Below are 54620 nucleotides of genomic sequence, written 5' to 3'. Positions count from 1 at the left end.
TTCCATTAGTCGCCATAAAGAGTCGCCATAAAGTTATTCCGTCAACTGTTGTGGAATCATTTATCAGAAGGTGATTTTAATAGCGATGCATAGGCTACATAAATATAATAAAATCAATGTTATAAATGAAATATATGCGAAAGGTAAACCTGATGACAGGGATAAACTGAGAGGGGAGTCACAAAGAATTCAGAATTAAGGAGCAGTGAAATATATGCATGTTTTGCGCAAAGAAAAGGGCGCTTTGCGCCCTTTTGAATGCCTGAAACGTGAATTTTACAGCGGTGTTGGCCGCGGCGGGCAGCGTTCGAGTAATTCAACGCCGCCGTCTTCGTTGAGTTGCTCGATAAACACATCGAAGCCCCACAGACGATGAACGTGTTTCATCACTTCACGACGACTCTTATCGAGCGGCGCGCGATCTTGCGGGATATAACGCAACGTCAGAGAGCGGTCACCCCGCAGATCGACATTCCATACCTGAATGTTTGGCTCGTGATTACTCAGGTTGTATTGCGCCGACAGTTCCTGACGGATGGCGCGATAGCCTTCCTCATTGTGGATCGCCGCGATTTCCAGATAGTTATTATGGTCGTCATCCAGCACGGTAAATAGCCGGAAATCACGCATCACTTTCGGCGACAGGAACTGACTGATAAAGCTTTCATCTTTGAAATCACGCATCGCGAAATGCAGTGTTTCCAGCCAGTCTGACCCTGCGATATCCGGGAACCAGTAGCGATCTTCTTCCGTCGGTTCCTGACAGATACGCTTGATGTCCTGCATCATCGCAAAACCCAGCGCATACGGATTGATCCCGCTGTAATACGGGCTGTTATAAGGCGGCTGATACACCACATTGGTGTGACTGTGCAGGAATTCCAGAATGAAACGGTCGGAGACTTTTCCTTCATCATAAAGATGATTAAGAATGGTGTAATGCCAGAATGTCGCCCAGCCTTCGTTCATCACCTGGGTTTGTTTTTGCGGATAAAAATACTGGCTGATTTTACGCACGATACGCAATATTTCCCGCTGCCAGGATTCCAGCAGAGGCGCATTTTTTTCCATGAAATACAGCAGATTTTCCTGCGGCTCAGAAGGGAAGCGCCGCGCCTGTTCGGGCGCATCAACGCTGTCTTTACGCGGCAACGTTTTCCACAGCGTATTCACCTGACTTTGCAGATATTCCTCGCGGCTTTTCTGGCGCGCCAGCTCTTCCTGTAAAGAGATTTTTTGCGGACGTTTATAGCGGTCGACGCCGTAATTCATCAGCGCATGACAGGAATCGAGCAGCCGTTCGACTTCGTCCACACCGTAGCGTTCTTCACATTCGCTGATATAGCGTTTGGCGAACAACAGGTAATCGACGATGGAACTGGCATCGGTCCAGCTTTTAAACAGGTAGTTATTTTTAAAGAAAGAGTTGTGGCCGTAGCAGGCATGAGCCATGACCAGCGCCTGCATCGTGATGGTATTTTCTTCCATCAGATAGGCAATACACGGGTTAGAGTTGATGACGATTTCATACGCCAGACCCTGTTGCCCGTGTTTGTACAGTTGCTCGGTTTCAATAAATTTCTTACCGAACGACCAGTGAGTGTAATTAATCGGCATACCAATGCTGGAGTAGGCATCCATCATTTGTTCGGAGGTGATGATTTCGATCTGATGGGGATAGGTTTCAAGCCGGTAAGACTTGGCCACCCGGTCGATCTCTGCAAGGTAGGTCTGCAATAACTCAAACGTCCAGTCCGGTCCGTCGCTGAGACGTTTGTCCTCAGTTTTTTGCTTCTGGGTCACTGTTGTCATAAGCCGCACCCTCATTCAGTTATGGACGCTACAGAGTGTTTGATTCACAACCTTTTCTTAAGATTTCGCACGTCCATTGATAATCGTAGCTCAATCTGAGTGTGCTGTTAGATAAACACCAGGATCCCTTCCTGATTAAATCTATATCCTTATGGCCGATCGCTGTCAATTTCCCTGTTGAGGAAGATCTGCACAATAAAAAACTGCTGTTGAGAGGGGCTTTCCGTTTTCAGATTCATATGTCGCTTTTCTTCCCCTTTATAAACCCCCGCAGTCCCTGAATCTCAAAATCTCACAATCCATGAGGTAATAGTATTCTTATGATTGTTTGTGGTTTTTTATTCTGTCTATTTGGCTTTTATTAAGAATTAAATTCTGCTCAAAAACCCGCTTTAACGTGCCCTGATGCTGATGATGTCATTGCTGTCAATGTAATCACAAAACCATAAATTCCTTCTGTGAACCCCTGAATGTTGCGAGATATCGTTATTTATTTCCGGCTATTGAAATAAATGCGAGTATGAACGATAAATAATTGTGAAAGACCTCACGGTTATGAGTGCCTGTGTTGGTGTTTTTTCTCAGTCAGGTTAATTTCCTGTCATCAGAATATTATGCTTTGATTTGTCGTGGAGTGGAGTCGATATGCGTGTGGTGATTTTAGGCAGTGGTGTGGTCGGTGTCGCCAGTGCATGGTATCTGGCAAAAGCGGGACATCAGGTCACGGTCATTGATCGTCAGTCCGGTCCGGCAGAAGAAACCAGCGCGGGCAATGCAGGGCAGATCTCACCAGGCTATGCTGCGCCGTGGGCGGCTCCCGGCGTTCCGGTTAAAGCGGTTAAATGGATGTTCCAGAAACATGCGCCACTGGCCATTCGTCTCGACGGAACGCAGTTCCAGCTGAAATGGATGTGGCAGATGCTGCGCAACTGTGACATGAACCATTATCAGACCAATAAAAGCCGCATGGTTCGCCTGGCGGAATATAGCCGCGACTGTATGAAAGCGCTGCGTGACGATACCGGCATTCAGTACGAAGGTCGTCAGGGCGGAACGTTGCAACTTTTCCGGACTGCGCAGCAGTTTGAAAGCGCGGCCAAAGATATCGCCGTGCTGGATGATGCGGGTGTGCCGTATCAGTTGCTGGAATCCAGTCAGCTGGCGACCGCAGAACCTGCACTTGCTCAGGTCGCACACAAGCTGACCGGGGGTCTGCGATTGCCAAATGATGAAACCGGCGATTGCCAGATGTTTACCCGTAAACTGGCGGAAATGGCGCGTCAGGCTGGCGTTGTTTTCGAATTTAACCGTACGGTGGATAAGCTGCATGTGGAAAACGGCGAAATCACCGGCGTGCAATGCGGCGATGACGTGGTGAAAGCCGATGCTTATGTGGTGGCGTTCGGTTCGTATTCCACGGCATTACTTCACGATCTGGTGTCCATTCCTGTCTATCCGCTGAAAGGGTATTCCCTGACTATCCCGATTACCGATCCTGATTCTGCGCCGGTTTCTACCGTGCTGGACGAAACCTATAAGATTGCCATTACCCGTTTTGATGACCGCATCCGCGTCGGTGGGATGGCGGAGATTGTCGGCTTCAATCTGAAACTGGCACAGGCGCGGCGCGAAACGCTGGAAATGGTGGTAAGAGATCTCTATCCGAACGGCGGTAATGTCGAACAGGCGACGTTCTGGACGGGTCTGCGCCCGATGACGCCGGACGGTACGCCGATTGTCGGCCGCACGCGTATCAAAAATTTGTATCTCAATACCGGGCACGGCACCCTGGGCTGGACAATGGCCTGCGGCTCAGGGCAATTGCTTTCAGATATTATGTCAGGCGTGACGCCTGCGATCCCCTCTGATGATTTATCGGTTGAGCGTTACAGCCCGGATTTTATCGCGCGTCCTGCGGGTCCGCATAAAATGCATCCGGTAGGCTGAATCTGGGGTCATCTTTTCCCATGCAGTGTCTGACGCTGCATGGGCTTAACATTGCTTATTGCCGGAGCTGGTATGCCTCGCCCGATTTCTGCCACTTTATCTCTTTCTGCCTTAACCCAAAATCTGAACATCATTCGTGGCTTTGCTCCTGAAAGTAAGGTCTGGACCGTTGTGAAAGCCAATGGTTACGGACACGGTATTTCCCGCATCTGGCGCAGTTTGTCGTCCACCGATGGTTTTGCATTACTCGATTTCAAAGAAGCCATTTTGCTGCGCGAATCTGGCTGGCAGGGGCCGGTTTTACTGCTGGAAGGATTTTTCACTGCCGAAGATTTGGTCACCGTTGATCAATATCGCCTGACGACCGCTGTTCACAGCGACTGGCAGATTAAGGCGCTGGCGCAAGCACAATTGAGTCAGCCGGTGGATGTCTACCTGAAAGTGAACAGCGGGATGAACCGTCTGGGATTTTCCCCTGAGCACGCGGGCACGGCCTGGCAACAGCTGCGTGAGCTGAAACAGGTGGGTGAGCTCACTCTGATGAGCCATTTCGCTACCGCCGACAGTGTCGAAGGTGTGGACGCACAGATGGCAGCGGTTAATCTTGCAGGACAAGATATCAGCGGGCCACGGTGTCTGGCGAACTCAGCGGCGACCTTGTGGCATCCGCAGACTCATCATGACTGGATCCGTCCCGGGATTATTATCTATGGCGCGTCGCCAAGCGGTGAGTGGAAAGATATTGCGCATACCGGTCTGCAACCGGTGATGACGCTAAAGAGCGAGCTGATTGCCGTGCAGGAGCTGAAGGCGGGTGACCGTGTGGGTTACGGTGGTCGATATCAGGCGAGCGGACCGCAGCGGGTGGGGGTGGTCGCCTGCGGCTATGCAGACGGTTATCCGCGCCATGCACCGACCGGAACGCCGGTATGGGTGGATGGCATTGTCACAACGACGGTGGGGACGGTATCAATGGATATGCTGACGGTTGATCTCACGCCGTGTCCGCATGCGGCAATCGGTTCGCCTGTCGAATTATGGGGTAACCATTTACCGGTAGATGATGTGGCGACGGCCTGCGGTACGCTGGGCTACGAGCTGCTGAGTGCGCTTTCACCCCGCGTACCTGTTTCAGTGACTGATCATTGATCGGCCAGAAACAAAAGTCAGAAAACTAGTTTTCCAGACGGGTCAGACGGCCCGTCGATTTCTTACTGGCGCGACGTGCCAGCATCGCCAGACATCCCCCGGCAAGCATCACCAGCGCCAGGCTCAGTTTTGGCTGCAAGGGTAACGCCATCGCAATAAAGCCCAGCAGCGCCCCTCCGGCCATCTGCACAGAACCGACCAGCGCGGAAGCCACACCGGCTTCTGCCGAAAAAGGTTCCAGTGCATAGCTGGTCGCAGGCCCCATCAGGAACGCCAGACCGGCACAGGCGCTGGCCACCGGTAACATATAGAGCCAGGTTGCGGTCTGTTCAGCTGGCGGAACCAGGGTTATCCCGGCAATCAGTCCCAGGCAGCCGATAAACATCAGAATACCGCCCGTTTTGAGGCACACCGGACGTCCTACTTTGCGGATGATGCGGTTGGCGATAAAACTCATCCCCATGATCCAGAATCCGTTTGCGCCAAACACCAGCGAGAATTCCAGCGGCGTGAGCCCGGCAATATTCATCAGTACCGTCGGAGCCAGCGAAACATACGTCAGCGCCATACCCATCGCGCCTGCATTAACCAGTGCAAAAGTGATAAAGCGGGCATTAAACAGAATACGTGCGTACTGACGAAACGGCAGGCCGGTATTGGTTTGCGTTCCTTCCGGGCGGGTTTCAGGCAATTTGAAAATGACCAGCAGCAGAACTGCCAGCGTATAACCCGCCAGCGCCCAGAACGGCGCACGCCAGCCATAATATTGCGCAATCAGGCCGCCAATCAGCGGTGCAAGCGCAGGAATGATATTGAGCGTGCCATTGAGAAATCCATATGCGCGGGCGGCATCGTTGCCGCTCATCCGGTCGCGCACTCCGCTGAATATCACTACCGATGTGCAACACACCGCCAGTCCCTGAATGACGCGCGAAAGCAGGAACATCCAGGGTGCAACGGCGGTCGCGGCAACGATCGCACCTGCCAGATAAATCACCACGCCAATAATGGCGATCGGGCGACGGCCAAATTTATCGACCAGCGGCCCGGCAACCAGCTGGCCGAGTCCCATCACCAGAATAAACAATGATATTGAGGACTGAATGACAGCTTCTGTGCTGTTCAGGCCCAGGGCAATCGCCGGGATCGCAGGCAGGTAGAGGTCGATACCCAGAGGGCCAAGCAGTACCAGGCTCAGCAGCAGGAAAAGGAATTTTTGCATTGAAAACATCACTGTCAGTCATCCGAAAGGAGGCTAAGGGTAATGATTTAGTTAATGAATGGAAAGCGGCTTGTGATAATCGTGCAGCAGGGGCTTGTGAATAAAAACGGACACCCGTAAGTGTCCGTTAACGCAGAGATGCAGGAAGGGTTATTTTTTCTTCCAGAAATCATCAAACACCGTCACCGGTGGCTGGCGTTTGTGTTCAGTGCGCAGGTACCAGCCTTCGATAATCGCAGCATATTTATCGTCGACTTTTTTGCCTTCGAGATAATCGTCGATCAGCTCGTACGTCACGCCAAGTGCGACTTCATCCGGCAAAGCAGGGCGGTTTTCTTCCAGATCCGCCGTGGGGGCTTTGGTATACAAATGTTCCGGGCAGCCCAGTTCTTTGAGCAACGCTTTACCCTGACGTTTATTCAGACGGAAAATCGGGTTGATGTCCGTGCCGCCATCGCCGTATTTGGTGAAGAATCCGGTCACGGCTTCTGCCGCATGGTCAGTCCCGGCCACGACGCCTTTCTTCATCCCGGCAATGCTGTACTGCGCTTTCATGCGCTCACGGGCTTTTTCATTACCTTTAATAAAATCACTCAGCTCGATACCAATTTCACGCAATGTCGCTTCGCTCGCCAGCACGGCATTCTTGATATTCACGGTCAGAACCTGATCAGGCTGAATGAACGCGATGGCATCCTGACAGTCGGATTCATCGGCCTGCACGCCATAAGGCAAACGCACGGCGATAAACTGGTAATCGGCTTCATGAGTTTCTGCGCGTAATTCGCTAATTGCCATTTGGCAAAGTTTGCCGGTGAGAGTAGAATCCTGCCCGCCGCTGATACCCAACACCAGTGTCCTGATGAACGGATGGGCCAGCAGATAACTTTTGAGAAAATCGACGCTGACACGGACTTCCTGTGTGGCATCGATATGCGGTTTAACGTGCAGAGCCTGAATAATCTCTTTTTGTAAAGCCATGACCACTCCTCCTGAAGGCTGCCTTCGAGGAACCCGAGGCAAAAATAAGACGTTATCAGGATAAAACTACCCCGCATCGCTCAAAAGGACAAGATTCAGCGAAGAGTTCGGCGGAAATCTGTACGCTGCCGGCTCGCAACATTTCGAACCAAAGCGGCAGGAAAGAAGTAAAGTGTGATACGTGATGAGTTATTACCAACCGGCATTGAAATAAGAAATCAATGAAAGGAAACGTAATGATTTCGTATGTTTCTATTGCTGGAAATATATGTCATTCGGAACTATCTAAAAAAGCCGCTTTATTAAGATATCCTGGGCTGAGTGCGTTATATTTGTTGCGGTAGAAATGTTTGTATGCATGTGCCATCGAAACGGAGTTGTCAGGCTTGATTAACGGATCCTAATTAATGGCATACATCGTGTGGTTTTAATGTTGTTATTTGCCTTAAGTCTTATTGGGGAAACAAAATGTTTTTTCGGGTTGTACGTCGTTTACCAGCTTGTGCCATCGTATGTGGTGCAGCGCTGTTTAGTATCTCTAGCCTTGCAGACACCACCATCTTCACTGCGTTAGATGACCCTGCTCAGGCGAAAAAGCCTTTCGAGGGCAATGTTCAGGCGGGTTACAGCGCGCAAACTGGTAACACCAGCAACTCCACGCTGAATGCTGATACCACCATGACCTGGTTTGATACCAACACGGCTTACAGCCTGTGGGGTTCTGCGCGTAACACATCTTCTTCCGGTGTGCGTTCATCCGAGAAGTATCAGGCCGGTGGCCGTACCCGTTATAACCTGGATAACGCGAACTATGTGTTCGGTCAGGGCAGCTGGCTGAGCGACCGTTATAACGGTTACCGTTCACGTACAGTCGGTACACTGGGTTATGGTCGTCAGATCTGGAGCGGTCCGGTGCACACGCTGAACCTGGAAGCCGGTCCTGGTGTTCGTCATGATGAGTTCGAACAAGGCGGGAACACCACCCGTGCTCTGGCTTACGCCTCAGGCACTTACGGTTACCAGATAAGCGACACTGCACGCTTCACGCAGGGCGTTTCTGTTTTAGCTAACGACGAAACCACGCTGAACTCAGAAACTGCGCTGACCGTTGCGATCAACTCCCACTTCTCGCTGAAAGTGGCGTATGACGTAACCTATAACACCAAACCACCAGCCAGCGCGCCGGATAAAACCGATACGGTGACGTCTGTAAACCTGGTGTATGGCATGTAATTTCCCGTCCGGGAAATAATACGAAAAAGCCAGAGGAAATATGCCTCTGGCTTTTTTTTTGGATTATTTTAAGGTTAGCTTCTTCTGATAAAAAAAACCACGCACCCGGCGTGGTTTGGTTATTTCTGAGCAGCTACTTTTTCTCTGCGTCTTTATATACCGTGGCGATCGCTTCAAAATTCGGGCCTTTCTGGCCAGCGGCGATGATATGGTAATATTTACCGCCTTTCTCATCCGCCATTTTTGACAACTCCTCGTGCAACTCACTTGGAGAACCGACTTTTCCGCCGGATTCTGCCACTTTGATGTTGTCGATTTTTACCAGTTTATAGTGTTCGACTTCTTCCTTAGAGACTTGTTCAGCAGCCAATGCACTGAAAGAAAAGGCAGAAATAAGCAGGGTAGTAGCTAAAGTAATTTTTTTCATATACAGCATCCTTTTGTAGAGGTAAGTCATTGCTTTGCTCTCCTGAAGTTTAGACTGTATTTCAAAAAATACCCCAAGTCTGATGAAGTTTTGTTAGAGATAAAAAAACAGCGGTTCATTAATAAATAATCCGCTGTTTTCAAAGGCTAAACATTAGTGGTCCTGGACTTGCTTATGAAAAAGCTCCCTGAATACCGGATAAATATCCTCCTGTTCGCGGATATGCTGCATGGCGAAATTATCGAATTTCTCCTGTAATACTTCGTATTCACGCCACAGCGTCTGGTGGGCGCGTCGGGTGATTTCGATGTAGCTGTAATAACGCACCATCGGCAAGATCTTCTGTGCCAGAAGCTGGTGGCAAAGAGGGGAGTCGTCAGCCCAGTTATCGCCATCGGAGGCCTGTGCGGCATAAATATTCCACTGCGCCGGATCGTAGCGTTCCTTAATGACGTCATCCATCAGTTTCAGTGCGCTCGAAACGATGGTCCCGCCGGTTTCCTGCGAGTAGAAGAACTCCTGTTCATCCACTTCTTTCGCCTGTGTATGGTGACGGATATAGACCACATCGACGTTTTTATAGGTTCTGCTCAGGAACAAATAGAGCAGGATATAGAAACGTTTGGCCATGTCTTTGGTTGCCTGATCCATAGAACCGGAGACATCCATCAGACAGAACATCACCGCCTGACTTGAAGGCTCGGGGCGACGTTCGTAGTTGCGATAGCGTAAATCGAAGGTATCAATGAACGGTGTTTTCGCGATTTTCGCCCGCAACTCAGCAATTTCTTTGCGCAGCCGTTCTTCTTCGAGTAACTGTGCCGGTTCACTGTGCTCGACCTCGGTCAGCGTCGATTCCAGCTCACGCAGCTCCCGTTTTTTACCCGCGGTCATCGCCGTACGGCGTGCCAGCGAGTTTTGCAAAGAGCGAACCACACTGATATTGGCCGGCACGCCGTTAGACGTATAACCGGAGCGGTGGGTTTTGTATTCGTTCAGCTGTTTATGCTGGTTTTTACGCAGGTTAGGCAGCGCCAGATCTTCAAACAACAGATCGAGATATTCGTCTTTGGAGATCTGGAATGAAAACTCATCTTCGCCTTCACCGTCCTGACTGGCTTCGCCCTGACCACTGCCGCCGCCACCGCCCCCTTGCGGTCGTTCGATACGGTCATTCTGCACAAAGTGGTCATTGCCGGGGTGAACACGGTGGCGTAAGCCACCGCGACCCTGATGAAACATGGGTTCGTTGATATCAGCATTGGGGATCGAAACCGACTCCCCGCTGTCCACGTCGGTAACCGAACGCTTGTTGATGGCCTCGGCAATCGACTGTTTGATTTGCGACTTATAGCGGCGCAAAAAGCGCTGGCGGTTCACCGCGCTTTTGTTTTTGCCATTCAGCCGTCGGTCAATGAAATACGTCATATTTCCCCCAAACGACGTTGCCAACGATCCTCTGTTACGAGGATTTTCTTACGCGCAGATACCATTCACACAGCAGGCGAACCTGTTTGCGTGTATATCCTTTCTCCATCATTCTGTCGACAAAATCATCATGTTTCTTCTGTTCATCGGTCGACGTCTTGGCGTTAAACGAGATAACTGGCAGTAATTCCTCGGTATTTGAGAACATTTTTTTCTCAATGACCGTACGCAGTTTTTCGTAACTGGTCCAGTTTGGATTGCGGCCGCTGTTGTTAGCACGGGCACGCAGCACGAAGTTGACGATTTCGTTGCGGAAATCTTTTGGATTGCTGATACCCGCCGGTTTTTCAATTTTCTCCAGCTCAGCATTCAGCGCTTCACGGTCGAACAACTGTCCGGTATCCGGGTCGCGATATTCCTGATCCTGGATCCAGAAATCAGCGTACGTAACATAACGGTCGAAAATGTTTTGTCCGTATTCTGAATAGGATTCCAGATAAGCCGTCTGGATCTCTTTGCCGATAAACTCAGCGTATTTCGGGATCAGATAGCCTTTCAGGTGCTCCAGATATTTTTCAGCGATGTCCTGCGGGAACTGTTCGCGCTCGATTTGCTGTTCCAGAACATAGAACAGATGAACCGGGTTGGCGGCCACTTCCACATGGTCAAAGTTGAACACGCGGGAGAGAATTTTAAACGCGAAACGTGTCGACAGCCCGTTCATGCCTTCGTCCACGCCCGCATAATCGCGGTATTCCTGATAGGACTTGGCTTTCGGGTCGGTATCTTTCAGGCTTTCACCGTCGTAAACCCGCATTTTGGAATAGCTGCTGGAGTTTTCAGGCGTTTTCAGACGCGACAAAATTGAGAAGCGCGCGAGCGTTTCCAGGGTTCCCGGTGCGCAAGGTGCGTGGGCCAGTTCACTGTTGCTGAGCAGTTTGTCGTAGATTTTCATCTCTTCAGAAACGCGCAGGCAGTAAGGCACTTTCACGATGTATACACGGTCAAGGAACGCTTCATTATTCTTGTTGTTACGGAACGTCACCCATTCAGATTCGTTGGAGTGCGCCAGAATAATGCCGTTGAACGGCAGGGCGGAGATCCCTTCGGTGCCGTTGTAGTTACCTTCCTGCGTGGCAGTCAGTAACGGGTGCAGCACTTTAATCGGTGCTTTGAACATCTCGACGAATTCCATCACACCCTGGTTTGCGCGACACAGAGCACCGGAATAACCATAAGCATCCGGATCGTTCTGGGCGTGATTTTCCAGTTTACGGATATCCACTTTCCCGACCAGTGCAGAGATATCCTGGTTGTTTTCATCGCCCGGTTCAGTTTTGGCGATGGCAATTTGTTCCAGAATCGACGGCCAGACTTTCACGACTTTGAACTTCGTGATGTCGCCGCCAAATTCATGCAGACGTTTTGCCGCCCATGGCGACATGATGGTGCCGAGATAGCGCGGAGGAATGTTGTATTCTTTTTCGAGAATATGCGCATCTTCCTGCGGATTAAACAGACACAGAGGATGATCGTTTACCGGGCTGCGTTCGCCGTTGGCGCTCAGCACATAAATCGGTACACGTTGCATCAGGGATTTCAGCCGTTCGGCCAGTGACGATTTACCGCCACCCACCGGGCCCAGTAAATAGAGGATTTGTTTCTTTTCTTCCAGTCCCTGCGCGGCGTGTTTCAGGTAGGAGACAATCTGTTCGATAGCCTCTTCCATGCCGTAAAACTCTTCAAATGCAGGGTAGCGTGCAACAACACGGTTCGAGAATAAACGCGACAGGCGTGGTTCAAGCGCGGTATCTACCATCACTGGTTCACCGATTGCCATCAACAGACGTTCCGCCGCATTGACATAAGCACTGCGATCTTGCCGTGCAATGGTAAGAAATTCCTGCAGTGTGAACTCTTCGTCCTTGGCAGCCTCATAGCGCTGGCGATAGTGGTCAAATATGTTCATACGATGCCCGTCCTTCGTTATTTTACCTTTATCTCTGGAACCACCACCTTGCTGTAATTCCAACGACTTGGGTAACGCACAGGTTAATGAGAGCTTTTTTCAGCGCTCCCGGAAGAAAGATCTCCCACCTGAAATACAGCAACCCTTATGCCAACTTGCAGAACCCCTTTGACGCTGACAGTAACGATGCTTTGTAAACTGTCGTGACTCGGTGGGACGGGCGACTGTTCAGGCTAAGTCTTTCATCTATTTATAAGCGTAGTTTGGCATTAAGAAAATTTCCTCTATGGCTTTGCCGTTTTTTAAGTCATATCAATGACTCAGTTGTATCGAATGCTCTGAAAAGCCTTACAGGGCGTGCTCTGCAGAGCGGAAGTTATTTCTTTAGTCATTTTTATTTCATATTTTGCATATAAATTGTGCGATCCGCCCGATTTTTTCGGGTAAGTCTTTTTCAAGAACGAGAAAAGCTAAGCGCTTCGTTTATGCTTCATTTAAACTAACGGCGTTTTTTTTACTTAATGGAAATAAGCAATGAAAATTTCGTTTATAAAAACACTGTCCATCGCTGGCGCGGCAGTGATTTGCAGCCATGCTGCCGTTGCAGGGACATGGCAGTTAGGTGCATCTGCTCTGGTTGCTCCGGATCCGTATCGTGGAGATAACGACCACGTCTATCCGGTGCCGATCATCAATTACGATAATGATGATTTCTACTTCCACACGCTGATGGCGGGCTACTATCTGTGGAATGACGATGCCAACAAATTCAGCGTGACGGCGAGCTACTTCCCGTTAAGCTTTGACCCAAGTGACAGCGACGATAAGCGCATGAAGCGCCTCGATAAACGTCATTCAACGTTGATGGCGGGTCTGGCTTATTCGCACAACGCCGAGTGGGGTACCATCCGTGCTGCCTTCAACGCCGATACGCTCGATACCAGCAACGGTATGACCGCGGATCTGAGCTATTTATATGCGATTAAAGGGGCTAACTGGGCCGTGGTTCCGGGCGTTGGTGTGACCTGGTTCAGCTCGAACCTCAACCAGTACTACTACGGCGTGACCAAAGACGAATCCCGTCGCAGCGGATTCCACAGCTATTCACCGGATGACAGTTTCAGCCCGTATGTTGAAGTCTCCGCGAAATACAACTTCACCGCGGACTGGCAGGGCTTCGTGACTGGCCGTTATCTGCGTCTGGCCAGTGAAGTGACCGACAGCCCGATCATTGAAAAAGACTGGACGGGTGTGTTGTGGACAGGTGTCACTTACACCTTCTGATGCATTGCACCCTTCAGGTGCTTATGCTGCACAGTAATGGGGCGTTTCGCCCCATTTGCACATTTATAGTTCATCCACATTATCTTCATTAAGAGTCACGACCCGACCGGAGGAAACAGATGAAAGCGAAGACCGTACAACTGCCTGATGGCACAACCGTACCCGCAATCGGACAAGGCACCTGGTATATGGGGGAGCGAAACAGTGAATTTCGCTCTGAAGTGAATGCATTAAAACAAGGGCTGGATGCCGGTATGAGCCTGATCGATACCGCAGAAATATATGCGGACGGAGGAGCGGAAAGGGTAGTTGGGGAAGCGATAGCAGGGCGGCGAGATGACGTGTTTCTGGTATCAAAAGTCTATCCGCACAATGCCGGTGGCGCGAAAGCCATCGCGGCCTGCGAGCAAAGTCTCAAAAGGCTTCAAACTGATTGTATAGACCTGTACCTGTTGCACTGGCGTGGTTCGATTGCGCTACATGACACTGTCGCCGCGATGGAGAAACTACAGCAATCAGGCAAAATCCGTCGCTGGGGAGTTTCTAATCTCGACACTGACGACATGCAGGCGCTGTGGAAAATCCCCGGTGGCGAACACTGTATGACCAATCAGGTGCTGTATCACGCCGCTGCCCGTGGCATTGAATTCGATCTGCTGCCGTGGAGCGAAGAACATGGCGTGCCGGTAATGGCCTATTGCCCGCTGGCACAGGCCGGAAAATTACGCCACGATGTCCTGACCGCGCCGGTGATGCAGAACATTGCGAAGGAGCGGGGAGTGACCAGTTCGCAAATTGCGCTGGCGTGGGTGATCCGTTCGGGTCACGTGATTGCGATCCCGAAGGCCGTTCAGCCGCAGCATATAAAAGATAATGCCGCTGCAATGATGCTTAGCCTGAGTGATGAAGAAATCGCACAAATTGACGCTGCGTTTCCGGCACCGAATCATAAAATGCCGCTGGATATGGTCTGAAATCTGCCATTCTTTGCCTAAATCAGACAGCGAAAAGGGGCCTTTTGGCCCCTTAGTCATATATGCAGCATCACCGCTGCGACATAACTTACTTGCGGACAGAGAACGTCACCGCCAGGCGCGCCGGTGCGGCATGCGTGGAGACGTGCTTGTCTGAAACCTGCGCGGTTTCAACACAGACCATGGTTTTGTAACCGTCATCCGGCATATCCGCCATGCTGACAGACAATTCAGAACCCGGGTTCCAGGCAACAACGTCAGAGTTATTTTCATGTGCAATAACCAGCGTGCGTTTGAGTACCAGATCCACGATTTCACTGGTGGACTGCGGCTGGGTATAGATGCGGTCAGTCTGGCCAGTGAAGGTCAGGTCACCTTCGGTCTGTTTTGCTTTTGCGCCATCGACTTTATCGATAAAGCTGTTGCCCAGGCCTTTGACATTCACACTGGCAATATCACCGATATTGAAATAGGTGTGAAGGGCGCTGTTAGCTTCAAAATCACCGGTAGATTCCAGTTCAATATGGCAGGTTGCGCCGAGCGTGAAGCGTGCAGTCAGCGTAAATTCGTGCGGCCACAGCGCCAGTGTTTCAGGAGAGCTTTTCAACGTTAACGTCAGGACAACACCTTCATCAGTTTCCTGATGATCAGTCAGTTCCCACGCCATGTTTCGTGCGAAACCGTGTGAAGGTTTGCCTGCCGGACCGAACCACGGCCAGCAAATCGGGATACCGCCACGAATAGCGACGCCTTCTTTAAATGCACTGGCGCTGCTCATCCACAATACAGGCTCTTCGCCTTCAGGCTGCCATGACAGCAGATGCGCGCCTTGCAGGGCAATAGCAGCACGAACTTTCGGATGGGAAACAACAAGCACCGGCAGTTCGTCGATAAGACGCTGGCTGACGGAGGTGGTGATCTGGTTTACGACCGGGAGAGAAAAAAGTTGTTCTGTCATTATCTAAAGTCCTGTCAGGGTTAAAACTTCTAAGATTTAGAACCAAGACTACACATGAACCCAACTCAACTGTTTGACCGCACTCATGTGCTGATAAAAAAGTGCAACCGACAGAAAGCAAAAGGGCGACTTGCGTCGCCCTTCAATCAGTTCATTCACATTGCCAATTATTTGGAAACGTGAGCGATCAGATCCAATACTTTGTTTGAGTAGCCAGTTTCGTTGTCGTACCAGGAAACCAGTTTCACAAAGTTGTCGTTCAGAGCGATACCTGCTTTCGCATCGAATACGGAAGTCAGTTTTTCGCCGTTGAAGTCGGTAGATACTACGTCGTCTTCGGTGTAACCCAGAACGCCTTTCAGGTCGCCGGCTTCAGAAGCTGCTTTGATTACTGCGCAGATTTCTTTGTAAGAAGCTGGTTTTTCCAGACGTGCAGTCAGGTCAACAACAGAAACGTTAGGAGTAGGAACGCGGAACGCCATACCCGTCAGTTTACCGTTCAGAGCTGGGATTACTTTACCTACTGCTTTAGCAGCACCGGTAGAAGAAGGGATGATGTTCTGGGATGCGCCGCGGCCGCCGCGCCAGTCTTTGTGAGACGGGCCATCAACAGTTTTCTGTGTTGCGGTAGTTGCATGCACAGTGGTCATCAGAGCTTCAACGATACCGAAGTTGTCGTTGATAACTTTAGCCAGTGGTGCCAGGCAGTTAGTGGTACAAGATGCGTTAGAAACGATTTCCTGACCTGCGTATTCTTTATGGTTAACGCCCATAACGAACATTGGGGTGTTGTCTTTAGAAGGACCAGTCAGAACAACTTTCTTAGCGCCTGCAGTGATGTGTTTACGAGCAGTCGCATCATCCAGGAACAGACCAGTAGCTTCAGCTACAACGTCAACGTTAACTTCGTTCCATTTCAGGTTAGCTGGGTCACGCTCAGCGGTAACACGGATGGTTTTGCCGTTAACAACCAGGTGACCGTCTTTAACTTCAACGGTGCCGTTGAAACGACCATGAGTTGAGTCGTACTTCAGCATGTATGCCATGTAGTCCGCGTCTAACAGATCGTTGATTGCTACGATCTCGATGTCAGAACGTTCCTGAGCAGCACGGAAAACAATGCGACCGATACGGCCAAAACCGTTGATACCTACTTTGATAGTCATATATTCCACCAGCTATTTTTTTAGTGAATAAAAGGTTGGTTGTAAAATTACAAAAACCTTGCTGAGCGTCAAGCGGAATCGTGTCAATTATTGCTGTAAGTCAAAGCGACGACCTACTATTGCTCGCTTATTGCACGTTCCGTTTTCTTAATCGGCTTACAACCACATGGGGGCGAAAAACTGAATATAAAGTACCGGAAGGTCAGGAGTGTGATCGCCATCACAAGTTGCGAGTCAGGTAACGCTGATGCCATACAGTTTAGGTCAAAAGGGGCAGACCTGTTGTTAATTTTTTGTTATTATAAACTGTTATTTTAGTTGATTTTTATATTCGTCAGAGAACGATAAACATGAGTATTGAATTAGAATCTTCCTCTACCCTCGAGCAACTCACTGAAATTCAACGTTATGTCACGCAGAATCACGGAACCGAGCCTCCGTTCTCCGGAAAGTTGCTGCATAACCGCCGTGAAGGTATTTATCATTGCGTCGTCTGTGGTTCCGCGCTGTTCTATTCCGATACCAAATACGATTCAGGCTGCGGCTGGCCCAGTTTTTATCAGCCGGTGCAACCGGATGCGATTAAATATCTCACTGATAAAGCGCATAATATGCAACGCGTTGAGATACGCTGTTCGGGTTGTGAAGCGCATCTGGGGCATGTTTTCCCGGATGGTCCTAAGCCGACAGGCGAACGTTACTGTGTGAATTCGGCCTCAATGCGTTTTACTGATGGTCAGAGTGGCGATAAAACCGCCGGCTAGAGAGTCGTGAAAGTGCGATGTAATCTACCCGACAAAATCGATTCAGCTATTATTCAAAACCTTTTGAATAATAGCGTGGAGCTGAGGGCTCAGTCAGATGGAAATTAATCAACTCATTGATGTAATGACGCCGGAAATCTATGCACGTCTGGTGCAGGCCGTGGAACTTGGTAAGTGGCCAGATGGTGTGGCGCTGACGCCGGAACAGAAAGAGCACAGCCTGCAGGCCGTCATGCTGTATCAGTCGCGTCACAACGTGGATGCCCAGCATATGAGCATCGGCACCGACGGGCAGATCGTCACTAAAAGCAAGCAGGAACTGAAACAGCAGTTCGCGCATGAAACGCTGATAAAGCTGAAACCTGAGTAATGATTGCCAGAGCCAAGAAAAAGGGCGCTAAACTGCGCCTTTGAAATTGATGCTAACATTCTAAAACAACAGGAAAACACCCTTAGTTTTTTATATGAATATGGACATCAATCTAACCGGTTTTATCCCCGCATTACTTCCCGTTGCACTGTCTCCCGGCGCAAGCTTTACGCTTGCCATGAACAGCGCACTGTGTGGTGGACGCAAAGGTCTTTTAAAGACGCTCACCGGAACGGCTTTCGGCATCTACACTCACGCAATTTTTATCGGGCTGGGCATCACGTCGTTGCTCATGGCATCTCCGACGCTTTTCAGTATTCTGAAAATAGCAGGCACGGCCTATCTGCTTTGGCTGGGTATCCAGCTTATCCGCAGTGGTCTCAATGCGCGTGAGATGGTGTTCGACAGCAGCGGCGCAGCGGTGACATTGAAAGATGCCTGGCTTGCGAATGTGCTTAACCCGAAAGCGATTATGTTTTACCTGACCGTCGTTTCACAATTTGCCGGCAGTCAGGGTGAAATCGGGCATTACATGATTCTGGCGACCGTGCATATTGCTGTGATGTCCGCCTGGCTGATCGCTGTCAGTAAGGTGCTTATTTTCTCCGCTAATAAGATAAATACCGTTACCTTGAAAAAGGTCGTGAATATAGCGGGTGGGGGATTGTTGGTTATTTTTTCTCTGAGCAGTATTTGGCATTGAGTGAGGGGGTTGGCTACCGATGTCTCTGCTCTTTACTCTTCTGCTATTCCTTTAGCAGAAGAGTAAACTCACGCCAACACCGCCTCTGAGGTACTGATCACCGCCCCCGCAGCCCGTATCGCTTCAATTGCTTCGGCACTGTCTTCTGGCTGTAAATTTACGCCACGGCACCCGTCGGTCAGCAGTGTCACCTGATAACCCTGTGCGAGTGCGTCAAGCACGGTGAATTTCACGCAGTAATCCGTCGCCAGTCCCATCACATAGAGATGCGTCACTTTTGCCGCTTTCAGCCAGTCGTTTAGCACCGTGGCTGCGCGGTGGCCGTTATCGAAAAATGCACTGTAACTGTCGATGTCGGGATTCGTGCCTTTCTGCACCACGAAATCCACCAGCGGCAGATTCAGGGCGGGATGAAATTCAGCGCCGGGTTCCTGCTGGACGCAGTGAACCGGCCACCACACTTGTGGCAGGCCATTGAGTTCGCCCGATGTCCAGGGTTCGGCGTGCGAATTGGTGGCAAAGCTGCGATGTCCGGCAGGGTGCCAGTCCTGTGATGCCAGCACCGGGATGTCCTGGCTTTTACACCACGCCATCATCTTATTTGCGACCGCAATCGTCGCGTCGCCGTCAGAAACCGCCAGCGCGCCGCCGCGACAAAAATCGTTTTGCAAATCGACCAGCAACAAAGCAGATTTCATAATGCCCCTTAAACGTCAATTATTCGGTGAGTTCGCCGCGCAGATTTTGCTGCATCAGCTCACGGATTTCTTGCGGAGTATGCGTCTGGCTGAGCAGGTAATGCAATTTGGTCAGTGCCGCTTCGACGGTCATATCAAATCCGCTGATCACACCGGAATGCGCCAGCGCGTTACCGGTGGCATAACCCCCCATGTTGACGCGCCCTGAAATACATTGCGTCAGATTCACCACCACAATGCCGCGTTCAGAGGCATCTTTCAGCACTTTCAGCAGGTCACCCTTTTGCGGCGCATTGCCGACGCCGTAGGAGCGCAGGATCAGAGCCTTCACCGGCTGCATCAGAAAGTTTTGTACGACTTCGGCTGAAATCCCCGGATAAATCGTCACCACGCCGATAGGCTGCGGAGTGATGTGATGAACTTTCAGCTTCGCGGCGGGCACAACGGGCAGCGAAGGCGTGGAAAGGCGGCGGATGTGGATCCCGGCTTCCAGCAGCGGAGTCAGGTTCGGGGATGCAAAAGCATCGAAACCATCAGCGTGGGCTTTAGTGCTGCGGTTACCGCGATACAGACGATTGTTAAAGAACAGGGTGACTTCGTTGACCGGATGATTGGCGGCGATGTACAGCGAGTTCAGCAGGTTAATCTGACCGTCAGAACGCAGCGCTTCGAGCGGAATTTGTGACCCTGTCACAATGACCGGTTTGCTCAGATTTTCCAGCATGAAAGAGAGTGCAGAAGCGGTGAACGCCATAGTATCCGTGCCGTGCAGGATAACGAAACCGTCGTACTCATCGTAATGCGACTGAATATCATCGGCAATGTGCTGCCAGTCTTCCGGCGTCATGTCGGAAGAGTCCATCAGGGGCGCATATTCCTGAATGGTGAATTCAGGCATTTCAGGGCGGTGGAATTCCGGCATCAGCGCCAGCTGACGTTGTAAATGGCCGGAAACCGGGATGTAACCCTGTTCAGAACGCTGCATACCGATTGTGCCGCCGGTATAGGCAACGTAAATAGATTTTTTAGTCATCGAAGATGTTCTTTTTTTAGAAAGGTGAAAGCAACTGCGCTAAGTATAAAGGCTTCGTGGCTGGCGTCCCACCATAAAAAGCCCGGAGTTCTCAGAGAAGCTACGGGCAATGAATTATGGCGAATCTTTATCCCGTTTTATGGCGCAGTATCCAAAAAACGGAACGTTACTTCACGTCACCACAGGTCAGGCAAAGTGCGTAACGGTTTTGCGGGTCATTCATATTGCTGAACAGGTCAGCCTGTGATTTCAGCTCCATCGCCATTTTGCTCACCGGCGCAGGCAGATAAGCCTGAATCGCCGCTGGCAGCATGGCGTGAACCGACACGCTCACCTGCGAGAACACCATGTCGCTGAGGCTTGGCTCGCTGACGTACCAGTTCAGCTGCCATTTCGGCAGTTTCGCCAGATCGGCGGCTTTCTTCACTGCGTCATCGAAATCACCCAGTTCATCCACCAGACCATTGGCCTTGGCATCAGAACCGATCCATACGTGACCTTGGGCAATCTGATCGATTTCTTCAGGTGTTTTGTGGCGCGAATCGGCAACCAGACCGAGGAAGGTCTTATAACCGTTCTCGATGTTCAGCTGCATCATCTGCGAGAACTCCGGTGGCAGCGCTTTGGTGGAAGCGATATCCGCCAGCGGTGACGTCGCCACGCCATCAGTATGCACACCGGCGTAATCCAGCGTGTTCTGATAGGTGTTGATCACGCCGAAGATACCGATGGAGCCGGTGAGGGTGCTCGGGCTGGCGATGATGTAGTTTGCTGGCGTAGAAATCCAGTAGCCGCCGGATGCCGCCATGCCGCCCATTGAAACCACCACCGGTTTGCCAGCGGCTTTCGCAGCAGCCAGTTCGGAGCGGATCACCTCAGAAGCGCTGACGCTGCCGCCCGGGCTGTTGACGCGGAACACAATCGCTTTCACTTTCGGATCCAGACGGGCATCACGAATTTGCTGGGCCGTCGTGTCGCCACCGACTGCACCCGGTTGTTCTTCACCGTCGTTGATGGCACCGGTCGCGAAGATCACCGCGATTTGCGGGTCGTTATTGTCCGGTTTTGGTTTCGGCGAATAATCGTAGATGCTGGTGTAGTTAAAGTCTTTGGCGTCTTTATTCCAGCCAAACGCTTTCACCATATCGTTGTCCGCTTCGGTACGGGAAGCCAGCGTATCCACCAGTTTGGCTTTCAGCGCGTACTGCGCCATATCGCCGCCGGTCGCCTGCATTCCCGCTAATATACCCGCTGCGCCAGGGAACAATTGTTCAGGCGTGATCTGACGGTTTGCAGAAACGGTATTGAGATAGTTAGTCCACAATCCACCAATCCAGCGGCTATCTGCTTCACGAGCTGCAGGGGACATATCGTCACGGATCAGCGGCTCAACGGCAGATTTATACGTCCCGACGCGGAAGATATTGGTCGTGACCTTCAGCTTATCGAGCAGGGATTTGTAATACAGATTGTTGGTCGCAAAACCGTGCAAATCGACCGCGCCCTGTGGCGACAGGTAGATTTTGTTGGCGTAGCTCGCCAGATAATATTGCGACTGGTTATAGCTGTCACCGATGGCATACACCGGTTTACCTGCGTCACGGAATTCACGCAGCGCTTTGCCGATATATTGCATCGATGACTGGTCAGTGCCGGTGAAATCAGTCAGTTGCAACACGATACCGGTGACGTTTTTGTCATCTTTTGCCGCGCGAATAGTATCGACCAGATCAAACAGGGAGTTCTCCTGTAAACGGCTGCTCGACGTGCCCAGCAATTCACGACCCCACTGACGGACTTTATTATTGACCGAAGGCTTATCCACCACGGAACCGCTCAGGTCTACCAGCAGCGCACCTTTAGTGGTATCGACGGGTTTGTCCTGCACGGCATACCAGATGCCCACGCCAGCCAGAATAATCAGGATAAGGAAAACGTTGAGAATGAATTCTCTGACGAAATTAAGAAGACGCCAGGTCCACTTAAAAAATCCGGCGATAATTCGCCACAATGCGCGCATGGTCTCTCCAACAAGACAGATAAGTCCCGCTATCCTAATGACACGCCGGTAAAAAGTCAGCTTTAAATCATGTCAGGATTTAGCAACGACGCATTATCTGAAAGCATCTGATGCGTTGGAAAATACCGTAGCGGCTATGTTAACGTAAGGTAAATAGCAATTATTCTCAGGAGATTAAAATGGACGCTTTGGACTTATTACTTAACCGCCGTTCCGCTTCCCGTCTGGCTGCTCCTGCTCCGGCAGGCGAGGCGCTGCAAAACATCATCAACGCCGGGATGCGCGCGCCGGATCACGGTGCTTTGCAGCCGTGGCGGTTTGTGATTGCTGAAAACGACGGTCTGACCCGTTTCAGTGAATTACTGCGGGCTGCCGCCATTAAAGACGGCGCGGATGAAAAAGCTATCGAGAAAGCCACGCAGGCGCCACTTCGCGCCCCGCAAATCATTACCGTGATTGCGGCCTGCAAAGAAAGTCCGAAAGTGCCGCAGTGGGAACAGTTGCTTTCCGCCGGTTGTGCCGTTCAGGCGATGCAGATGGCTGCGCTGGCGCAGGGTTTCAACGGCATCTGGCGTACCGGCGCCTGGACCGACCATGCAGATGTACGCAAGGCATTCAAATGCGGTGAGAACGATAAAATCGTCGGTTTCCTGTATCTCGGTACCCCGCAGCTGAAAGCGAGCCTGCAGGTGATCCCGACCGACAGCACGCCTTTTGTGACACATTTCTAAAATTCACTCGCTTATTTATTAACCGGTTTTCATCGGCCTTTTCTGATAAAACCGGTTTTTGCTGTCTATTTGAGCGACCATCGTCGCGGATCCTTCTAACCGTCTTACTAATTGCGTCGCCAGCGGCTAACATAGCCACCATCAGCATGAGGAGGACGAAGTGAAATGAAGGATGGGATAATGGAAATCTTTGTAGCGACCCCCTCTCAGGCAGGTATGGCCTGATGCGTTTGTTCATTGCGGAAAAACCCAGCCTTGCCCGCGCCATTGCGGATGTCCTGCCAAAACCTCATCGCCGGGGCGACGGCTATATTGCCTGTGGCAACGATCAGGTCGTGACCTGGTGCGTCGGTCACTTACTCGAACAGGCGCAGCCCGATGCCTACGACAGCCGCTTTGCGCGCTGGTCGCTGGCAGACTTGCCGATCATTCCTGAAAAGTGGCAGCTTCAGCCGCGTTCTTCCGTCGCCAAACAACTCAACGTGATTAAACGCCTGTTGCTTGAGGCGACGCAGGTCGTTCACGCCGGTGACCCGGATCGCGAAGGGCAATTGCTGGTGGATGAAGTGCTGGATTATCTCGAGCTGACGCCGGAAAAACGCCACGCGACCCAGCGCTGCCTGATTAACGATCTCAATCCGCAGGCCGTCGAACGCGCCATTGACCGGCTGCGCGACAACCGTGACTTTATACCGCTGTGCGTTTCCGCACTGGCCCGCGCCCGCGCCGACTGGCTCTACGGCATCAACATGACCCGCGCTTATACCCTTCTTGGCCGCAACGCCGGATACAACGGCGTACTGTCCGTTGGCCGCGTACAAACGCCGGTGCTCGGGCTGGTAGTGCGCCGCGACGAAGATATCGAAAACTTCGTGCCGAAAGATTTCTTTGAAGTGAAAGCGCATATTGTCACGCCTGCCGAAGAGCGATTTGTGGCGCTGTGGCAGCCGAGCGATTCCTGCGAGCCGTATCAGGATGAAGAAGGGCGTTTGTTGCATCGTCCGCTGGCGGATCACGTGGTGGCGCGCATTGCCGGACAACCGGCGATGGTCACCGGCTATAATGATAAACGTGAGAATGATATCGCGCCGCTGCCGTTTTCGCTTTCCACATTGCAGATTGAAGGCTCGAAGGCCTTTGGCCTGAGTGCCCAGCAAATTCTTGATATCTGTCAGAAATTGTATGAAACGCACAAATTGATTACGTATCCGCGTTCGGATAGCCGATATCTACCGGAGGAGCACTTTGCCGGTCGTCATTCCGTCATCAACGCTATTGGCGTTCACCGCCCGGATCTGATGCCGCAACCGGTTGTTGATACTGATATTCGTAACCGTTGCTGGGACGACAAAAAGGTCGATGCGCACCACGCGATTATCCCGACGGCGCGCAGCAGTAATGTGAATCTGACCGACGATGAACGTAAGATCTACGGCCTGGTGGCGCGTCAGTATCTGATGCAGTTTTGCCCGGATGCGGTGTACCGCAAATGCGTTATCGATCTGGATATCGCAGGCGGTAAGTTTATCGCCAAGGCACGTTTTCTGGCTGAAGCGGGCTGGCGCACTTTGCTGGGCAGTAAAGAGCGTGATGAAGAAAACGAAGGCACGCCGCTGCCGGTGGTAGCCAAAGGGGACGAACTGCTGTGCGAGCGCGGGGACGTGGTTGAACGCCAGACCCAGCCGCCGCGGCCGTTTACCGACGCCACATTGCTTTCTGCGATGACCGGGATCGCGCGTTTTGTACAGGATAAAGAACTGAAGAAAGTCCTGCGTGCGACGGACGGTTTGGGCACAGAAGCCACGCGTGCCGGGATTATCGAACTGTTGTTCCGTCGTGAATTTTTGTACAAGAAAGGGCGCTATATCCATTCCAGCGATACCGGACGCGCACTGATCCACTCCCTGCCGGACATTGCCGGGCGGCCGGATATGACCGCCGACTGGGAGTCGACGCTGACGCGTATCAGTGAAAAGAGCTGCCGTTATCAGGATTTCATGCAACCGCTGGTCGTGACGTTGCAGAATCTCATCATGCAGGCCAAAACGAACCGGGTGTCTTCGGCATTCCGCAGCCTGCCTTCCAAACCGGCGGGCGCTGCGGCGAAAGGCAAAAGCGCCCCTAAACGCCGTAAAGCGAGCACTAAAGGGAAGGAAGCGAAAAGTGATGAATAATGTACTGGTGAAACATGTGCTGATGGCGTTACTGGCCGGTTCCGTGCTGCTGTCTGCCCCGGCGATGGCGAACCGCAGCAATATCGGTAACGGCGCGGATGTGGTGGTGCCTCTGCCGCCGCAAATCTGGGAAAACAGCGGCAGTAACAACAATAACAGCGCGCCGACCTGCCACAACTGCTGTATCTACAATAATCAGAGTTACAGTGAAGGCGCGGTGGTGACAGCGGACAGCGTGGTGTTGCAATGTTCACGCGACCCGAACGTGGTGGGCACCAATGAACTGAAATGGGAAGTGTTGAAGAAATAACGCTTTCTTAAACGACGGACAGAAAAAAGGCGCGGACTGTTTCCAGTACCGCGCCTTTTTTGTTTGCATTCACAGGCTATGAGACGAATTTCGCCAGATATGCTTCGATCAACGGAATATCTGCCGGTGCCAGATCAAACGACGGCACGTCAGCGGGCGATACCCAGCGGATTTCAGAGTGACACTGTAACGTAATCGTTCCCGCAAATCCGCTGACCCGCCAGCCGTGCAGACGAATCAGCCTGGAGGATTGCTGTAATTCGCTGGTGGCGAGAAAATCTTCCACCGTCGCCGCGATACCCATTTCTTCGTGCAATTCACGCGCTAATGCGGCTGGCTGACTTTCCCCGGCTTCCACTTTTCCGCCGGGGAATTCCCATAAACCCGCCTGATCGCTGGACGCATCCCGACGGGCGAGCAGCAATTTGCCTTCACGTTCAATCAGGGCGGCGACCACATCAATCGACTTCATGGTCATTATTTCAGGTCGAACGTTGCCCAGATTGGCGCATGGTCAGACGGCTTTTCCATTGCGCGGATATCATAATCAATACCCGTCGCGGTGCAGCGCGCCGCCAGCGGCGTACTCGCCATGATAAGATCTATACGCAGGCCACGGTTTTCATCAAAACCGCGTGAACGGTAATCAAACCACGAGAATTTATCGGCCGCTTCCGGATTGGCGGCGCGGAAAGTGTCAATCAGCCCCCAGCCTTTCAGGCGATCCATCCATTCACGTTCTTCCGGCAGGAATGAACATTTACCGGTGCGCAGCCAGCGTTTATGGCTGTCTTCGCCGATACCAATGTCCAGATCGGTCGGGCTGATATTCACGTCACCCATAACCACCACCGGATTATTCACGGACAAGCTGGTGGTCAGGTAATCCTGCAAATCACGGTAAAACTTCTCTTTAGCCGGGAATTTAGTCGGATGGTCACGGCTTTCACCCTGCGGGAAATAACCGTTAATCACGGTCAGAATACCCTGCGGCGTTTCGATGTCGGTCATGATGATACGGCGCTGAGACTCTTCGTCATCACCCGGGAAACCACGGCGTACAGCCACCGGTTCCTGCCTGGTCAGCATGGCAACGCCGTAATGGCCTTTCTGGCCGTGATAGAACACGTGATAACCGTACTGGCTGACATCTTCGAGCGGGAACATGTCGTCGTGAACTTTAGTTTCCTGCAAACCGATAACGTCAGGCTGGTGCTGTTCGATAATTGCGGCAAGCTGATGAGGGCGGGCGCGCAATCCATTGATATTAAAGGAGACGAACTTCATAGTCGGGAACCATTTGGCGATGAAATCAGAAGCGCGATAGTAGCAGAAAAAGGGCGTAATGGCGAAATCGCGATGCAGGGAGATGTGATACCGGCGGCCAGAATAAACGTCTGTAATAGCCAAACACCTGCCAGAAAATTAGGGCAAAGGGAGTTCATTCGGAGAATTATTTTGTCAACTTTTCGTGACAGTCTCTTCTTCCCGTGTACATGAAAGAGTATTATGGCTGCAGCGATTTCCGCACCGGCAGAAAAAGGTCAACACTGATGCGTCTGGAAGTTTTTTGCGAAGACCGCCTGGGTCTCACCCGTGAACTCCTCGATTTACTGGTTTTACGCAGTATTGATTTACGCGGTATCGAGATTGCCTCGATTGGCCGCATTTACCTGAATTTTTCCCAACTGGATTTTGACACTTTTCGCGCCCTGATGGCTGAAATCCGCCGTATCGACGGTGTGACAGATGTCCGTACCGTATCGTTCATGCCTTCCGAACGGGAGCATCGTGCGTTACGCGCTTTACTGGTTTCCATGCCGGAACCGGTTTTTTCCATTGATATGAAAGGCAAAGTTGAGCAGGCCAACCCGGCGGCGATGGCGTTGTTTGAACTCGATGAAGATAAAATCCGCAATGCGACGGCGGCGGGTTTGATCACCAGTTACAACGTCACGCGCTGGCTGGAAAACGACAACGCCCAGCCGCATACCGAACGTATTGTGATCCGCAGCCAGGATTTCCTGATGGATCTCACGCCCATCCATGTGGATGACGAGAACGAAAAAGGCGGGATTGCCGGCGCTGTCGTCATGCTCAAATCGGCTGCGCGCATGGGGCGCCAGTTGCAAGATTTAACCGTTAACGATGACAGTGAATTCGACCACATCGTCGCGGTCAGTACCAAAATGCGTCACGTATTGGATCAGGCACGTAAACTCGCGATGCTGGACGCGCCGCTGCTGATTGTCGGTGATACCGGCACCGGCAAAGATTTACTGGCCCACGCCTGCCATGTACGCAGCGCTCGCGGCAAAAAGCCCTTCCTCGGGCTTAACTGTGCTTCATTGCCGGACGACGTGGTAGAAAGCGAGCTGTTTGGCTATGCTGCCGGTGCATATCCGAATGCGCTGGAAGGCAAAAAAGGCTTCTTCGAACAGGCGAACGGGGGTTCGGTATTGCTCGATGAAATCGGTGAAATGTCGCCGAGAATGCAGATCAAACTGCTGCGTTTCCTCAATGACGGCACATTCCGTCGTGTGGGGGAAGAGCACGAAGTGAAAGTGGATGTGCGCGTGATGTGCGCCACGCAAAAAAACCTGGTGGAACTGGTGCAGCGCGGCGAATTCCGTGAGGATTTGTATTATCGCCTGAACGTGCTGAGCCTGACGCTACCACCGCTGCGTGATCGTGCTGCCGACGTCATGCCGCTGACCGAACTGTTTGTGGCGCGCTTCTCCGATGAACAGGGCATGCCGCGACCAAAACTGTCGTCGCAACTGGCAAACTACCTGACGCATTACGGCTGGCCGGGAAACGTCCGTCAGCTCAAAAATGCAATTTACCGCGCTCTGACGCAACTGGAAGGCGGCGAACTGCGTCCGCAGGATATCGTTCTGCCGGACTTCGACGCGGAAGTCACGATTGGTGAGGAAGCGCTGAACGGTTCACTTGACGATATCAGCAAACGTTTCGAACGTTCCGTGCTGACCCGTCTTTACCGTACTTATCCGAGCACGCGTAAACTGGCGAAGCGTCTGGGCGTCTCGCATACGGCCATCGCTAATAAACTGCGGGAATACGGCCTCAGCAGCCGTCGCGGAGAAACAGGCGAAAGCGAAGAGTAATTTCTTCTGCGGGTTTGTCCCAATAAAAAAGCAACGGATTGCTCCGTTGCTTTTTTTTCATCTGTCGTCTGTAGAAGCAAAAATTACTTCAGAACAGCCAGCGCAGATTCATAGTCAGGCTCAGTGGTGATTTCGTTCACCAGTTCGCTGTAAAGCACGTTGTCCTGACCATCCAGAACCACCACAGCACGGGCAGTCAGACCAGACAGCGCGCCATCGGTGATACCCACGCCGTAGTCGGATTTGAAATCACCGCCACGCAGGGTAGACAGCGTAACCACGTTAGACAGGCCTTCCGCGCCACAAAAACGTGACTGCGCGAATGGCAGGTCAGCAGAAATACACAAAACAACCGTGTTGTCGATTTCGCCAGCCAGCTGATTGAATTTACGCACGGATGTGGCGCAAACGCCGGTATCAATGCTTGGGAAAATGTTCAGGACTTTACGCTTGCCTGCGAAGCTGCTCAGGCTGACATCAGAAAGGTCTTTTGCGACCAGGCTGAAAGGCTTGGCGACGTCGCCTTTTTGTGGGATTTTGCCTGCAACGCTTACCGGGTTGCTCTGAAAGTGTACTGTCTGGGTCATGATTATTTCCTATGTCCATTGGAGTCAAACGGCTTTCAGTTTAGGGTAACAATGCTATGTTGGATATAGAATATTTGTTAATTACTTGTATCTATTGATTGTATCCCACAAGGCGCATTTCATTATTGGAGACACTATGAGAAGTGTTCGCTTTTATCCGGAAGCCTGGCCGTTGCATACGCCGTTTGTGATCTCGCGCGGAACCCGTACCGAAGCCCGCGTTGTGGCAGTTGAAATCGAAGAGAATGGCATTCGCGGTATGGGTGAATGCACGCCATATCCGCGTTATGACGAAAGCGAAAGCTCCGTGATGGCACAAATCGCCAGCGTGGTGACGGCCATTGAACGGGGTGCCAGTCGCGAACAGTTGCAACATTTGCTGCCAGCGGGCGCAGCGCGAAATGCACTCGACTGCGCGCTGTGGAACCTGGAGTCTCAGACCCGCAACCTGAGTTTGTGGCAACTGACCGACACCCAGCCTCTGGCATCGGTCAGCATGGCGCAGACTGTCAGCATCGGAACGCCTGAGGAGATGGCTCAGGCTGCGCTGGCGCTGCAAAAGCAGGGCGCGACGTTGCTGAAAATTAAACTCGACGACCGCCTGATCGCCGAACGGCTGGTGGCGGTTCGCGCCGCTGTTCCCAATGCTTCGCTGATTGTCGATGCCAACGAAGCCTGGCAGAGCGACGGACTGGCAGCGCGTTGTCAGTTGCTGGCCGATTTAGGCATTCTGATGCTCGAACAACCGCTTCCGGCAGGTGAGGATTCCGCACTGGAAAACTTCATTCATCCTCTGCCCATCTGTGCTGATGAAAGCTGTCATACCGTGGAAGGTTTACCTGCACTGAAAAATCGCTACGACATGATCAACATTAAGCTGGATAAAACCGGCGGTCTGACCGGCGCACTCCTGCTGGCACAGGCGGCGCGTGAGAACGGGTTTGATATCATGCTCGGCTGCATGTTGTGCACGTCGCGCGCCATTCGCGCCGCACTGGTGCTCACGGCGGGCGCAAAATTTGTCGATCTCGATGGCCCGACCTGGCTGGCGCAGGATGTCGAACCGGCACTGAAGTTTCATTGCGGCGGCATTGATATCGCCGGTTCCGCCTGAATTTTATCTCCTGCTGCTGCGGTTTTGTGCGCGAAGGCAAATCTGTAGCGATTTCTTATAGGGGATTGCGGCAGGTAGTGATAAAACTCCTGAATGTTTCAGGGTGTAGCCCTTTGTCCGTTCAGGAGAATTTATGCCGCAGGGAAAATCATTTCCGCTTTTATCCTATTCCGTATGCGCTGCGCTGGTGGCACTGACTTTGGGTCAGGCTATCGCCGCTCAGGTTCCCGCCGGTACGCCGCTCGCGGCAAAACAGGAAATTGTCCGCCACATTAAAGATGAACCCGCTTCACTGGATCCGTCCAAAGTAGTCGGTTTGCCTGAGGCACAGGTTGCCCGCGATTTATTCGAAGGGCTGGTAAATCAGGACGCGACCGGTAAAAGTGTGCCGGGTGTCGCTGAAAGCTGGCAAAACCAGAACAATCAGGTCTTCCTTTTCACCCTGCGCAAAGATGCCAGATGGTCGAATGGGGATCCGGTCACGGCGCAGGATTTTGTCTACAGCTGGCAGCGTCTGGTTGACCCCAAAGGTTCCTCGACCGGTGCCTGGTTTGCCGCGCTGGCAGGAATATCTAACGCAGATGCCATTATCGCCGGGAAAATGCCGGTGGATAAACTGGGCGTGACCGCCGTCAGCCCGACGCTTTTGCGCGTCACGCTGGATAAACCGGTGCCGTATTTTGTCAGTCTGCTGGCGAATTTTAGCCTGTTCCCGGTGCATAAAGCGACGGTTGAAAAGTTTGGCAATGACTGGACCAAACCGGGCAATCTGGTGGGCAATGGCGCATATGTGCTGAAAGACCGTGTGGTGAATGAAAAACTGGTGCTGGTGCCCAATCCGCATTACTGGGATCACGCGCATACCGTGCTGACCAAAGTGACTTTCGTGCCGATCAATAAAGAGTCCAATGCCACCAAACGTTATCTGGCTAACGATATTGATATCACCGAATCCTTCCCGAAAGATCAGTACAAAAAGCTGATGCATGATATTCCCGGTCAGGTTTATACGCCTTATCAGCTGGGAACCTATTATTACGCCTTCAACACCAAGCGTGCACCGACGGACGACGCGCGCGTTCGTCAGGCGCTTTCCCTGAGTATCGACCGTAAAATCATCGCCGAAAAAGTGCTGGGTACCGGCGAAAAACCGGCGTGGCGTTTTACTCCTGACGTTACCAACGGTTTCAAACCGGTGGAAAGCGAACTGGAGCAGTATTCGCAGGAAGAGCTTGATGCACAGGCGAAAAGTCTGCTGGCGGCGGCAGGTTACGGGCCGTCTAAACCGCTGCATCTGACGCTGCTGTATAACACGTCTGAAAGCCATCAGAAGATTGCCATTGCGGTCGCGTCGATGTGGAAAAAGACGCTGGGTGCGGATGTGAAGCTGGTGAATCAGGAATGGAAAACTTACATCGACAGCCGTAATACCGGCAATTTTGATGTGATCCGCGCGTCCTGGGTCGGTGATTACAACGAAGCCTCGACGTTTCTGTCGCTGCTGACTTCGACGCATAACGGCAATATCAGCAAATTCAGCAGTGCGGAATATGATAAAGTGATTGCCGATGCCAGCCGTGAAACCAGCGAGGCGCGCCGCAACGACGATTACAACAAAGCCGAGCAAATCATCGCCACACAAGCCCCGATTGCACCGATTTACCAGTACACCAACGGGCGTCTGATCAAACCGTGGGTGAAAGGATACCCGATCACCAATCCGGAAGACGTGGCGTATAGCCAGGAAATGTACATCCTGAAGCACTGACTGTGATTCATGGTAAAAGTCGGGGTAAATGTCAGACAAACAAAAGCGCCCGCTGCACATATCAGCGGGCGCTTTTATTTTATCGCACTGCTCAGTTTTTACGGCTGAACAGACGAACCAGTAACGCGGCACCGGCGGCGACCGTTGCCAGCACCACCACGCCTGACCAGCCACCGGCTTCCAGCGCTTTACTGCCCAGAGCCGCGCCTGCTGACATGCCGATAAATACCACGGTGAACAGCAGGGCATTCAGTCTGCCGCGTGCCGCCGGTTCAAGGCCGTAAACCAAGGTCTGATGGGCAACCAGCGTGGCCTGAATGCCTAAGTCAAAACCAATGGCGCTAAGCACAATCAGCGCCAGCTGGGCGTGTGGTGACAACAGCGGCAGCAGGAACATCGCCGCAAAAGACACCATCACCAGCGCTGAACCCATCTGAGTGACACGCTCCGGACCTTTTTTATCGGCTAACGCACCCGCCAGCGGCGCAGCTAATGCCCCTGCGGCTCCCGCCAGCCCGAAGGCACCCGCCACTGCACTGCCCAGGTGGAACTGTTCGTTAAGCATAATCGCCAGCGTTGACCAGAAAGCACTGAACGCCACCGACAATAAACCCTGAGCCAGTGCCGCATGGCGCAGCGTTTTGTAGTTCTTCCACAGACCAAACATTGAATGCAGCAGACCGGCGTAACTGATGCGCGTATCCGGTGTGAAACGCGGCAGAACCCGCCACAGCGCGATACCAATCAGTGCCACGCTGAGTGCCGCCAGCTGATACATCACCCGCCAGCCGAAATACTCAGCCACAAAACCGCTTAATACCCGCGAGAGCAAAATCCCGACCAGCAGCCCGGTCATCACCGTGCCGACCGTTTTCCCGCGCTGCGCCGGTGGGGCAAGATGCGCTGACGCCGGGACGATATCCTGCGCCATTGTCGCACCTATGCCGGTGACCAAACTTGCTATCAGCAGCCCGTGAATACCCGGCACAAATCCGCAGAGCAGCAAAGCGGCGGCCAGTAAAATGCTTTTCAGCAGAATAATCGTACGGCGGTCATGACGGTCGCCCAGCGGAATAAGAAACAAAATGCCCAGCGCATAACCGGCCTGAGTCAGCGTCGGGATCAGCCCGACCGACGTGGTGCTGGCGTTGAGATTTCCACCCATAATCCCCAGCATCGGCTGGCTGTAGTAAATCGAAGCGACGCTCAGTCCGGCACCGGCGGCCAGAGTAAAAATGATTTTGCCGGAAAGTGCTGAGTCGTTAACGGATGATGTACCTGAGAGTTCTGACATGACGTAATTTCCTGATGAATGAGTTCACGGGGTGGTGCGCGCTGAAAGCATTCTTCACGGTTCTGGTTATAAGTGGTAGCCTGCACAAAGGTAAAACAGTTATACGTGAGGCGTATGAGCATACCCATCCCGACGACCATCACCAGCGGCATTGACCGGATCGACCTGATGCAAACTTTTGTGCGCATTGTCGAAAGTGGCAGCCTTTCCGCTGCGGCTGTGCAACTGAACACCAGCCAGCCGACGGTCAGCCGCCGTTTGCAGTCGCTCGAACGCCTGCTGGGCACGAAACTGATCCTGCGCACCACGCACGCCATGAAACTCACTGACGACGGCGAACGCTGCTATGAACAGGCAAAACTGGTGCTGGAACGCTGGACGGCGCTGGAAGATCAACTGAGCGGTGCAGGGGATGAACCGGTTGGAATTTTACGGGTTCGTGCGCCGCACGCGTTCGGGCAGGATCAGCTCATCGTACCGTTAACCCGCTATTTGCAGCGTTATCCGAATCTTTCGGTGGACTGGATGCTCAACGACCGCACGCCGGATTTTATCGCCGAAGATATCGATTGTGCGATTCAGGTCGGGAATGTGCCGGATCCTTCCATGGTGGCCATCTTACTGGCGGAAGTGCCGCGCATCGTGGTGGCGACACCGGAATTATTACAGCAATATCCGGTCAGACAGGTCAGCGAGCTGAAAGAATTACCCTGGATTTCCCTGAGTACTTTTTATCGTAATGATGTCACGCTGCGCCACGATAATGACGGTCGCATGGAAAGTTGTCCCATCATGCCGCGGCTGGCGACCGACAGCTTATACGCGGTGCGTAAAGCCGCACTTTCCGGACTGGGGGCTGGCATTGTTTCCGCATGGGTAGTGAAAGAAGATCTTGAGGCAGGGCGCTTGCAGCGCGTATTACCCGGCTGGAACGCCTTACCGCTGCCGGTATATCTGGTGTATCCCTATTCCAGTTATTATCCGGCGCGGCTGCGCAAATTTCTTGAAATGATGCGCAGCGTGATGCCTGAACTGGCTGAAATGCAAAAACCCGGAAGTTAGAAACATACAGCCATACTGAGAAACAGATAAGACCGTGCAATTCGCGCTAAGCTCATCAAAGATAACGTAGAAAAAGCGAGGAACGTCGTGGAAGTGATTAAGGGAAGAGAATTACAGGTTTCTGATGCGGTCTACGCCTTGCAGATGGACGGTCAGGGCGGGGTGAATAACATCAGCCCGCAATGCGTCGCCAGTGGAGAAAAACCCTGCTGGCTGCATCTGGATTACACGCTGCCCGCCAGTGAGCAGTGGATTAACAGCACGCCTGTGCTGCCTGATACCGTGCGTGAAGCGCTGGCCGGTGACAGCGTTCGTCCAAAAGTGGTACGCGTAGGAGAAGGGACGTTAATCACGCTGCGCAGCATCAATCTCAACGCAGATTCGCGCCCGGATCAGCTGGTCACTATTCGCGTTTATCTCACCGACAAAATGATTGTCTCCACGCGACACCGTAAAGTGTTTTCGATGGAAGAGATGCTCAGTGATATGAAATCCGGCAGCGGGCCGAAGAATACCGGCCGCTGGCTGGTGGAAATTTGCGATGCGCTGACCGATCAGACCAGTGATTTTATCGAAGATTTACACGATAAAATTATCGATATTGAAGATGACCTGATGGAGCAGCAGGTGCCGGAGCGCGGTCAGATGGCACTGCTGCGCAAACAACTCATCGTTTTACGCCGTTATATGGCGCCGCAGCGCGATGTGTTTTCCCGTCTGGCCAGCGAACGTCTGCCCTGGATGAATGACGATGACCGCCGTCTGATGCAGGAAATCTCTGACCGCCTCGGGCGCGGACTGGATGACCTTGATGCCAGCATTGCGCGTACGGCGGTGTTGTCAGATGAAATCAGCTCGCTGATGGCCGATTCCCTCAACCGCCGCACCTACACCATGTCGCTGCTGGCGATGGTGTTTTTGCCCGCGACATTCCTGACCGGTCTGTTTGGCGTTAACTTAGGCGGCATTCCGGGGAACACGTCGCCGTTAGGTTTCGGGATTTTCTGTGCCTGTCTGGTGTTATTAGGCGGTGGAGTGGCGCTGTGGATGAAGAAAAGTCGCTGGTTATAAATCCTTAAGCTGCTGAAAAAAAGCAAAAAAAAAGCCGGTCAGAAGACCGGCGTCGTTCGAATTAAATTGTGCTATGCATTAATTCTAAAAATTTGGAAATAAGACAATATGGAGCACAACGCCCATCGCTTGACGTTGCATTCACCTGCGAAATAGATACTGCACCCATTCCGCGATTCTAATGTTGATTTCGCTCAATCTTTTTGAGGTTTATCCTCTGTGAAGGGCATTCTCAGGCACTTTTGCCAGGCTGCGCTCACTTTTGGACAAAACAGGAGTTTGCTTTGCATACCCGGGAAATGATTCATCAGGCATATGAAAATACAAACAGTAATACGCTAAGAGTATGGAATGCGCATCCGGGAACGGGCGCGGTGAGAACGGACCCTTTTTATCCTCCGGACTGCCTGGCAATCACCAGCGGCAACCGTGCCGGCCCGTCGATGAAGGAATTACTGGCAGATATCGTAACGGCAGCGCAGGGCGATGTGTTGGCGGACGTCGCGCCGACAGACGGTATGCACTTTACTTTTTTTGCCGTGACGCAGGCGTTGTATGACCGGCCGGAAAATGCGGAAGGTCTTGAGGAGTTGATCGAAATGTTTAACCAGCATTGCCGGGGGCATATTATGCATATCAGCGATTTGCGACTGATTGCGTTACCGGATCAGTTGCTGCTGGCGGGATTTCCGGATGAGGAAAGTTTGCGTGTTCGGCAGGCACTGGTGGACCATCTGCTCACCACGCAATGGGCAGGGAAAATACATGAGCGGTTTCCAAATACCGAGATCCCCCAAATGTTCTGGCACAGCACGCTCATGCGATACAGTGCGCAGTATTTACCGTCGTCTTTGCGGGAGTTTTTCCTGCACAACCAGCAGCATAACTTTGGTTCACTCAGCCTGCCGGTGAAACTGGTGATGACCAATTACAACTGGACTGACACTTTTACGCTGGCCTGAAAATGAAAAAGCCCGCGCAATGCGGGCTTCTGAGGTGCAGGGTCGGGCGTGGAAATTATTTAATTTCTAACACGTTCAGACGCTCAACCGGTGCAGCAGTTTCATCATCTTCCGGCTGCCAGCCAACAGGCTGCATCGGGATATCTTCACGGTCAAAAGCCAGATCTCCGCCGTCAATCACTTCACTACCGTGTTTAATCCCTTTGAAATCAAAAAGATTCATGTCATTGAGATGTGAAGGCACTACGTTTTGCATCGCGCTGAACATGGTTTCGATACGGCCCGGGTATTTTTTATCCCAGTCGTTGAGCATGTCACCGATAACCTGACGTTGCAGGTTTGGCTGTGAGCCGCACAGATTACAAGGGATGATCGGGTATTCACGTGCAATCGCGAAACGCTCGATATCTTTCTCGCGGCAATACGCCAGCGGGCGGATCACAATATGTTTACCATCATCACTCATCAGTTTTGGTGGCATTCCTTTCAGCTTGCCACCGTAGAACATATTGAGGAACAGGGTTTGCAGAATGTCATCACGGTGATGTCCCAGCGCAATTTTGGTACAACCCAGTTCGGAGGCGGTGCGGTATAAGATCCCGCGACGCAAACGTGAACACAACGAGCAGGTCGTTTTGCCTTCCGGAATTTTATCTTTGACGATGGAATAAGTGTCTTCGGTGACAATCTTATATTCCACGCCCAGCGTTTCCAGATACTCCGGCAGGATATGCGCCGGGAAACCCGGTTGCTTCTGATCCAGGTTAACCGCGATAAGCGAAAAATTCACCGGGGCGCTTTGCTGCAGGTTGCGCAAAATTTCCAGCATGGTGTAACTGTCCTTCCCGCCGGAAAGACAAACCATAATGCGGTCACCTTCTTCGATCATGCCGAAATCAGAGATCGCTTTTCCCACGTCACGACGCAGACGTTTTTGTAATTTATTCAGGTTGTACTGAGCTTTTTTATCAACTGATTGATTTTCTAACATTAATAATAACTCTGACTCAAAAAGGGGCACCAGAAGGGCATGGCCGACATAGCGCGAGTTTAGCATTGTGCATTTCGGACTGCCCGTTGCTTATGTCTTCCGTCCGGACGGCGTTGTGGCGCGTATGATACGGATTACGACACCGAATGTCAGCGCGTTTTATAGCAGATGAAGAAAGGGAAGGGTTTGGTGGCTAAAGGTGGAGGAAAGTGAAGCCTGCTGGCTGACCGTAAGGCTGTACAGCAGGCATTAATACGCGAGTTCTTCGCGATAATTATTTCGCGCAGTACACTCTGGCTTCGCGAGGCGTGTATATGCCAAGTGTGACAACGCGTAGCAGTACATCCATCCCGGATTCCTGAACTTCTGTACGAACCACTTTATCGGCGCCGCCACAGATTTGGGCTGCATCTATGGTGTGTTCTTGCCCGATGCCATTAACGAAGAAAGCTTGTTTGGTCACATGGGCGGGTTGCACTGCAACATCATCGTGGATCTTAAATGTCTGCTGAGCACAACCGGATAATGCTGTTGCTGCAAGAACCGCGATCATTAACTTTTTCATAATAACTCTTATTGATAATAAAGAAGTGAAACCATAGTTTCTTGCCTGCGGAGTGGTTTACATATCCGACCACTCACTATTTTTAGTTATTAAAGTTTATGGTTTACTCCTGGTTGAAGTATGTAATGAAAGATATTTTTCTTTGTTATTTTAACGGGCCGATAAGGTTACTAACTGGTTAAAACCTCAGGGTTAATAATAATTTTTAATATAAAAAATGGCTTCAGATTATTATTATGAAGCCGCTGGTAATGAGTGCTAAAATGTAAAAATAATTATTCGCAGTACCCGCCCTTATGATGCGAGCCCGTGCCGCCATGCGGATGCTCACCCTTAGGGCATGCGCTGGCGGAAAGACTCATCAAACCCAAAACGCTCACGAAGATAATTGCCAGTAATTTTTTCATTCTCATCCCTTAACTAATAAATTATATTTTTCTAATAGAGGTGATTGATTTTTGTCAGATCAATAACCCCATAATTCAATTTACCGGCTATCAATGCGGAATACCTTGAGAAAACGCAATTATTTATAGTGAAGCCGTAAAGGTTAATCAAATTAATATTGCGAATTAGCGAGGCTTTTAATTGTTGCTTTTACTTTAGTGGCGGGAAATAACTCGCTATGTGGCTTATCCGCTGATAAGACAGCCATTTTCAGCCTGTTCTATATGCTTAAATGACCGATTCGGATATTTCCATAAGCGAAATTTCTGCTACCCTGAGGGTCTGAATCAGATCCTTTTGGAAACACCCGATGCTTTTAACCCTCGTCTATCGCAGCCACATCAGTGAACACGTGCAGTCTGACTCACTGGTTGAAATGGTGTCACAAGCCAATGTTAACAACGAACTTTTAAGCATTACCGGGATCCTGCTTTTTGACGGGATGCACTTCTTCCAGTTGCTGGAAGGGCCGGAAGAGGCAGTGGATGCCCTATACAGCTCGATTTGTCAGGATAAGCGGCACCACAACGTCGTGGTTCTCATGCGTGACTATGTGCAGTCACGCCGCTTCGGCAATGTCGGTATGGAGCTTTTTGACCTCAGACATCATCATGAAGATGAGGTGCTTCAGGCGGTGCTTGATAAAGGAACGTCTAAATATCAGCTCACTTATGAAGACCGGGCGCTTCAATTTCTGTGCACCTTTGTGCAGGCCCGTGAGAAGGAAAATTACCTCGAAATTCTTCCGGCAGATTCCTGGTCTTTCCTCGCCGATGAGCCTCTGAAACCCGAAGTAGAATTTATATTCCCTGAAATGCAGGACTACAGTTTTGCCTTCCAGCCGATAGTTGATCCGCTGAGTCGCGAGATAATTTCTTACGAGGCGACAATCCGCGGGCCGGAAGGTGGCTCAGCGATGGAGTACTATTCCCGGCTTTCCGGGATCACTATCTACGAGGCAGATCTCAAATCCAAAAAGCTGGCCTTTGCCATGGCGCAGAAAATTGGGATCAGCGACAAAACGATTTCAATCAAACTTTTGCCTATGACGCTGGTGATGGTACCGGATGCTGTCGGGTTTCTGGTCAATGAGATAACCGCCTGTGGCCTGGTGCCTGAACAGATTGTGGTAGCCATCACTGAGAACGGTGTCATCACCCGTGAGGATAAGTTCACAACCGCAATGAAACAGCTCAAAGCCTCAGGAATGCGTCTGGCAATTGATGATTTCGGTGCAGGCTCTGCGGGATTATTGCTGCTGACTCAATGCCAGCCGGACAAAATTATGATTGATCGCAATATGATCTGTGACATTCATACCAGCGGGCCGAAACAGGCTGTCGTTCAGGCCATCATTAGATTCTGCTCTGCGTTAGAAATCTCAGTCATCGCGACAGGGGTTGAAAAACCGGAAGAGTGGATGTGGCTGGATGCGGCAGGGGTGTGTAATTTCCAGGGCGAGTTGTTTGCTGAGCCAAGACTGAAGGGCGCGCCGGTAGTCACATGGCCGGAAGTCACTTATGAATATCAGTCTGGTCAACAGGCTCTCTGAAAACTTGCCGGCTGAGCATAATGTTTAAACAACTGAGCCCGGAAAAGGATATTTCCCGGGCTCAGTTCATCATGCTTTGCTGCTAATTTATAAAATATCATCATCAGGTGTGCGGTAAACGACATATTCAAGTGCTTCCAGATAAACATCCTGCTTATCTGCATCACTTTCCTGCTCAATTTTCTGAATCAGACAAAGAATAATATCTTTATGGGTAACAATTACTTTCTGTTTTTTTAGATTTTTATAAACACGGATGACTGTTTCGTTTTCAACCAGAAGTTCAGGGTCTTCTGGCAAAATATAATCAGCCAATGTTATATGAGTATAAGACACGTCATGCATTTTAATACCCTCCGCACTTGTTACTGCTAGTTGTTGATAAATTTCCGCGCCCGAAGTCAGCGACTGAGCGCGAGACATTAATGATAAGGCGGGAATGATAAAGCAGGCTATTCTTTAAGATTCAGAAACCGGAATCATCCGGCGTCACGCCCACGACCATTTCCAGTGCACCGCGCAGAATATCCAGCTGTACAATATCGGAAGTGGTTTCAAGCTGATTAATCAGGTGCAGTATAATGGCCTTATTGGTCACCGTGCCTTTATTCGCCAGAATAAGACGGATCGCCGCACCCAGAACTTCAGCTTCACTTGAATAGAGTTCGCTCACTTTAGAAAAATGTTGATAAATACCTGTTTGATTGACTGCGTCTGTCATCGACTGAGATGGATTTGATACAACCGAATCATTATGGATTACTGCGTATTCAGTTGATGTATCAATGTTTTTTCTGGTCATCGGACGGCCCTTCAGTGTTGAAAAAGTGTCGTATATTGTCGACGTCCCGTACTTCATAACTGACACGCGCACGCTTATCAGCCTGATCGTGGCGCATCTCATTAATGATCTGCTCCAGGGCGCTTTTTCGATTTAAGTTGTCAGCACTCACAGCCATAAACTGTAACTGCTTAATGAGTCTGTCAATTGATATTGGACTTTTCGATTTAAGTAAGGATATTACCGCCTCACCAATCAGCTTATCCGTTAATTTTTCTTCGTTGCTTCTGTACATAATATTAGCCTCTGAATATTCGCTGACCAAGGGTCTTGGGCAGATTAGCTTAAGGTTCAGAGTTATTACTTTATTCCATGGGAATGATGCCATTATTTCAATTGATCATGAATCACGCTCAAGAACCAGACGGATTAGCTTCATATAATGCTTTTCCTCTTCCTCGCTGCCTGCGGATTCAACACGATTCAGAAGTTTGGAACACAATGCTTTGCGATTAAGATTCCTGCCTGCTTCCAGAATTTCTACCACAACGCGTCCCATTGTTTCCTCTTTAGAAAAACCCTGACTATATAGAGAAGGGGAGGCTTCTGGTGACATTCCATCGTGCTGGTTCTGACGCATGACATATCCTCATGTTAATGTGTGCGTTGTTAATGATTACTTATGTGACTATAAAGTTATACAAGATGTAGAAAGTTGTACAGGTATTTTTAAGAATAATAACCCATAATACAGATTATTCTTAACCGGATACCCGCTGAACCGTGACAGTTTGCAACCGATACAAAGATTTTACCCTGTCCGGAAAACATCTTTCAGAAAGCATTTTGGTAAAGAATGGGTAAAAGGAGGCAACTTTTTCTAAAATCTGCCGTTAAACAAAGAATGTCCTTTTTGGAATAATCAGGAGCTAACGGTGGAAAATTCAAAACTGGCTTTTGAGGAAGCCTGCCGCATGGTGGGTGAGTGCTGTTTGATGTTCGCTCAAAATGGCCAGGAAATCAGCCGTGAGCGGGTGGCGTTGTGGCTGGGTCGTGTTCAGGAAGAGGCGGTTGATGCCGTGGGTGAGCCCAATGATGCACTGCAACTGGCTATCGAGCGACTTAAAGGCCGGTGATTAAATGATCATGAAATTTCCGTTTGTCCTATTTTCCAAAGCCTTCGTAAAGAGTGACTATACTTAACTCGTTAATCGTTAAGTCAAAACACCTTTCAGGAGGAAATGTATGAAGAGGAATAACCTAATCGCCGCATCACTGGCTGCCGTCTCAATTTTATTTGTGGCTGGCTGTGCTTCGAACCAGGCGATTAAAACGACGGACGGAAAAACCATCGTTACGGACGGGAAACCTCAGGTAGATGACGATACCGGTCTGGTGTCCTATAAAAATGCGGAAACCGGCAAGACCGAGCAGATTAATCGCGACCAGGTTAAAAATATGAGCGAACTGGATAACTGATTTATCCGGCAACGTATCATCAAAGGAGAAGGTCATGAAGATCAAGAATAGGACATTACTTTTACCCTTAGCGGCTGTGTTATGTGTGGCGGCCTTGACGGGCTGCACGCGCACCAGTTATGCCATCCAGACGAATGATGCGCGAACCATCATCAGTGACGGCAAACCCAAAGAAGCCGATTCCGGCTTGCTGGAATACACCGATGCCAACGGTGTAAAACAGCAGATCAGCAAAACTGAAGTGAAACAGGTGACAGAACTTCCGAAGTAAATTCGGTGCTGATTCATTTTTGTCTGACATTAAAACCCGCTCACGAGGCGGGTTTTTTATGCGCTGAATCGCAGGGCAGAACGGCGCTTTATGATACTTTTGGCCTCTGAAAAATTGTCACTAAGGAAGGTCACTGTGCGCCAGAGAACTATCGTCTGTCCGTTAATAGAACATGAAGGAACGTATCTGCTGTGCAAAATGCCCTCCGGTCGCGGTGTATTTCCCGGACAATGGGCCTTGTCAGGGGGAGGCGTTGAACCGGAAGAAACGATTGAACAAGCCTTGCTACGTGAAGTGCGGGAAGAACTCGGTGAAGCGCTGGAACTGACACATATCACGCCGTGGACTTTTCGTGATGATATCCGAACCAAAACCTATCCGGATGGACGGACAGAGGAAATCTACATGATTTACCTGCTCTTTCATTGCCATGCCAAAAATACCTGTGTCACCCTGAACGATGAATTTGAAGCTTATGCCTGGGTGCGCAAGGAGGATTTCACCCGATATGATTTGAACGAAGCCACGTGTATTACGTTAAAACAGCGCGGACTGCTGTAAACAAACCGCTGTGAAATAACTTGCTTAAGCAGGAATGCAGGACTCCCTGAGGGAAATCCTGCATTAGCCTTTCGCACCTAACTACGTTATCTCTGTGATGTCGCCACATTTCTCTTTAGTGCTTTTTCGGCCTGTGCCGCTTTTATACCTTTCTCCGCGCTGCGATGTAAAATCCAGCCGAAAAGCAGAATAGACAGGGCGCACAGCAGGAACAAAATGCGTCCCCAGAGTGGGTTCGGCACCAGTACCATCAGCAGTAAACCTGCACCCATGTACATCGAAATCCTGCCGATTTTATCGCGCTGTAACCGGTCAAACTCATCCTGTTCATGATCGGCATACACCGGCGTGTCCATGTCGGTGAAAAATTTCTGACGTTGGGTATTTCTCGCTGAGGCTTTTTCACGATAGAACAGCGTGGTAAGGCAGAAGAACCCGCCGGTAAACACCAGATGCGCAAAAATGTTCCACATAATCGCCACATCCAGCAGTTCTCGTTTCGTCAGGGTGATGCCCAGCAGGCGAGCGACGTCTGGCGCGGTAAACAGATTTGCCACCACGTACGATACGCATAAACCAAACAGCACGGTGACCCACGCCGCCCAGTCCGGCGTTTTGCGAATAAATACACCGAGGAACAGCGGCACGACAATCGGTGCCTGCATCAGCGTGCCGACTTTCATCATCAGGTCGAACAGGCTGACGGTCTGCATGGTGTGCATGTATTGCGCGACTAAAATGACCAGCACGCCGTTCACCACGCAGGCAATCTGACCGACGCGCAACTGATATTTATCGCTACGTTCGCTGTTACGGTTGACTATCGGCGTCCAGAAACTGCGCACGAAAATCCCCGAGTTACGGTTCAGCGCGCAGTCCATTGAAGACATGGTGGCGGCGAACAATCCGGCCATCAGCAAACCAACGGTACCCATCGGCATCGCGCGCTCAGCGAAAATCAGATACACCGCATCTGTGGCGTTTTTGCCCAGTTCCGGATGCGCGGTTGCCGCGTCAGGATAAAGGATCGCCACAGCCCACGGCGGAATGAACCAGATGATGGTGCCGACCAGCATCAGTACCAGCGCAAACAGCGCCGCTTTTTTGGCATTGAAACTGTCTTTAGCATTCAGGAAACGGTAGGAATCCTGCAGGTTATTAATGCTCTGCACGTTCTTAATAAAGAAGAACAGGAAACAGGCTACCAGCAGGGAAATATAATGCGGACCCACGTCCGGACCGGTGATGAAACCGGAAGGGAATTCCGTCACCAGTTTCACCGGGCCGCCGACTTTAAACAACGCCACAACGGCGCAGGCGATGGAAATAATCGCGACCACCAGCGTCTGTACAAAATCACTCGCCACCACGCCCCACGCACCGCTCAGCAGTGAAATCACCAGCACCACGATGCCCGTCACCCATAATGTCAGCGTAATGTCGTGCTGGAATACTGCGCTGGCAAATACCGCCAGACTGTTCAGCCATACGCCCGCACTGAGGATGCTCAGCGGAATAATCATCCAGGTGAAAAATTGTTCGTTACCTTTGCCGAAGCGATGGTTAATCGCCTCTGTGGCAGTATCAACGCGCAACTGGCGAAAGCGGGCGGCGAACCACCACCAGGCGAGCAGATAGCCGAACACGTTACCGGCGAATACGCTGACCACGTTAAAACCGTACCGGTAAGCCTGGCCGGCGGCACCGGTAAACGTCCAGGCGCTGAACTGGATCATAAAGGCGGTTGCGCCGACCATCCACCAGAGCATTCGCCCGCCGCCGCGAAAATAGTGGCTCGAGGAGCCGGACGCCATCTTTTTGAACGCATAACTGATGGCAATCATTAAGACGAAGTAACCGATCATGACCAGAACGTTGATATCCATTGTCGTGACTCTCTCGTTTGTAGGGTGAGATATTTTTGGTTATGTATTGAGCAAGCGTAGAAGAGAGAAATGAAATTAAAAGTCGGACAAATAAGAAATGCTTAGTTTGTTATCAAATTGTGATTTCGGTCACTTGTTGGGCGTCTTGTGGGATTTTAAGTCAATTCTGACTGGCGAAACTGAACGTTCATTGCTTTATTAGTATGACTAAAGTGCGAAATTTCATCGGGACAATGGCACGGAGTCGGGAGAAAACATGAAGTTAATGCAGACCGAAAAGGTGAAGATATCGGTGAACGGAATGACCGCGGGTGCGATGCTGCTGCTGGCGCTGATGACAAGTTCTGCGGGCGCACTGGCAGCAGAACCGGCATTTTTGAATACGGCGCAAATGGCCGTTGTCCGTCAGCAATTGCACGACCACACGGCAGTGTCACAGACTACCGAAGCTTATAAACATCTGCTGGCGGCGGCTGATTCCGCGCTGAAAAAACCTGAACTGAGCGTGACCGACAAAGGTATAACCCCGCCGGGCGGCTCGAAGCATGACTATCTCAGCCTGAGTGCGTACTGGTGGCCGGATGACAGTAAACCCGACGGGCTGCCGTGGATCCGCAAAGATGGCCATGTAAATCCTGCCAGTAAAAACGACCAGAGTGATGGCGTACGTCTGGCCGATTTTACCGCACGGGTGCAGAACCTGACGCTGGCCTGGTATTTCTCCGGCGAACAGAAATACGCGGATAAAGCCGCCAGCCTGCTGCGCACCTGGTTTATCACGCCACAAACACGCATGAACCCGAACCTGAATTTCGCGCAGGGCGTGCCGGGCATTTCGCCGGGGCGCAATGCAGGTGTGCTGGATGGCCGCTATTTTTCCACCCGCATTGTGGATTCGCTGGTGTTACTGCGCGGTAATCCGGCGTGGACGGACAATGACGACCAGCAAATGCGCGGGTGGATGCGCGATTATCTGACGTGGTTGCAGGGCAGCAAAATCACCCAAAAAGAAGGGCGCACCCAGAACAATCACGGTAACTGGTATGTGACGCAGGTTTCTGGCATTGCGTGGTATCTGGGTGATAACGCGGTGATTGGCGACATGGCGAAGCTGATGAAAAGTAAGCTGGATGTGCAGCTGAAACCCGACGGCACACAGCCCGCCGAACTGGCGCGCACACGCTCTTTCCATTACAGCTATTTCAATCTACAGGCGATCAGCATGATGGCGGTGCTGGCGCAGAAAAACGGTATCGACCTGTGGCATTACCAGACACCGCAGGGTGGCAGCGTACTCAAATCGCTGGATTTCATGGCGCGCTTTACCGACCCGGCGGTGCCGTGGCCGTACAAATCTCTGGATCAGATCCGCGTACGTCCCGTGCCGTTACTTTCCTGGGCGGATAATTCTACCGGCGAGAATCGCTATGAGCAGCAAATCCGCCGCGCGACATTCAACTTGCCGGCAGCGGCGAAATCCGCTGCCGGTAGCTATCACGAAGACGTCACGCGTGGAGCGGTAATGGAAGCCGAAAGCGAAACCTGGCTGCTTTCCCTGCCATCGTTTGCGGCGGGATACGTGGCGGCACCTGCGCCGGAGAATAAAAAATGAATCACTGGCAGCCATTACTCATAAGCATCAGCGAAGCGGAGAAGCTCCGTGATCAGCTGGATGCGGATTCCCTGCTGGGTGCGGCGCTGCGGGCGCAAATCACCACGCTGGAAAAGATGCTCGCGCAACCGCTGAACATTCCCGGTCACGGCGAGGCGGGCGGTCAGGAGCATACACAGCACAAGCAAAATTATCTGGGCATAAATCTGGCCGGACGTTTATTTCTGATCACCGGTGAAACGCGTTATTTCGATTACGCGCTGGCGCTGCTGAACGGTTATGCCGCGGTTTATCCGGCGCTCGGCAGTGCCACCAGCAAAGACAGTAATTCGCCAGGCCGTTTATTCCATCAGACACTCAATGAAAACATGTTCTGGCTGTACGCCGTCGAAGGCTATCACTGCCTGATGCCGTCGCTCGATGCCGCTCAGCGGGAACATATTGAAGTGAATTTGTTTCGGGTGATGGCGGATGATGCGCTGCACCAGCATACCCAAGATTTCGATATCGTGCATAACCACGGCATCTGGTCAGTGGCAGCTGCGGCCATCAGCGGTTATGTGCTGGGCGACTCTTCGCTGGTGGAAAAGGCGCTGTACGGCCTGAAAGGTGACAGCGAAAGCGGCGGGTTCTTTGCCCAACTCAGCCAGCTTTTTTCGCCGGACGGTTATTACATCGAAGGGCCGTATTATCATCGTTTCGCGTTGCGGCCGCTTCTGTTACTGAGCGAGGCGATTGAACGTCGTCAGCCGGAATTAGAGATTTACCGGTTCCGTGACCAGATCATCCGCAAAACCTGCGAAGCCCTGATGCTGACGGCTTTCCCCGACGGTACCTGGCCCGCGCTGAATGATTCATCCAAAACCATCAATATCCGCGATGACGGCGCAGTGATCGCCGCCAGCGTCTGTTATTCCCGTTACGGCCACAATCGGCAGTGGATTGCCGCCGCGCAACAACAGCACACCCTTTGGGTCAGTGCCAGCGCGCTGGACTTATCCGACGCGCTGCAAAAATCGCCTGCGCAACCCCTGAACTGGGGCAGTGTTGCACTGCGCGATGGCCCCGAAGGGACGCAGGGCGGGATCGGGATTTTGCGCAGTGACGCAGAAAATCAGGATATGGCGCTGCTGTGGTACGGCCAGCATGGCAGCATTCCGCGTCTGCATTCGGCACTGAATCACGGCCACTTTGACGGCCTGCATCTCAGCCTTTTCAGCCGCGGACGCGAGTTCCTGCGCGATTACGGCTTTGGCCGCTGGGTGAACGTCGAGCCAAAATTCGGCGGGCGCTACATCCCTGAAAATAACAGCTACTGCAAACAGACGGTCGCACACAACACCGTGGTCGTTGACGGGCAAAGTCAGAATCACGGCGACAGTCTGGAAGCCGAAAAACGCTGGGGCGAACCGCATTTCTTCGTGACGAAAAATCCGGCAGAACAGGGCATGAGCGCCCGGTTGAAAAACTACACGCCAGGTGTCGGTCAGCAACGTACGGTACTGATGCTCAGCCTGCCGGAACTTTCATCACCCCTGATAGTGGACGTCTTCCGGCTGAACAGCGCACAGCCACATCGTTACGATTATTGCCTGCATCATCTCGGGCAATTTGTCCGCACAGACGTCGCGCTGAAAGCCGCCAGCACGCTGAAACCGCTGGGCGAAGACCACGGTTATCAGCATTTATGGGATTGCGCGCGTGCGCAAATTGCAGCCGGTGATTCGGCGTTATTCAGCTGGCTTGATGGCGACAGTTACCACACGCTGGTCAGCGCATTCCCTGAAGGCGGCGAGCTGATTATGGCGCGCACCGGCGCGAACGATCCGCATTTCAATCTGCGCAGCGAACCGGCTTTACTGCTGCGAACGCACGGCACGAACGCCATTTTTGCCAGCGTGTTTGAAACGCACGGTGTTTTCGATGAAGCGACTGAAACATCCCTCGATGCACGCGGCAAGGTGGAGCGTGTCAGCGTGGTCAGTTATGACGACGAACAAACCGAACTGAATATTTTCTTTGCCGCCAGCCGGACGTTGAACGTTCGCATCAGCAACCGCGCCGCACCGGCAGCGCAAGACGCGTTCAGCGTGGCGTGGCAATCCGTCTCACCTCTGAACATCCCTGAATCATAAAGGAGTCATTATGTTTAACGATTTGAAAGGTCAGCGTGTTTTGATTACCGGTTCAACCAAAGGTATCGGTCTCGCCGCGGCGCAGGCATTTGCTGCGGCGGGCGCGAAGGTCGGGATTAACGGCCATCGCCATGATGCCAGTCTCGATAAACTGGCGGCAGAGATTGCTAAAAATGGCGGCGAAGTGGTGTACTTCGGCGCAGATGTGACGAAATCGGCTGAGTGCGAAGCGCTGGTAGCCAACTTTGTCGAACGTTTTGGCGGCATCGACGTGCTTATCAATAACGCGGGCGGTCTGGGCGGACGTCAGGGGCTGGAAAATATCGACGACGAATTTTACGACCATGTCATGGACTTAAACGCCCGTTCGGCGCTGATGGTGACAAAATTTGCCATCCCGCATTTACGTCATGCGGCGAAACAGAGCGGCAAAACCACGTCGGTGATCAGTACCGGTTCGATTGCCGGACGCGAAGGCGGCGGGCCGGGAGCCAGCCTGTACGCGGCGTCAAAAGCCTGGCTGCACAACGTGCATCGTAACTGGGTGAAGGAATTCACCAAAGACAATATCCGCTTCAACGTGATCGCACCGGGTACTATCGACACCGTTTTTCACGCGGATAAAAGTGCGGAAGTGCGCGAGAAAATCGCCGGTTCTATTGCGATGGGGCGTTTCGGCACCTCTGAAGAACTGGCACCGTCGTACCTGTTTTTCGCTTCGCACGCCTGTAGCGGTTACATCACCGGACAGATATTAGACGTTAATGGCGGCCAGATGGCGCCATAGCGCACAGTTTGGGCGTTTCAGTGCGGCGGGCGCATGCAGCGCGCCGTCGCCTGAACTATGATGTCGGCAATCTGCACAGTAAAAAGGGAAGAATATGACGATGCAGTTTGAAACCGCCGCAGGCATGACCCGTGGCCTGAATACGCATATCGCCCGCGATATCGCCCGCAAAATTCTGTCGGGCGAACTGGCGTCGGGAGCCATCCTGCCGAGTGAAATCGAGCTCGGTGAACAGTTTGGCGTCAGCCGCACCGCGCTGCGCGAGGCGCTGAAACTACTGACCTCGAAAGGATTACTCGAGTCGCGTCCTAAAATTGGTACCCGCGTTAAAGAGCGCGCGCAATGGAACATGCTCGATCCGCAACTGCTGGAATGGATGCAAGGCATGGAAGCGACCGAAGAAATCTATCACCAGTTTCTGGAGTTTCGCAAAGCTATCGAACCGCACGCCACCGCGCTGGCCGCCGTTAATGCCAGCAAAGAACAGCGCATCGAACTTTCGCGGATTTATCGCCAGATGTGCCATGTCGCTGAAAATTTTGATGCTGAGCAGTGGGTGGATATCGATACCAAATTTCACCGGATGATATTTATTGCTTCCGGCAACTGTTTTTACGTGCCGTTTGGCAACGTGCTGACCACCATTTTCAAATGGTTCTTTGAGTATTCCTCAAAAGAAGGCGGCATGTGCCTGAATGAGCATAAAAGGATTTATGAAGCCATTATGGCCGGAGATGAAGGTGCCGCATTTTCAGCGTCGCTCAGCCTGATGAAAGGGCATAAGCATCGGCTGAGTCAGGCGTAACGTTCAGCGAAACTGTTTCATTTTGTCCCCGATGCGCAGCTCAGTCTGCGCATTTTTTTGTCATGTGATCCTGAAATGGGATTTCTGATACAAAAATGAAACAAACGTCACGGGCAGTTACGCCACAGTGCCAGTTCGTCGTATAGACTTGTCATAATTATTACGGTCTAATCTTTTTATCGACAGGATATATTTAATGATGCTCGAAAATAGCAAGCCGGTAATATTAATTATAGGTTCGGTGAATGCATGAAAACACTTAAGGTCAGTGATTTCTTTCAGTCAGAACATCATGCTTTTAGTTTATTCGATATGAACTGTCAGTCGATGGAAGATGTCCATGAGCATGAGTTTGATGAGCTGGTTATTGTGCGTAATGGCAGCGGATTTCATATCATTAACGATCAGGCGGAATTTATTCATAAAGGTGATTTTTTCATCGTCAGCGCGCATGACGTTCACTGTTATGAATCCACCAATAATTTATCGATCACCAATATTTTGTTACACACAGAGCGGCCGTTTCATTTTATCAGTAATATCGGCGTGCTGACGGCGGGAATTAAAGACTATACAGCCTCGATGAAAAAACGTCGCGCCGGCTTAACGGATGAAGAACTGGCGAAAGTTATTGAGCTGACCGATAAAATAACTCGCCGGTGTGATGCCCGTTATGACAATACTTACTTTGCTACGGCGGAGTCCTATTTATTATCAATGATTGTCATGTTGTATCAGTGTGCCACACGCAGGGAATACCGTATCAGCCCGACAGATTCCGGCAAGCGACATTTACTCAACTATTTGCGCGAGAATTATACGTGCAGTATTAACTGGAATTATTTGTGTGAAGAAAGTGGCGTGGCCAAAAGAACCATGTTCCGGTTTGTAAAAGAAATCACCGGATATACGCCAGAGAAGTTCCAGCAGCGTTATCGGTTATTGAAGACGCAGGAATTACTTCGCACCTCTGATTTAACTATCGGGAAAATAGCTACATTATGCGGATTTTCCACCACATCCAGATTAACGGAAGCTTACAAGAAACAATTCAACCGCACCCCCACTCAGGAACGGATGCGGGTGAGTAACAGTGTTATTGCAACGCCGAAAGGTTTATAAGGTCGCGATATTTATCAGCAGTAATAAATAATCATAAGAACAGTAAAGGAAAGGATCTCTCACGGACTCATTAATTCACCGTTACCTCTGAAGGACATAATTATGTCAACCACTAAACAACTCAATCCCTGGTACGTCGGGGTGGTATCCGGTATGGCGTCATATATTGATTCTGCCGCGATTGTTTCAAACGGAACTGCGCTGGTGATATATCAGAAAACGATCGGCACCACTGTTGTTCAGATAGGCATACTTTCCGGAATATTAACGCTGAGCATTGCGCTGGGCGCACTGACAGGCGGAAGACTGGGCGACTGTTACGGCAGACGCAAAGTGTTTATTGCTACGATGGCGATGATTATTACCGGCACGTTATTGCTGGCATTCGGCGATACCTTCCCGCTGTTGCTGGCCGGTACGTTGCTGGTCGGGCTGGCAACGGGCGCGGATTTACCGGTTTCTCTGGCGACAATTGCCGAAGCGGCAACCGATAAAAATCGCGGCAAGATTATCGGATTGTCGAACCTGCTGTGGTTTTTAGGCATTGGCACCACGATGGCGATTTCATCCATCGTCGGCGGATGGGGACGCCCCGGCGCGCAGATTATGTATCTGCATGTCTGCACCGTGGCTGTCGTTTTGCTGGCTTTGCGCTGCACAATTCCGGAATCGCCTTTATGGCTGACGGCGCGTAACGAACGGCGGGCGGGCATTGTGACGGTGCGCGCGCAAAAAGCGGCGTTTAAAGATCTCCTGCACGGAAAGTATCTGTGGCCGTTTATTGCTCTGTGCCTGTTCTACGCTTTTACTAATCTCGCGGCGAATACCGGCGGTCAGTTCGGCACGTATATTGCGGTGAATGTAGTGGGGATTTCTGTCGAACAGAATTCAATGTGGAACTTGCTGACAATGCCGGTCGGGGTATTTTCTGGGATTATGTTTATGCGGTTTGTTGATACGCCAGGACGTATTCCGGCATTTATTCTGGGTGCCTTTTGTTTCGCGGGCGGATTCTTCCTGCCGGTAATATTTAATTTCTCGCCGGTTTCCTGGTTCTGTTGTTTATTCTTCACCGCGATCGGCAGCGGACTGGCCTTTGAAGGAATAATGAAAATCTGGTCGCAGGAATCCTTCCCGACCATGCTGCGATCAACGGCACAAGGCGTGATCGTGGCAGTCTCCAGATTATTATGCGGCGTGCTGGCATTTATTACGCCGCTGTTGCTCGAAGCCGGGCCTCAGGTGCTTTATTCCCTGTTATCCGCGACGGTGGCGTGCGGGTTATTCATCGGCTGGATCTGTTTCCACGGCAAACAACGAAACGAATTTAACAGCGAAGCCGGTGTGCTTATTAAAGAACCCGCGTCCGAATATCCGGCTTCTGCCATAAAACAACTTTAGTTATTTATTTAATTACTCAGAATATTACATGAGGAGTCACGAATTATGCTTGCAGTCACCCGACTTACACTCAATCAGGAGTCCGCATTATCAGGTGTGCAGGAACTTCCTGTACTGGGCTGGAAAATTGAAAGTGCTGACAGGAACGTCCGGCAAACTGCATATCGGATCCAGGTCAGTCATGAACAGAGTTTCGATCCTATTTTGCTTCACGGTGAATGGCAGGAATGTGAATCATCGAATAATGTCGCACTGACTGAACTGATGATGACGTCCTCGCAGCACTATTTTATTCGCGTTCAGGTGCGGGATAATTATGGCAAGACCAGCAACTGGAGTCCGGCCGCTGAAATGATTTCCGGCGTGCTTTACCCCCACGAATGGCAGGCTGAATTTATCTCTGCCGAAACGCCCGTCGATAAAGATCATTCCGCTGGGACATTATTGCGAAAATCATTTGTCCTCAACCGTGCGCAAGATATTCAGTCAGCGTTTATTCATGTCAGCGCGCTGGGGCTTTATGAATTACATCTCAATGGCCGTAAAATCGGAGAAGATGCCCTGACACCGGGCTGGACGAGTTATCACAATCACTTACTTTATCAAACCTATAATCTGACCGATATTTTGGAAAAGGGTGAAAATGTCCTCGGCGCAATAACCGGTGCTGGCTGGTACAAAGGAGATATGGGCTTCAGCCGTCATCGGAATTATTATGGCGAACAAACTGCGCTTATTTCCCGGCTGGTTATTAATTATAAAGATGGATCGCAGGATATTGTGGTCAGCGATGAAAGCTGGAAAGCGCATGATTCCGCCATTCTGTTTTCAGAAATTTATGACGGTGAAATTTATGATGCGCGCAGGGAAATCTCCGGCTGGTGCGCGAAAGGTTTTTCAGCGGACGGCTGGCGTCCGGTGAGTGTGGTGACGCATGAAAAATCCACGCTGGTCGCGCAGGGAAGTAACACCGTCAGAAAAATGGAAGAACTCAAACCGGTTCAGCTTATCACCACGCCGCAGGGCGACACCGTGATTGATTTCGGTCAGAACCTCAGCGGCTGGGTTGAGTTTAAGGTCTGCGGCAACGCGGGGGATAAAGTGGTGTTGCGCCATTTTGAAGTGCTGGACGCACAAGGGAATGTGTATCTGGATAACCTGCGGACAGCCACGCAGCGCACGGAGTATGTGCTCAAAGGTGAGGGCGAAGAAATCTGGCATCCGCACTTTACCTGGCAGGGATTCCGCTACGTGAAAGTAGAGCAGTATCCGGCGGCGCTGGATCTGAATAATTTCACAGCCATTGTTTTGCATTCCGCTATGGAACAGACCGGTTATTTTGCCTGCTCAAATCCGGGTCTGAATCAGTTACATCACAATATTTTGTGGGGGCTGAAAGGTAACTTTATTGATGTGCCGACGGACTGCCCGCAGCGTGACGAACGTCTCGGCTGGACGGGCGATGCGCAAATTTTTTGCCGAACGGCGAGCTATCTGATGCAGACCCGCAATTTCTTCGCCAAATGGCTGACCGATCTTCGTTATGACCAGACCCCAGAAGGCGGGGTACCGCATGTGATCCCGGACATCCTGACCGGCTACTGTGGCAAAGACCGTTTGCTGTCAGAAGGCGGAACCCATTCCGCCTCGGCGTGGGCGGATGCAGCCGTGATCAATCCGTGGACGATGTACCTGATGTATGGCGATACCCGGGTGCTGGAAAATCAGTACGACAGCATGAAAGGCTGGATTGATTTTATGACAGCCCATGCCGAAAACCATATCTGGCACTATAAATTACAGTTCGGCGACTGGGTGGCGCTGGACGCTAAAGAGGGCAGTTACTTCGGGGTCACGCCAAACGATCTGACCTGCACGGCGTATTA

General features: G+C 51.4%; 52 protein-coding genes (1 of these 52 cut by a window edge). 29 read left to right on the top strand and 23 right to left on the bottom strand.

Annotated elements, in window-relative coordinates; translation table 11 throughout:
* Positions 1–276: 276 nt before the first annotated feature.
* Positions 277–1812: a SpoVR family protein gene (locus D6C13_RS12360; RefSeq protein ID WP_120133036.1), complete on the bottom strand. Its 1536-nt coding sequence runs from the start codon at positions 1810–1812 to the stop codon at positions 277–279.
* Between the two features lie 645 nt (positions 1813–2457).
* On the opposite strand from D6C13_RS12360, the gene D6C13_RS12355 reads away from it, so the two are divergent.
* Positions 2458–3759, top strand: coding sequence for a D-amino acid dehydrogenase (locus tag D6C13_RS12355; RefSeq protein WP_120133035.1), 1302 nt, complete (start codon positions 2458–2460; stop codon positions 3757–3759).
* A gap of 72 nt (positions 3760–3831) precedes the next feature.
* On the top strand, positions 3832–4908 hold the full coding sequence (dadX, locus tag D6C13_RS12350; RefSeq protein WP_120133034.1) for a catabolic alanine racemase DadX: 1077 nt from the start codon (positions 3832–3834) through the stop codon (positions 4906–4908).
* A gap of 25 nt (positions 4909–4933) precedes the next feature.
* Here dadX and D6C13_RS12345 read toward each other — a convergent pair whose 3' ends face one another.
* Both D6C13_RS12345 and nadE read right to left on the bottom strand, forming a co-directional pair.
* Positions 4934–6130, bottom strand: coding sequence for a multidrug effflux MFS transporter (locus D6C13_RS12345; protein WP_120133048.1), 1197 nt, complete (start codon positions 6128–6130; stop codon positions 4934–4936).
* A gap of 150 nt (positions 6131–6280) precedes the next feature.
* Entirely contained in the window at positions 6281–7111 is an 831-nt protein-coding gene (nadE, locus tag D6C13_RS12340; protein ID WP_120133033.1) for an ammonia-dependent NAD(+) synthetase, read from the bottom strand.
* Between the two features lie 468 nt (positions 7112–7579).
* Between nadE and D6C13_RS12335 the strand changes: the two genes are divergently transcribed.
* A complete protein-coding gene (locus D6C13_RS12335; protein WP_120133032.1) occupies positions 7580–8344 on the top strand; it encodes a DUF481 domain-containing protein in 765 nt (254 codons plus the stop codon).
* 133 nt (positions 8345–8477) lie between these two features.
* On the opposite strand, the gene D6C13_RS12330 is transcribed toward D6C13_RS12335, so the two are convergent.
* From D6C13_RS12330 to yeaG, 3 genes are all read right to left on the bottom strand, one after another.
* Entirely contained in the window at positions 8478–8771 is a 294-nt protein-coding gene (locus tag D6C13_RS12330) for a YdgH/BhsA/McbA family protein (RefSeq protein ID WP_120133047.1), read from the bottom strand.
* 153 nt (positions 8772–8924) lie between these two features.
* The gene (locus tag D6C13_RS12325; RefSeq protein WP_120133031.1) at positions 8925–10199 is read right to left on the bottom strand and encodes a YeaH/YhbH family protein; all 1275 of its coding nucleotides are present in this window, start codon (positions 10197–10199) and stop codon (positions 8925–8927) included.
* Between the two features lie 34 nt (positions 10200–10233).
* A complete protein-coding gene (yeaG, locus tag D6C13_RS12320) occupies positions 10234–12168 on the bottom strand; it encodes a protein kinase YeaG (protein WP_120133030.1) in 1935 nt (644 codons plus the stop codon).
* Positions 12169–12702: 534 nt separating this feature from the next.
* Between yeaG and D6C13_RS12315 the strand changes: the two genes are divergently transcribed.
* Both D6C13_RS12315 and D6C13_RS12310 read left to right on the top strand, forming a co-directional pair.
* Complete coding sequence (locus D6C13_RS12315) at positions 12703–13452, top strand: MipA/OmpV family protein (protein WP_120133029.1); 750 nt, start codon at positions 12703–12705, stop codon at positions 13450–13452.
* A gap of 119 nt (positions 13453–13571) precedes the next feature.
* Positions 13572–14426, top strand: coding sequence for an aldo/keto reductase (locus D6C13_RS12310; protein ID WP_120133028.1), 855 nt, complete (start codon positions 13572–13574; stop codon positions 14424–14426).
* Between the two features lie 88 nt (positions 14427–14514).
* On the opposite strand, the gene D6C13_RS12305 is transcribed toward D6C13_RS12310, so the two are convergent.
* The gene (locus D6C13_RS12305) at positions 14515–15384 is read right to left on the bottom strand and encodes a D-hexose-6-phosphate mutarotase (protein WP_120133027.1); all 870 of its coding nucleotides are present in this window, start codon (positions 15382–15384) and stop codon (positions 14515–14517) included.
* A gap of 167 nt (positions 15385–15551) precedes the next feature.
* Positions 15552–16550 carry a glyceraldehyde-3-phosphate dehydrogenase gene (gene gapA, locus D6C13_RS12300; protein WP_013575362.1) on the bottom strand — a complete coding sequence of 333 codons (999 nt, stop codon included), beginning with the start codon at positions 16548–16550 and terminating at the stop codon, positions 15552–15554.
* Between the two features lie 350 nt (positions 16551–16900).
* Between gapA and msrB the strand changes: the two genes are divergently transcribed.
* The 3 genes from msrB (at position 16901) to D6C13_RS12285 (ending at position 18387) form a co-directional block, all read left to right on the top strand.
* On the top strand, positions 16901–17314 hold the full coding sequence (msrB, locus tag D6C13_RS12295; RefSeq protein ID WP_120133026.1) for a peptide-methionine (R)-S-oxide reductase MsrB: 414 nt from the start codon (positions 16901–16903) through the stop codon (positions 17312–17314).
* Between the two features lie 97 nt (positions 17315–17411).
* Positions 17412–17684 (top strand): YeaC family protein, encoded by a 273-nt coding sequence (locus tag D6C13_RS12290; protein ID WP_120133025.1) that lies wholly within the window; start codon positions 17412–17414, stop codon positions 17682–17684.
* 100 nt (positions 17685–17784) lie between these two features.
* Complete coding sequence (locus D6C13_RS12285; RefSeq protein WP_120133046.1) at positions 17785–18387, top strand: LysE family translocator; 603 nt, start codon at positions 17785–17787, stop codon at positions 18385–18387.
* Between the two features lie 68 nt (positions 18388–18455).
* On the opposite strand, the gene pncA is transcribed toward D6C13_RS12285, so the two are convergent.
* The 3 genes from pncA to sppA form a co-directional block, all read right to left on the bottom strand.
* Positions 18456–19085, bottom strand: a complete 630-nt coding sequence (gene pncA / locus D6C13_RS12280) for a bifunctional nicotinamidase/pyrazinamidase (protein ID WP_120133024.1) — start codon at positions 19083–19085, stop codon at positions 18456–18458.
* A gap of 19 nt (positions 19086–19104) precedes the next feature.
* Positions 19105–20118 (bottom strand): asparaginase, encoded by a 1014-nt coding sequence (gene ansA / locus D6C13_RS12275; protein ID WP_120133023.1) that lies wholly within the window; start codon positions 20116–20118, stop codon positions 19105–19107.
* Between the two features lie 166 nt (positions 20119–20284).
* Positions 20285–22138, bottom strand: a complete 1854-nt coding sequence (sppA, locus tag D6C13_RS12270; RefSeq protein ID WP_120133022.1) for a signal peptide peptidase SppA — start codon at positions 22136–22138, stop codon at positions 20285–20287.
* Positions 22139–22317: 179 nt separating this feature from the next.
* On the opposite strand from sppA, the gene D6C13_RS12265 reads away from it, so the two are divergent.
* The 3 genes from D6C13_RS12265 to D6C13_RS12255 all read left to right on the top strand — a co-directional run bounded on the left by D6C13_RS12265 (position 22318) and on the right by D6C13_RS12255 (position 25353).
* Entirely contained in the window at positions 22318–22869 is a 552-nt protein-coding gene (locus tag D6C13_RS12265; protein WP_120133021.1) for an NAD(P)H nitroreductase, read from the top strand.
* Between the two features lie 224 nt (positions 22870–23093).
* On the top strand, positions 23094–25043 hold the full coding sequence (locus D6C13_RS12260) for a DNA topoisomerase III (RefSeq protein WP_167458023.1): 1950 nt from the start codon (positions 23094–23096) through the stop codon (positions 25041–25043).
* The gene (locus D6C13_RS12255) at positions 25036–25353 is read left to right on the top strand and encodes a DUF1496 domain-containing protein (RefSeq protein WP_120133019.1); all 318 of its coding nucleotides are present in this window, start codon (positions 25036–25038) and stop codon (positions 25351–25353) included. Before D6C13_RS12260 ends, D6C13_RS12255 begins: the two co-directional genes overlap by 8 nt.
* 76 nt (positions 25354–25429) lie before the next feature.
* Here the strand turns inward: D6C13_RS12255 and D6C13_RS12250 are convergent, their stop codons facing one another.
* A complete protein-coding gene (locus tag D6C13_RS12250; protein WP_120133045.1) occupies positions 25430–25825 on the bottom strand; it encodes a pyrimidine (deoxy)nucleoside triphosphate diphosphatase in 396 nt (131 codons plus the stop codon).
* Positions 25826–25830: 5 nt separating this feature from the next.
* The gene (gene xthA, locus D6C13_RS12245) at positions 25831–26640 is read right to left on the bottom strand and encodes an exodeoxyribonuclease III (protein WP_120133044.1); all 810 of its coding nucleotides are present in this window, start codon (positions 26638–26640) and stop codon (positions 25831–25833) included.
* Between the two features lie 266 nt (positions 26641–26906).
* Here xthA and tyrR point away from each other — a divergent pair, with 266 nt between their 5' ends.
* On the top strand, positions 26907–28481 hold the full coding sequence (gene tyrR / locus D6C13_RS12240; RefSeq protein WP_120133018.1) for a transcriptional regulator TyrR: 1575 nt from the start codon (positions 26907–26909) through the stop codon (positions 28479–28481).
* Between the two features lie 83 nt (positions 28482–28564).
* Here the strand turns inward: tyrR and tpx are convergent, their stop codons facing one another.
* Complete coding sequence (gene tpx / locus D6C13_RS12235) at positions 28565–29068, bottom strand: thiol peroxidase (RefSeq protein WP_120133017.1); 504 nt, start codon at positions 29066–29068, stop codon at positions 28565–28567.
* A 136-nt stretch (positions 29069–29204) separates the two neighbouring features.
* On the opposite strand from tpx, the gene ycjG reads away from it, so the two are divergent.
* Both ycjG and D6C13_RS12225 read left to right on the top strand, forming a co-directional pair.
* Positions 29205–30182 (top strand): L-Ala-D/L-Glu epimerase, encoded by a 978-nt coding sequence (ycjG, locus tag D6C13_RS12230; protein ID WP_120133016.1) that lies wholly within the window; start codon positions 29205–29207, stop codon positions 30180–30182.
* Positions 30183–30315: 133 nt separating this feature from the next.
* Positions 30316–31950, top strand: coding sequence for an ABC transporter substrate-binding protein (locus D6C13_RS12225; protein WP_120133015.1), 1635 nt, complete (start codon positions 30316–30318; stop codon positions 31948–31950).
* A 91-nt stretch (positions 31951–32041) separates the two neighbouring features.
* Here the strand turns inward: D6C13_RS12225 and D6C13_RS12220 are convergent, their stop codons facing one another.
* Positions 32042–33244, bottom strand: a complete 1203-nt coding sequence (locus tag D6C13_RS12220) for an MFS transporter (protein ID WP_120133014.1) — start codon at positions 33242–33244, stop codon at positions 32042–32044.
* Positions 33245–33358: 114 nt separating this feature from the next.
* Between D6C13_RS12220 and D6C13_RS12215 the strand changes: the two genes are divergently transcribed.
* The 3 genes from D6C13_RS12215 (at position 33359) to D6C13_RS12205 (ending at position 36339) form a co-directional block, all read left to right on the top strand.
* Complete coding sequence (locus tag D6C13_RS12215; protein ID WP_208642890.1) at positions 33359–34306, top strand: LysR family transcriptional regulator; 948 nt, start codon at positions 33359–33361, stop codon at positions 34304–34306.
* 87 nt (positions 34307–34393) lie between these two features.
* Positions 34394–35377: a zinc transporter ZntB gene (zntB, locus tag D6C13_RS12210; RefSeq protein WP_120133013.1), complete on the top strand. Its 984-nt coding sequence runs from the start codon at positions 34394–34396 to the stop codon at positions 35375–35377.
* A 374-nt stretch (positions 35378–35751) separates the two neighbouring features.
* The gene (locus tag D6C13_RS12205; protein WP_244212685.1) at positions 35752–36339 is read left to right on the top strand and encodes a hypothetical protein; all 588 of its coding nucleotides are present in this window, start codon (positions 35752–35754) and stop codon (positions 36337–36339) included.
* Positions 36340–36394: 55 nt separating this feature from the next.
* Here the strand turns inward: D6C13_RS12205 and ttcA are convergent, their stop codons facing one another.
* From ttcA to D6C13_RS26090, 3 genes are all read right to left on the bottom strand, one after another.
* Positions 36395–37330, bottom strand: a complete 936-nt coding sequence (gene ttcA, locus D6C13_RS12200; RefSeq protein ID WP_120133011.1) for a tRNA 2-thiocytidine(32) synthetase TtcA — start codon at positions 37328–37330, stop codon at positions 36395–36397.
* A gap of 274 nt (positions 37331–37604) precedes the next feature.
* Complete coding sequence (locus tag D6C13_RS12195) at positions 37605–37895, bottom strand: Bor family protein (RefSeq protein WP_120133010.1); 291 nt, start codon at positions 37893–37895, stop codon at positions 37605–37607.
* Between the two features lie 275 nt (positions 37896–38170).
* A complete protein-coding gene (locus D6C13_RS26090) occupies positions 38171–38302 on the bottom strand; it encodes a hypothetical protein (protein WP_279630065.1) in 132 nt (43 codons plus the stop codon).
* A gap of 350 nt (positions 38303–38652) precedes the next feature.
* On the opposite strand from D6C13_RS26090, the gene D6C13_RS12190 reads away from it, so the two are divergent.
* Complete coding sequence (locus tag D6C13_RS12190; protein ID WP_120133009.1) at positions 38653–39894, top strand: diguanylate phosphodiesterase; 1242 nt, start codon at positions 38653–38655, stop codon at positions 39892–39894.
* Between the two features lie 87 nt (positions 39895–39981).
* Here D6C13_RS12190 and D6C13_RS12185 read toward each other — a convergent pair whose 3' ends face one another.
* The 4 genes from D6C13_RS12185 to ycgZ all read right to left on the bottom strand — a co-directional run bounded on the left by D6C13_RS12185 (position 39982) and on the right by ycgZ (position 41315).
* Positions 39982–40317, bottom strand: a complete 336-nt coding sequence (locus D6C13_RS12185) for a biofilm development regulator YmgB/AriR family protein (protein WP_244212684.1) — start codon at positions 40315–40317, stop codon at positions 39982–39984.
* A gap of 43 nt (positions 40318–40360) precedes the next feature.
* On the bottom strand, positions 40361–40696 hold the full coding sequence (locus D6C13_RS12180; protein WP_120133007.1) for a biofilm/acid-resistance regulator YmgB/AriR: 336 nt from the start codon (positions 40694–40696) through the stop codon (positions 40361–40363).
* Complete coding sequence (locus tag D6C13_RS12175) at positions 40677–40970, bottom strand: hypothetical protein (protein WP_120133006.1); 294 nt, start codon at positions 40968–40970, stop codon at positions 40677–40679. The genes D6C13_RS12180 and D6C13_RS12175 overlap by 20 nt, the downstream gene beginning before the upstream one ends.
* 105 nt (positions 40971–41075) lie before the next feature.
* Positions 41076–41315: a regulatory protein YcgZ gene (ycgZ, locus tag D6C13_RS12170; protein ID WP_120133005.1), complete on the bottom strand. Its 240-nt coding sequence runs from the start codon at positions 41313–41315 to the stop codon at positions 41076–41078.
* Positions 41316–41610: 295 nt separating this feature from the next.
* Here ycgZ and D6C13_RS12165 point away from each other — a divergent pair, with 295 nt between their 5' ends.
* The 4 genes from D6C13_RS12165 (at position 41611) to nudI (ending at position 42986) form a co-directional block, all read left to right on the top strand.
* On the top strand, positions 41611–41811 hold the full coding sequence (locus tag D6C13_RS12165) for a hypothetical protein (RefSeq protein ID WP_244212683.1): 201 nt from the start codon (positions 41611–41613) through the stop codon (positions 41809–41811).
* Positions 41812–41920: 109 nt separating this feature from the next.
* Entirely contained in the window at positions 41921–42154 is a 234-nt protein-coding gene (locus D6C13_RS12160) for a YgdI/YgdR family lipoprotein (RefSeq protein ID WP_120133004.1), read from the top strand.
* Positions 42155–42188: 34 nt separating this feature from the next.
* Positions 42189–42425: a YgdI/YgdR family lipoprotein gene (locus D6C13_RS12155; RefSeq protein ID WP_120133003.1), complete on the top strand. Its 237-nt coding sequence runs from the start codon at positions 42189–42191 to the stop codon at positions 42423–42425.
* A 135-nt stretch (positions 42426–42560) separates the two neighbouring features.
* Positions 42561–42986 carry a nucleoside triphosphatase NudI gene (nudI, locus tag D6C13_RS12150; protein ID WP_120133002.1) on the top strand — a complete coding sequence of 142 codons (426 nt, stop codon included), beginning with the start codon at positions 42561–42563 and terminating at the stop codon, positions 42984–42986.
* 86 nt (positions 42987–43072) lie between these two features.
* Here the strand turns inward: nudI and D6C13_RS12145 are convergent, their stop codons facing one another.
* Positions 43073–44872 carry a sodium:solute symporter family transporter gene (locus D6C13_RS12145; protein ID WP_120133001.1) on the bottom strand — a complete coding sequence of 600 codons (1800 nt, stop codon included), beginning with the start codon at positions 44870–44872 and terminating at the stop codon, positions 43073–43075.
* Positions 44873–45128: 256 nt separating this feature from the next.
* Between D6C13_RS12145 and D6C13_RS12140 the strand changes: the two genes are divergently transcribed.
* From D6C13_RS12140 to D6C13_RS12110, 7 genes are all read left to right on the top strand, one after another.
* Positions 45129–46484 carry an alginate lyase family protein gene (locus D6C13_RS12140; protein WP_120133000.1) on the top strand — a complete coding sequence of 452 codons (1356 nt, stop codon included), beginning with the start codon at positions 45129–45131 and terminating at the stop codon, positions 46482–46484.
* A complete protein-coding gene (locus D6C13_RS12135) occupies positions 46481–48619 on the top strand; it encodes a heparinase II/III domain-containing protein (RefSeq protein WP_120132999.1) in 2139 nt (712 codons plus the stop codon). The genes D6C13_RS12140 and D6C13_RS12135 overlap by 4 nt, the downstream gene beginning before the upstream one ends.
* Positions 48620–48629: 10 nt before the next feature.
* Positions 48630–49406: an SDR family NAD(P)-dependent oxidoreductase gene (locus D6C13_RS12130; protein ID WP_120132998.1), complete on the top strand. Its 777-nt coding sequence runs from the start codon at positions 48630–48632 to the stop codon at positions 49404–49406.
* A 94-nt stretch (positions 49407–49500) separates the two neighbouring features.
* A complete protein-coding gene (locus tag D6C13_RS12125) occupies positions 49501–50211 on the top strand; it encodes a FadR/GntR family transcriptional regulator (RefSeq protein ID WP_120132997.1) in 711 nt (236 codons plus the stop codon).
* Positions 50212–50460: 249 nt separating this feature from the next.
* Positions 50461–51333 carry a helix-turn-helix domain-containing protein gene (locus D6C13_RS12120; protein WP_120132996.1) on the top strand — a complete coding sequence of 291 codons (873 nt, stop codon included), beginning with the start codon at positions 50461–50463 and terminating at the stop codon, positions 51331–51333.
* Positions 51334–51435: 102 nt separating this feature from the next.
* Entirely contained in the window at positions 51436–52734 is a 1299-nt protein-coding gene (locus D6C13_RS12115; RefSeq protein ID WP_120132995.1) for an MFS transporter, read from the top strand.
* A 45-nt stretch (positions 52735–52779) separates the two neighbouring features.
* A protein-coding gene (locus D6C13_RS12110) for an alpha-L-rhamnosidase (protein ID WP_120132994.1) crosses the window boundary here: on the top strand, positions 52780–54620 show its 5' portion. 820 nt of this gene lie beyond the right edge of the window; 1841 of the gene's 2661 nt are visible here — the first part of the coding sequence; its start codon is at positions 52780–52782; the stop codon falls past the right edge of the window.

The organism is Rahnella woolbedingensis (assembly GCF_003602095.1).
Lineage (GTDB): Bacteria > Pseudomonadota > Gammaproteobacteria > Enterobacterales > Enterobacteriaceae > Rahnella > Rahnella woolbedingensis.
This window is presented reverse-complemented; position numbering and strand designations above follow the sequence as displayed.

Bases quoted from the DNA above. Each gene is read 5' to 3' on its own strand.
- D6C13_RS12215 (WP_208642890.1), top strand. From the start codon at position 33,359: ATGAGCATACCCATCCCGACGACCATCACCAGCGGCATTGACCGGATC.
- D6C13_RS12195 (WP_120133010.1), bottom strand. From the start codon at position 37,895: ATGAAAAAGTTAATGATCGCGGTTCTTGCAGCAACAGCATTATCCGGT.
- D6C13_RS12140 (WP_120133000.1), top strand. From the start codon at position 45,129: ATGAAGTTAATGCAGACCGAAAAGGTGAAGATATCGGTGAACGGAATG.
- tpx (WP_120133017.1), bottom strand. From the start codon at position 29,068: ATGACCCAGACAGTACACTTTCAGAGCAACCCGGTAAGCGTTGCAGGC.
- D6C13_RS12185 (WP_244212684.1), bottom strand. From the start codon at position 40,317: ATGTCTCGCGCTCAGTCGCTGACTTCGGGCGCGGAAATTTATCAACAA.
- ycgZ (WP_120133005.1), bottom strand. From the start codon at position 41,315: ATGCGTCAGAACCAGCACGATGGAATGTCACCAGAAGCCTCCCCTTCT.
- D6C13_RS12325 (WP_120133031.1), bottom strand. From the start codon at position 10,199: ATGACGTATTTCATTGACCGACGGCTGAATGGCAAAAACAAAAGCGCG.
- D6C13_RS12155 (WP_120133003.1), top strand. From the start codon at position 42,189: ATGAAGATCAAGAATAGGACATTACTTTTACCCTTAGCGGCTGTGTTA.
- D6C13_RS12305 (WP_120133027.1), bottom strand. From the start codon at position 15,384: ATGACAGAACAACTTTTTTCTCTCCCGGTCGTAAACCAGATCACCACC.
- D6C13_RS12115 (WP_120132995.1), top strand. From the start codon at position 51,436: ATGTCAACCACTAAACAACTCAATCCCTGGTACGTCGGGGTGGTATCC.
- D6C13_RS12190 (WP_120133009.1), top strand. From the start codon at position 38,653: ATGCTTTTAACCCTCGTCTATCGCAGCCACATCAGTGAACACGTGCAG.
- ttcA (WP_120133011.1), bottom strand. From the start codon at position 37,330: ATGTTAGAAAATCAATCAGTTGATAAAAAAGCTCAGTACAACCTGAAT.
- D6C13_RS12175 (WP_120133006.1), bottom strand. From the start codon at position 40,970: ATGTACAGAAGCAACGAAGAAAAATTAACGGATAAGCTGATTGGTGAG.
- D6C13_RS12310 (WP_120133028.1), top strand. From the start codon at position 13,572: ATGAAAGCGAAGACCGTACAACTGCCTGATGGCACAACCGTACCCGCA.
- D6C13_RS12345 (WP_120133048.1), bottom strand. From the start codon at position 6,130: ATGCAAAAATTCCTTTTCCTGCTGCTGAGCCTGGTACTGCTTGGCCCT.
- ycjG (WP_120133016.1), top strand. From the start codon at position 29,205: ATGAGAAGTGTTCGCTTTTATCCGGAAGCCTGGCCGTTGCATACGCCG.
- D6C13_RS12360 (WP_120133036.1), bottom strand. From the start codon at position 1,812: ATGACAACAGTGACCCAGAAGCAAAAAACTGAGGACAAACGTCTCAGC.
- D6C13_RS12180 (WP_120133007.1), bottom strand. From the start codon at position 40,696: ATGACCAGAAAAAACATTGATACATCAACTGAATACGCAGTAATCCAT.
- D6C13_RS12120 (WP_120132996.1), top strand. From the start codon at position 50,461: ATGAAAACACTTAAGGTCAGTGATTTCTTTCAGTCAGAACATCATGCT.
- D6C13_RS12330 (WP_120133047.1), bottom strand. From the start codon at position 8,771: ATGAAAAAAATTACTTTAGCTACTACCCTGCTTATTTCTGCCTTTTCT.
- D6C13_RS12135 (WP_120132999.1), top strand. From the start codon at position 46,481: ATGAATCACTGGCAGCCATTACTCATAAGCATCAGCGAAGCGGAGAAG.
- yeaG (WP_120133030.1), bottom strand. From the start codon at position 12,168: ATGAACATATTTGACCACTATCGCCAGCGCTATGAGGCTGCCAAGGAC.
- D6C13_RS12285 (WP_120133046.1), top strand. From the start codon at position 17,785: ATGGACATCAATCTAACCGGTTTTATCCCCGCATTACTTCCCGTTGCA.
- xthA (WP_120133044.1), bottom strand. From the start codon at position 26,640: ATGAAGTTCGTCTCCTTTAATATCAATGGATTGCGCGCCCGCCCTCAT.
- D6C13_RS12265 (WP_120133021.1), top strand. From the start codon at position 22,318: ATGGACGCTTTGGACTTATTACTTAACCGCCGTTCCGCTTCCCGTCTG.
- D6C13_RS12315 (WP_120133029.1), top strand. From the start codon at position 12,703: ATGAAAATTTCGTTTATAAAAACACTGTCCATCGCTGGCGCGGCAGTG.
- D6C13_RS12160 (WP_120133004.1), top strand. From the start codon at position 41,921: ATGAAGAGGAATAACCTAATCGCCGCATCACTGGCTGCCGTCTCAATT.
- D6C13_RS12260 (WP_167458023.1), top strand. From the start codon at position 23,094: ATGCGTTTGTTCATTGCGGAAAAACCCAGCCTTGCCCGCGCCATTGCG.
- sppA (WP_120133022.1), bottom strand. From the start codon at position 22,138: ATGCGCGCATTGTGGCGAATTATCGCCGGATTTTTTAAGTGGACCTGG.
- D6C13_RS26090 (WP_279630065.1), bottom strand. From the start codon at position 38,302: ATGAAAAAATTACTGGCAATTATCTTCGTGAGCGTTTTGGGTTTGATG.
- ansA (WP_120133023.1), bottom strand. From the start codon at position 20,118: ATGACTAAAAAATCTATTTACGTTGCCTATACCGGCGGCACAATCGGT.
- tyrR (WP_120133018.1), top strand. From the start codon at position 26,907: ATGCGTCTGGAAGTTTTTTGCGAAGACCGCCTGGGTCTCACCCGTGAA.
- dadX (WP_120133034.1), top strand. From the start codon at position 3,832: ATGCCTCGCCCGATTTCTGCCACTTTATCTCTTTCTGCCTTAACCCAA.
- D6C13_RS12145 (WP_120133001.1), bottom strand. From the start codon at position 44,872: ATGGATATCAACGTTCTGGTCATGATCGGTTACTTCGTCTTAATGATT.
- D6C13_RS12220 (WP_120133014.1), bottom strand. From the start codon at position 33,244: ATGTCAGAACTCTCAGGTACATCATCCGTTAACGACTCAGCACTTTCC.
- D6C13_RS12225 (WP_120133015.1), top strand. From the start codon at position 30,316: ATGCCGCAGGGAAAATCATTTCCGCTTTTATCCTATTCCGTATGCGCT.
- D6C13_RS12255 (WP_120133019.1), top strand. From the start codon at position 25,036: ATGAATAATGTACTGGTGAAACATGTGCTGATGGCGTTACTGGCCGGT.
- D6C13_RS12125 (WP_120132997.1), top strand. From the start codon at position 49,501: ATGACGATGCAGTTTGAAACCGCCGCAGGCATGACCCGTGGCCTGAAT.
- D6C13_RS12250 (WP_120133045.1), bottom strand. From the start codon at position 25,825: ATGAAGTCGATTGATGTGGTCGCCGCCCTGATTGAACGTGAAGGCAAA.
- gapA (WP_013575362.1), bottom strand. From the start codon at position 16,550: ATGACTATCAAAGTAGGTATCAACGGTTTTGGCCGTATCGGTCGCATT.
- nadE (WP_120133033.1), bottom strand. From the start codon at position 7,111: ATGGCTTTACAAAAAGAGATTATTCAGGCTCTGCACGTTAAACCGCAT.
- D6C13_RS12355 (WP_120133035.1), top strand. From the start codon at position 2,458: ATGCGTGTGGTGATTTTAGGCAGTGGTGTGGTCGGTGTCGCCAGTGCA.
- D6C13_RS12335 (WP_120133032.1), top strand. From the start codon at position 7,580: ATGTTTTTTCGGGTTGTACGTCGTTTACCAGCTTGTGCCATCGTATGT.
- pncA (WP_120133024.1), bottom strand. From the start codon at position 19,085: ATGAAATCTGCTTTGTTGCTGGTCGATTTGCAAAACGATTTTTGTCGC.
- D6C13_RS12290 (WP_120133025.1), top strand. From the start codon at position 17,412: ATGGAAATTAATCAACTCATTGATGTAATGACGCCGGAAATCTATGCA.
- msrB (WP_120133026.1), top strand. From the start codon at position 16,901: ATGAGTATTGAATTAGAATCTTCCTCTACCCTCGAGCAACTCACTGAA.
- D6C13_RS12130 (WP_120132998.1), top strand. From the start codon at position 48,630: ATGTTTAACGATTTGAAAGGTCAGCGTGTTTTGATTACCGGTTCAACC.